Consider the following 55,749-nt stretch of genomic DNA (forward strand, 5'->3'; position numbering starts at 1 on the left):
TGCGTCTACGGGATGGAAGGGCCGGGCGGCTACCAGCTCTTCGGCCGCACCATCCAGGTCTGGAACACCTATCGGCAGACCAACGCCTTCACCGAGGGCAAGCCCTGGCTGCTGCGCTTCTTCGACCAGATCCGCTTCTTCCCCGTCAGCCACGACGAGTTGACCGACTGGCGGCGCGACTTCCCCCTGGGGCGGCGGGAAATCCAGATCGACCACGAGACCTTCCGCCTGTCGGACTATCGCCGCTTCCTGGCCGACAACGCCGGCAGCATCGAAGCCTTCCAGACCACCCGCGAGGCCGCCTTCGACGCCGAGCGCGCCGAGTGGGAGCGCCGGGGCGAGTTCGCCCGGGTCGAGGCCCTGGCCAGCGCCGCCGACGATGTGGCCGAGGCGCCGGAGATCGTCGTCCCCGACGGGGCCGAACTGGTGGAGGCGCCCCTGGGCGGCAGCGTCTGGAAGATGCTGGTCCAGCCCGGCGACCGGGTCGAGAAGGGCGCCGTCATCGCCATCATCGAGGCCATGAAGACCGAGTGCGACGTGGCCAGCCCCACCGCCGGTGTCGTCCGCCAGGTCTACGCCCAGGAACGCCAGGCCATTGCACCTGGCGCGCCGATGATCGCCATCGAACCCGCTTAGACCCGCCAGAGGACGCCCATGGAACGCCTGTCCGTCGCCGCCATCGCCGCCGAGGTCCGGTCATGCCGTCAGACGGCCGAGCAGATCGCCCGCGACAGCCTGGCGCGGATCGCCGCCTATGACGCGGTCCAGCCCCAGGCCTGGATCGAACGTCCCAGGCCTGAGGACGTCCTGGCCGCCGCCCGGGCGGTGGACGCACGGATCGCGGCTGGCGAGGACCTGCCCCTGGCCGGCGTCCCGTTCGCGGTGAAGGACAATATCGACGTCGCTGGCCTGCCCACCACCGCGGCCTGCCCGGCCTATGCCTACAGCCCCGACGAGACCGCCACCGTGGTCGCCCGCCTGCAGGCGGGCGGGGCGGTGATGATGGGCAAGACCAATCTCGACCAGTTCGCCACGGGCCTGGTGGGCAGCCGCACGCCCTACGGAATCCCGGGCTGCGTGTTCAACCGCGACTATGTGAGCGGCGGCTCCAGCTCGGGCAGCGCCGTGGCGGTGGGGGCGGGGCTGGTGGCCTTTGCGCTGGGCACCGACACCGCAGGGTCTGGCCGGGTGCCGGCCGCCTTCAACGGCCTGGTGGGCCTGAAGCCCACCAAGGGCCGCTGGAGCACCTCAGGCCTCGTCCCGGCCTGTCGGTCGCTGGACTGCATCACCGTCTTCACCGGGACGGCCGCCGACGCGGCTTTGGTGGACACCGTCGCCGCTGGCTTCGACGAGGCCGATCCCTATTCCCGCCAGCCTGGTCCGTCCGCGCCGGCCCTGGGCGCCGCCTACCGCATGGGCGTGCCCCGCCTGGACCAGCTCAACTATCTGGGCGATGCGGCGTCGGAACGGTTCTACGATCAGGCCATCGCTCGGCTGGCGGCCACCGGGGCCACCCTGGTTGAGGTGGACATCGCGCCCCTGCTGGAGGCCGCCCAGCTGCTCTATGCCGGCCCCTGGGTCGCCGAGCGGACGGCCGCCATCGAGGACCTGCTGCGTACCCGCCCGGCCGCCGTCCACCCTGTGGTGCGGGCCATCGTCCAGACGGGCTTCGGCGTGTCGGGCCTGGAGACCTTCAAGGGCCTCTATGCGCTGCAGGACCACGCCCGCGCGGCCCATGCCCTGTGGGAGAGCATCGACGTCCTGCTGCTGCCCACGGCGCCGACCATCTACCGGATCAGTGAGGTGCTGGCCGAGCCCTTCGCGCTCAACGCCAATCTCGGCCTCTACACCAACTTCGTGAACCTGCTCGACATGAGCGCCATCGCCGTGCCCGCCGGCTATCGGGACAATGGCACGGGCTTTGGCGTCACCCTGATCGGTCCGGCCTGGGCTGACACAGCCCTGCTCGACCTCGCCCGTCGCTATGAGGAGATCCGTCCCATGCCCGCCGCCCCAGAACTCGACACCACCGGCAAGCCCCAGACTGTGAGACTGAGCGTTGTCGGCGCTCACCTGGCGGGCATGCCCCTGCACTGGCAGCTGACTTCCCGCGACGCCCGGCTGGTGGCCCGCACCCGCACGGCTCCGGCCTACAAGCTCTACGCCATGGCCGAGACCACGCCGCCGAAGCCGGCCCTGATCCATGTGGGCGAGGACGAGGGCTCGGCGATCGAGGTCGAGGTCTACGAGCTGGATATGGCGGGTTTCGGCGGGTTCACCGCCGAGGTGCCCGCGCCGCTCGCCATCGGATCGGTGAGCCTGGAGGACGGGACCACCGTGAAGGGCTTCGTCGCCGAGCCTCGCGCCCTCGCCGGGGCCACCGACATCACCCACCTGGGCGGCTGGCGCGCCTATATCGCCAGCCTGGCCTGAGCCTCAATTCACTCTGGCGCGCCTAGGGCCGCGATCTCCTTGGGGATCGCGGTCTTCAACTTGTCGTCCAGCGGGAAGTCATAGACCGCCGTCGACCCATAGCGCTGCGGCGCGTGGGGATCGTGGCGGCGCTTGTCCACGGCGATCACCCGGGTGCCCAGCTTGAAGGCCTCCTTGATGTCGTGGGTGACCATCAGGATGGTCAGGCCGTGCTCGCGCCAAAGCCCCGTGATCAGTTCGTGCATGTCCAGCCGCACGCCGGGATCCAGCGCGCCGAAGGGTTCGTCCAGCAGCAGGATGCGCGGCTTGGTGATCAGGGCCTGGGCGATGGCAAGACGTTGCTGCATGCCGCCCGACAGCGCCCGGGGGAAGGCCTTCAGGGAGGCCGAAAGGCCCACCTGCTCCAGGATCGCCATGGCCTCGGCCTTGGCCTGGCGGCGCGAGGCGCCGGTGAGCAGGCCTGTGAACGGCGCCTGGTCGCAGCGGGCGCCGAACATCACGTTCTGCAGCACGGTCATGTGCGGAAAGACCGAATAGCGCTGAAAGACCACGCCGCGGTCGGGGCCGGGCTCAGGGGGAATGGGGGCGCCGTCGAGCAGGATATCCCCGCGGCTGGGCGCCTCCTGGCCCAGAGCCAGGCGCAGGAAGGTGCTCTTCCCGGCGCCGGACGGACCCACAATGGAGACAAAGGAACCGGCCGCCACGTCCAGGCTGACCTTTTCCAGCACCACATGGTCGCCGTACTCGACCCAGACATTGCGGAACGACAGGGCCGGGATCATCGGCGGCCTCCAGGCGCATGGGCCCAGCGGAAGGCGGTGCGGCTCCAGGTGAGCAGGGCCAGATCGATGATCACCGCCAGCAGCGAGATCCAGGCGACGTAGGGCAGGATGATGTCCATGGCCAGGTACCGACGAACAAGGAAGATGCGGTAGCCGAGGCCCACATCTGAGGCGATGGCCTCGGCCGAGATCAGGAACACCCAGGCCGGGCCGAGCGAGAAGCGCACGCTGTCGATCAGCCGCGGCATGGCCTGGGGCAGGGCGACCTGCAGGGCCACCAGCCAGGTGGAGGCGCCCAGCGTCTGGGCCTTGACGATCTGCTCCTCGGGAATGGCCGCGACATGGGAGGCGAGGTCCCGGACCATGAAGGGCGTAATGCCGACGAAGATCAGCACGATCTTGGCGGTCTCGCCGAGGCCGAAGACGATGAACAGGATGGGCAGGACGGCGATGGGCGGGATCACCGATATGGTGGCCACCAGGGGGCCAAGGCCCGCCCTTGCATAGGGCAGGAGCCCGATCGACAGACCCAGCACCAGGGTGGTGGCCGCTGCGGCGCCGACGGCGATCCCCAGGCGTGTGAGGCTGGCCTTGGTGTCGGCCACCAGCGGGATCTCGCCGGTCCGGGGATCCTCCTGCAGGGCCATGATCTCCATCGACTCCGCCATGGCGGCGGGGGTCGGTAGGATCTTGTCGCGGGGGTTCTCCGCATGGCGGGCCTGGGAGGCCACCAGGTAGAGCAGGATCAGGATCGCGATGGGCAGCAAGCCCAGAAGGAGGCGACCGCCGCCACGCGGCCTAGCGTTCAGCAATCGGCGCATGGGGCGGTCACCTCGATCAGGGGTACGCGGTTACGCAAGGCTCTTCAGGGTGGTCCGGCCTAGAGGGCGCCGTCCACCGCCATCTGGGTATAGGTCGGATCGAAGCGCAGCATCACGTTCTCGGCGTTGCCCAGGACCCGGTCGCCCGGGAAGCTGATGCCGATGTCGTCCACCGACCGGGCGCCTTGGCCAAACAGGCCGGCCTGGAAGCTGAACTGGCGCACCTTGTCATTGGCCGCCACGATCTCCGGACCCGTCATGGCCGCCAGGGCCGCCTGGGGCGTGTAGTACATGAAGGTGGTTTCCAGCTGGCCCTCATAGCCGGCCAGATCGGTGCCCGAGATCTGGGCCATGGCTTCGCGGGCGGCCTGGCCCTCAGGCGTGTCGGCGTTCATCAGGTCCATGGTCTCGTACCAGATGCCGGCCAGGGCCTTGCCCAGGTTCGGATTGGCCGCCAGCACCTCGGTCGACACGATCATCATGTCGAGGATCTCGCCGGGGATCTGGGTGGAGTTGAACACTTCCACCGCGCCCGGCTGCTTCTTGATCTCCGCCAGCTGCGGGTTCCAGGGCACGACGGCCGTGGTCTGCGGGGCGGTGAAGGCCGCGACCATGTCGGCGTCCGAGGTGTTGACCACCGAGACGTCGGTCATGGCCAGACTGGCGCTCTCCAGCCCGCGGGCCAGCAGATAGTGGGAAACTGAGTTCTCCACGAGGTTGACCGAGCGCCCCTTGATGTCGGCCAGGGTCGATCCGTTCTTCAGGATGATGCCGTCATTGCCGTTGGAATAGTCGCCGACGATCACCACGGTGGTGTCCTTGCCGGCGGCCGCAGGAATGGTCAGGGCGTCCATATTGGTCGAGGTCACCCCATCCAGGGTGCCGGCCGTGTACTGGTTCAGGGATTCCACATAGTCGTTCACCTGAACGAGCTTGATGTTCACCCCGTACTTGTCGGACCACTTCTTCACGATGCCGGCTTGCTCGGCATAGGGCCAGGGCATCCAGCCGGCATAGATGGTCCAGCCGATGGTGTACTCTTCCACCGCGTCCGGCGCCTTGGCCGTTTCCTCGGCGTTCTGGCCGCACGCCGCCAGCGCCAGGCTGCCGGCTGCGGCGATCGCCAAGGCGCGTAATCCGTTGACCCACTTCATTCGGACTCCCCTTCCATCCGTGGCCACGCCGCCTTGGCGCGTCCCTTGCAGTATTACATTCAGAAGAATTCGTAATATTCCAATGGCCTTGGGCTGGAGGGATTTTGTGGGCGGGCCGACGCCTGAATCCCGGGCGCCGATTGCCTCGGGCGCCTCTTTCCCGTGCAGTGGGAGCCCGTGTTCACGGCTAGGCTTGCTTCCGCCAAGTTATTACGAAATCCAAGGAACGTAATCACACTCAGGGAGCCTGGAGGCGGACCAGGGGCGAGAATGACGGCGGACTTCGACAGCATTCCGGTGATCGACATCACGGGCTTGAGCGCGCCGGACCTGACCGCCCGACGCGCCGTCGCCGAGCAGATGGGCGCGGCGGCGCGCGAGGTCGGCTTCCTCTATGTGTCCGGCCATGGCCTGGACGAACGGCTCTTTGAAAACGTCCTGGCGGCGGCCAAGGCCTTCTTCGCCCAGCCCATGGACGCCAAGATGGCCAGCTATATCGGCGGCTCGGAAAACCACAGCGGTTATGTGCCGGAGGGCGAGGAGGTGTTTCCCGGCGGGACCATCGACCGCAAGGAGGCCTATGACCTCAATCTCGACCTGCCGGGCGCCGCGGCCGAGGCGCCGATGCTAGGCGCCAATCTCTGGCCAGACCAGCCGGGCTTTCGGGAAGCCGCCAGCGCCTATTATGCGGCAGTCTCCGAACTGGCCCAGCGGCTGTTCCGCGGTTTCGCCCTGGCGCTGGACCTGCCCGAGGATCACTTCGAACCCTACCGGCGGCGGCCGCCCAGCCAGCTGCGGATGATCCACTATCCCTACGATCCCATGGCCGAGGACCGGGAGGGCATCGGCGCCCATACCGACTATGAGTTCTTCACCGTCCTGCGGGGCACGGCTCCGGGCCTGGAGGTGCGTAATGGGGCCGGCGACTGGATCGATGCACCGCCGCGGCCCGGCTGCTACGTGATCAATATCGGCGACATGCTTGAGGCCTGGACCAACGGGGAGTTCACCGCCACCAGCCACCGGGTGCGCAAGGTCGCCGAGGAACGCTACAGCTTCCCCTTCTTCGCCACCTGCGACTTCGACACGGTGGTCGAGCCCGACCCCCGTTTCATCAGCGTTGAACGGCCCGCGCGATATGGCCGGCTGGTCTCCGGCGAGCATCTTTTCGCCCAGACAGCCCTGACCTTCGCCTATCTGAAGGCCCGGCGAGCTCGGGGCGAACTCGCGCGCTAGCGAACGGCGCGGCGCGGGCCGGTGGCCTCGACGCTTTCAGCGCCGCCGTGAGCATGCAGGGGCGGGAGGAGCGAGGTCGTGGTCACCAGCTTCAACTGCTGGACGGCACGGATGCCGCGCAGCCGGTCGCAGAGCTGCTGCAGCCGCTCGCCCGAGCCCTGGACCAGCAGCACCTCCAAGGACTGGTCGTCCTCCAGGAAGACATGCTGGGAGGAGATCACCTCCTTGACGAACTCCCCCTGGACCCGGGCCAGGGCGTGGCGCACCCGGCCGCTGTCGGCCCGGTAGATCAGGGTGATGGTGCCGGCCCGGACTTCGTCGCCGCTGTCGCGATCCACATCGGCCACCTCATGGCGGATCAGTTCGGCGATCAGCTGGGAGCGCCCCGGCAGGCCCCGCTCGGCCACCATGTCGTCCACCTGGGCGAGCAGCGGCCCAGGCAGGCTCACCCCGATACGGGCGAGCTGCGAGCCGGCGACGGCGCTGGCGGCTTTGCGCGGGGCGTTGGACACAAGGTGGACCTGGCGAAGGGATGGACGGTCGGACGAGGGGGCCTTCATAGCGATGAACCGGCGACCGTGGCCAGGGCGAACAGGCCCGGCAGCTCCTGGCCGGGATCATGGCGCTCCAGCAGGGTCCACGGCGTTGAACCGCCATCCAGAAGATGGCCGGCCGCCTCATCGAACAGCGGCGGCCGCGTCCAGAGCGGGCGGCCCTCAAGCCAGGGCAGGGTGGAATGGACAACCCGCCAGCCCTGGCCGATGCGGCCATAAGAGATCGGCATGTCCAGCAGGGCGAAGGCCTCGTTCCGCCGGCCTGCGGCCAGGGCCGCCCCCACCAGGGCGGGCAGCGACTCCCCCTCCGGCAGGGGCGTCTTGCGCGCGCGCATCATCAGGAAGTGGTCGCCGGCGATGACCAGCAGGCCTTGGCCATCGCCCAGCCCGAAGGCGGCGCGAAGGCCGTGGCTCTGCGGCTCCAGGCGCCAGATCTCCTCGTAGTCGGCGTGGATGCCGCCCTCGATCAGGATGTCGCCCTCGATCCGCCAGGTCCCCTCGTCGGGGATCGGTCCCGGCGGCTGGTAGTCCAGGTCGCGGCGCCAGGCGCACATCGCCGGCGTCACGGTGAGCAGGCCGGCGAAGCCCTGGGCCTTGGCCAGCTCAATCAGTTCGGCGTCGCTGAAATCGGCGAAGCTCGTGGCGCCGGCCCTGCGAGGGATATCGATCTTCAGCCGGACATCGCCGTACCAGCTGTCGGCCTGCACCCAGAAGACTCTTGTCGTGTCGTCGCGGTAGCCGCCCGGCGCGGTGATCTCCTCGCGCCGCCAGACGCCGGTGACTTCGGGCGGGACCTTGGCGCTCATGGCTTTCAATCCTCCAGCGGGCGGGTGCGGCCCATGAGACGGGGCAGGTCGGCGACCTTGGACATCAGGGCGAAGGCCGAAAAGCCCATCACCATGAAGATCACTGCAGCCACGCACATGGTGGGCTCATAGCCCTGCCGCATATTGGCGAAGATCTTGATCGGCAAGGTCTGGACGGTGAAGCCGGCGACCATATAGGCGATCAGATATTCGTTGATGCTCAGGACAAAGACAAAAACGAAGGCGCAGAGGATGTAGGGCGTCATGGCCGGCCGCACGACCATGCGGAAGGCGTCTGAATCCCGGGCGCCCATGGTGTAGGCGGCCTCCACCTGGGCCTGGTCGATGGTGCGGAAGCCGACCATCAGCAGGGAGAGCGGAATGCCCAGCAGGACGATGGCGTGGCTGAGCACCACATTCTCCAGCCGCCCCACATGGCCGGTGACGCCCCAGAAGGCCGACAGCATCAGGGCTGCGACCACGCCGGGGATCAGGAACAGGGCGCCCCCGATCCCGGCCAGGAAGGCCGCAGCCTTGGCCTGATAGCGCCAGATCGCATAGGTGATCGGCAGGGCGACCATCACCGAGACCAGGGCCGCCAGCCCCGCGATGGTCAGCGACCGCTCCAGGGAGGCCATCCAGGCATAGTCGCCGAAGAATTCGCCATACCAGTGCAGGCTGAACTCGGTGGGTGGAAAGCTCATCCGCCGGGTGGCGTTGAACGACACCGACAGCACCACGATCAGCGGCGCGGCCAGGAAGAGGGCGAGGAGGCCGAGAAACCCGCTGCGCAGGATCGTTCCGGGACCCAGGCTCATGCCTCGGCCTCCCGGCGGCGCGACAGGAGCCGCGTCAGGGCCAGCAGGGCGACCATGAAGGCCACCACCGCCACGGCGTAGGCGGCGGCCAGCGGCAGGTTGCCGGCCCCCATGGCGGCGTTGTTGATGTGGATGGCGATGGTCCATTGCGGCGGTCGGCCCAGGACCAGGGGCGTCAGATAGGCGCCGAAGGTGAAGATCACCACCAGCAGCACGCCGGTCAGGATCTGTCCCCGCATCATCGGCAGCACGACGCGGGCGAAGGTCGAAAACCGGGAGGCCCCCATGGTGGCCGCCGCCTGCTCCAGCTCCGGGTCCAGCTGCGAGAGCGCCGGATAGAAGAACAGGATCACATAGGGCAGCAGCAGATAGACCAGGCAGGTCAGGACCGCGGGGAAGTTGGGATAGAGCGAGCCGCCCGGCGCCAGCAGGCCCATCGCTGACAGGGCGCCGGCCAGGGTCCCGCTGGTGGACAGGAGCACCTGGAAGGCGAAGACGATCAGCACTTCGGACAGCGACAGGGAGCCCAGCAGGAAGACCAGCCAGCTCACCTGGGCGCGGCGGCGCATGCGGGTGATGAAATAGGCGGCCGGGAAGGCCAGGCTGACGCAGATCGCCGCCCCGGTCAGGGCCAGCAGCAGCGAGAAGCCCATGATCCTGGCGAACAGCGGCGTCGCCAGTTGTCGGTACTGGGTGAGCTCAATGCCCGGCGACCACAGGCCCCCCACCTCCCGATGCGCCAGGCTGAGCTGCACCATCAGGAAGGCCGGCACGATGGCCATGATCAGGATGTAGAGGGCTGGCCCGGTGAGCAGACCGGCGAGGACCCAGCGGGGTTTGGCCGGCAGGTCGCCGGCCGGCGCCGTAAGCCCGATATCGGCTGCGGTCATGTCGCCAGGACCTGGCAAGACTCGACGGGCAGGCGCACATGGGCGCGCTCGCCCAGGCCCGCGCCAATCCAGTCCCGGGGCGCGGCGACGCCCAGGATGTCCAGGCCCTCGCAGGCGACGCGGAACTCCACATAGGCGCCCATGTCGCGCACCTGGCTGATGATCCCGGCGACTTCATTGCAGCCGCCTCCGGCCGCCCGGGTGATCACCACGTCCTCCGGACGGATGGCCAGGGTGGCTGCCGCTCCGCCCATGCCGCAGGTAGCGCCGACCCTCAGCGGCGTCGCCCCATAGGTCACGGTCTGCCCGTCCAGGATCTGCACCGGCAGCAGATTGCTGGCGCCGATGAAGTCGGCGACGAAGCGGTTGGCCGGGCGCTTGTAGATCGACACCGGCGGCCCGTGCTGCTGGATCTGGCCCTCGCCCATCACCACGATGGTGTCGGCCATGGTCATGGCCTCGCGCTGGTCGTGGGTGACCAGGATGGTGGTGATCTTCAGCCGCTGCTGCAGGGCGCGAAGCTCGTTCTGCATCTCCTCGCGCAGCTTGGCGTCCAGGGCCGAGAAGGGCTCGTCCAGCAGGAAGACCGGCGGCTCCTGGGCCAGCGCCCGGGCTATGGCCACCCGCTGGCGCTGGCCGCCGGACAGCTGGCTGATGGCGCGGGTCTGCAGGCCCGGCAGGCGGACCAGCTCGAGCAGCTCGGCGACCCGCTCCTTGCGCCGCCGGGGATCGACGCCTCTCAGGCGCAAGGCGAAGGCGATGTTCTCGCCGACATTCAGGTGGGGAAACAGAGCCAGGGACTGGAAGACCATGCCGAATTGCCGGCCATTGGCCGCCTGGCCGGTGATGTCCTTGCCGTTCAGCAGGATGGCCCCGGAGGTGGGCGTCTCCAGCCCGGCGATCATCCGCAGGACGGTGGTCTTGCCGCAGCCCGAGGGGCCCAGGAAGCAGACGAACGCCCCGTGCGGAATGGAGAGGCTGACATGGTCGGCGGCCAGCTGGTCGCCATAGGCCTTGGTGAGGTCGCGCAGCTCCAGTCCGAACATGGCCGCCCCCTAGCTCGCCAGCATCTTGCTGAATTCCTGCACCATGAAGTCCATGTGCAGCCGGCGGGCCTCCAGGTTGGTGGCGATGGGGGTGGTGGGGCTGGTCACCTTGGCGCGCACCGCCTCGTCCAGGGTCAGCAGGTCGGGGCGGATCAGGGGCGGGGCGTTCATGCGCGAGGCGATCAGGTTCTGCGCCTGCGGCGTCAGCATGAAGTTGATGAACTCATGGGCTTCGGCGGTCTTGGTCGAGGCCGAGGGCTGGCACCAGCTGCCGAAATCGATCACCGGGCCTTCCTGGGGGAAGACCACCTCCAGGGGCGCGCCGCTCTGGATCAGGGTCTCGGCCACATCGGCGAAATAGACCCCGCCCTGCACCTCGCCGTTTTCCAGCGCGGTCTGCATGGTGCCCTCGCTCTCCCACCACAGGCGGGTATTGGGCTTGAGGCCGGCCATCTTCTCGACGCAGGCGCGGATGCCCGCCTGGGTGTTGAGCATCTCCGGGCCATCGAAATAGGTCGCTGCGGTGACCTCGTACATCGGACCTGAGCCCGTGCCGGCCAGGCCCCAGGCGTTGCGGCGCCCCGGCGCCCAAAGCTCGGTCCAGCTTGTCGGGGTAGGGCTTATGGTCTGCGGATTGGTGACCATGGTGAAGAACCAGCCGATCGCGCCGACGGCCGCCACCCCGTCCGGGGTGCGGGTGACATAGGAGTCCGGCAGGTTGGCGAGGTTGGGGATCTGGGCGGCGTCATAGGCGCGCCAGAGGCCGGCGGCATTGCCGCGCATGACGTCGACCGGGGCGCTGATGCAGAGGTCCATGGGGGTCTGGCCGGCCTTGTTGGCCTCGACCAGCTGCAGCAGGAACTGCAGGCCCGCCGGCTGGGGCATGGATTCCACCCGGATCCCGGTGGCCTCGGTGAACAGGGGGTAGATGTGCTGGCTCAGCGCCTGCTCGAAGTTCCCGCCATAGGTCGAGACCCGAAGGCTGCGGCCGCCGTCGCCGGCGCCGGAGCAGCCGGCCGTCGCAAGGGCCAAACCCGCGGCGCCGGCGCCCAGCAGCAGCCCTCGCCGCCCGATAAGTCCCTGGCCGGAAGGCGCTTTTCCGCCTCGTCGATCCGTCAAGTCCATGGTCGCCTCCGCACTGGCCGCCCCGCTGGGGCTGACCTGAGCCGATACCTCCGACCCCGCCGTGGCAAGCGATGGCGGGGGCCGTCTGTGAGCCGGTGGGAAATGCTTGGACGATGGGCGCCGCCCCTGGGCGCCCCGACTACGATTTGAACAATTCGTATTACTGAGCGGGGTTTCGGGCCTGATCGGCCGCCGGCCGCGCGCGCCTCGCCGGAATCTCCGACAAGGTCAGTTCGGCGGCGCAGGCGCCGAAGCCTGTCCGCTCTGCCATGGAGCGTTCACGATGAGCACCGGCGATCAGACCCCAGCCGTCGGCGAGATGGGAGCCAAGCTTCTCGCCTTCTCCGAAATCCCCGTGATCGATATCGCGGCCCTGACGGGCGGCGATCCCGAGGCCAAGGCCGCGACGGTGGCCGAGATCGGCCGGGCCTGCGAGACGGTGGGGTTTTTCTACATCAAGAACCACGGGGTGCCGCAGTCGCTGATCGACCGCACCTACGACCTGTCGAAACAGTTCCATTATTCGTCGCTTGAGCAGCGGCAGCGGGTGCACATCCGCAACTCGCCGGGCACCCGGGGCTGGGTGCCGATCTCCGACGAGGACGATGACGGTGATCCTGAACTCTATCGGCTGGTGGAGCCGAGTCCTGAGCACGACTATCTGACCAAGCCGCGCCTGCATGCGGCCTTCGACCTGGCTATCGAGATCGACGAGGATGATCCGGACTTCAAGGCCGGCAACCTGATGCTGGTGCCCAACCAGTGGCCGGACTGGATTCCCGGATTTCGCGACGAGGTGATGGCCTATTACGACGCCGTGCGTCAGGTGGGCGACCGGCTGTTCGAAGCCTTTGCCCTGCGGCTGGACCTGGATCCCGAATTCTTCCTTGAGCGGACGAAAAAGACTCCGTCACAGCTGCGCCTGCTGCACTATCCGCCCAACGACCGGCCCATGGACAACGACCATCTGGGCATCGGCGCGCATTCGGACTTCGAGTGCTTCACCATCCTCCACACCGGCGGGCCGGGGCTGCAGGTGATGAACGCCGCCGACGAATGGGTCTCGGCCCCGCCGGTCGAGGGCGCCTTCATCGTCAATATCGGCGACCTGCTGGAGGGCTGGACCAACGGGCGGTTCAAGGCGACCCAACATCGGGTGGTGAACACCGGCAAGGAGCGCTTCTCCATGCCGCTGTTCTTCGCCGTCGATTACGACGTGGTGGTCGAGCCGCTGCCGCAGTTCGTGTCGGCGGAAAACCCCTCCCGCTATACCCGCATCGTGGCCGGCGACCATCTGGCGGGCTTCAGCGTCCATGGGGCCAAGCACCTGCGCAAGAAGATCGTCCGTGGCGAGCTGAAGATCGACTTCCCGATCCACAAGGAGAACCCGTTCAAGCGCAAGGCGGTGAACGAGTACCAGGCCGAGAAAGCGGCCGAGGCCGCCGAAGCCAAGTCCAAGGAGCCAGCCCGTTGACCGTGGCCACTCAGACCGAGGTTTGCAGCCGGCCGCTGTTCATCGGCGGAACCTGGCGGGCTGGCGGCGGAAACGAATGGCTGGAGGTGCTGAATCCCGCCGATGAAAGCGTCGTCAGCCGCCATGCAGTGGCCACGGCGGCTGATCTGGATGAGGCCCTGGCGGCGGCCCAGGCCGGTTTCGAGGCTTGGCGCCAGACCACGCCCCTGCACAGGTCCGAGGTGCTGCGGGGCGCAGCCGCGCTGATCCGCCAGCGCCTGGACCCCATCGCCCGGGACCTGACCCGCGAACAGGGCAAGCCGCTCGCCCAGGCGCGCATGGAGATCGAGGGCTGCGCCCGGCATTTCGAGTGGGCGGCCGAAGAGGGCCGTCGCGCCTATGGCCGGGTGATCCCGGCCAACCAGCCGGGCCTCATGTGGACCGTGACCCGCCACCCGATTGGGCCGGTTGCGGCCTTCACCCCCTGGAACTTTCCGGCCTCCCAGGCAGCCGGCAAGATCGGCAGCGCGCTGGCGGCCGGCTGCTCGATGATCCTTAAGGGTCCGGAGGATGCGCCCGGCGGCTGCATCGCGCTCGCCCAGGCCCTGGCCGACGCCGGCCTTCCCGCCGGCGTGCTGAACCTGGTCTTCGGGCGCCCGGCGGAGATTTCCGCCCACCTGATCGCCTCACCGATCATCCGCAAGGTGTCGTTCACGGGCTCCGTCCCGGTGGGCAAGCTGCTGGCCGAGCAGGCCGCGCGGTGCATGAAGCCTTGCACCATGGAGCTCGGCGGCCATGCGCCGGTAATGGTCTTCGCCGACATGGACCCCATCGACGTCGCCCAGACCCTGGTCCAGGGGAAGTTCCGCAACGCCGGCCAGGTCTGCATCTCGCCCACCCGCTTCTATGTGGAGGCGAAGATCTACGATCAGGTGGTCGAGGCCTTCGTCGCCGGGGCCGAGAAGCTGGTGGTGGGCGATGGCCTCGACCCACGCACCGAGATGGGGCCCCTGGCCCACGACCGCCGGCTGGCGGCGGTGGAGGCGGCGGTCGCCGGCGCGGTGGAGGCCGGCGCCCAGGTGCGGACGGGCGGCGAGCGGCTGGGCAATCGCGGCTATTTCTACCGGCCTACTGTCCTGACCGACGCGCCCGAGAGCGCCGCGATCCTGCACGAAGAACCCTTCGGCCCCATCGCCATCCTGGCGCCCTTCACCGATCGGGAGGAGGCGATGGCCCGGGCCAATGGCACGGCCTATGGCCTGGCCGCCTACGCCTTCACCCGCTCGCAGGAGACCGCCGCCTGGCTGGGACGCAGCCTTGAGGCCGGCATGGTCGGCCTCAACACCTTCGCCGTCGGCGGCCCCGAGGCGCCGTTCGGCGGCGTCAAGGAGAGCGGCTATGGGCGCGAGGGCGGCATGGAGGGCATCGACGCCTATCTGACGCCGAAGGTCATCGCCCACCTGCCGCTCTAGGCGACTCTTAAGAGGCTGGCGTCAGGGTCAGCACCGTCTCCGTCGCCGCCTCGATGGCTGGTCGGCTGTAGAGCAGCGGCACATACTCGCCCTTCACCCACAGGGGAAAGAGGTCGCGATAGTGCGGACTGGCCGGGTCGCCGGATTGTCCGGGCGTATTGATCGCCACGCTGTTGTCCCAGGCGCCGACATCCAGGACCATGCGGAACGAGGCTCCGGACACCACCCGATAGTCGCTGGGCCGCCAGGTGGCCGCCAGCGGGCTCAGCATGGTCCCGGCCATGGGCGCGGGGCCGACCGCCAGACGCTCGGCGGCGTCCGTCGAAAGCCGCGGCGCCAGGGCGTGCTCGAAGCGGGCGTGATGCAGGTCGCCCCAGGTCCAGGACGAGGGATCGGGGCCGAGCTTCTCGTGGACTTCGTTCAGCGCCGCCGTCAGGCTGGCGGCCAGGATCGGCGCCCGTTCCGCCGGTGCGGCGGCGGTCAGATAGTCGCTGATGGCCGGCTGGTCGCCCTGGCCGATCAGGGCCTGGACGGCGGCAGGCGCCGCAGCCCGCACAGTGGCGCGGCCCAGATGCTTGAAGAGCCAGACCTCATAGAGAGCGGCCGCGGCGCTGTCGGCCTCGGTCCGGCCGTCCCAGTCCTGAAGCAAGGCGATGGCGGCGGCGAGGTCCGGCGCGGCCGCGGGGATGTCGCGCAGCAGGGGAATGAGGGCCGCGGCCGTCACATTGGTCGGATCGGTCTGCAGCGCCATGGCCTCGGCCAGGGTCAGATCGCGGTCAGCCTCCAGCACCTGGGAGATGCGGGCCATCCGTGCCGGATTGCTCCATTCGAAGCTGATCTGGCGCTCGGCCGGATAGTCGGCCGGCAGGTTGAACTGGTTGGCCGAGGCCAGCCAGCCGGTCTCGGGATTGTAGCGGCTGGGCAGGTCGCTTGCCGCCATATAGCCCGCCCATTCATAGCGGCCGTCGCCGGGCACGGGCATCAGCCCGTCCCAACCCCGGCGCACGGGCACGCGGCCCGCGGCGATCCAGCCGATATTACCGGCGGTGTCGGCATAGACCTGGTTTTCGCTGGGCGTGCCGAACCGGCTCATGGCGCCGGAAAATTCATCCCAGTTCTGCGCCGTCATGTAGTCGGACGAGCCGAAATAGGCCGAGGTGCCTGGATCGCTCCAGACGCTGCGGACGGCATAGGCGCGGCGCTGCTCAGGATCGGCGAACACCACCGGGCCATGGCGGGTGAACTTCAGCTCGACGGTGCGCGGGGCCTGGCCTTCGACCTCCACCGTCTCGGTGACGACCTCCATCGTCGCCCAGCCGTCGCCATAGCGATAGCGGTTCGGGTTCTCCGGATCGGTCTCGTAGACATAGAGATCCTCCTGGTCTGCCGGGAAGATGGTCAGGCCAAAGGCGATGGTCCCGTTATGGCCGATGGAGACGCCGGGCAGGGCGGGCTCGCCGGCGCCGATGGCCGAGAAGCCGGGCGCCTCCATATGGACGATGTAGCGCAGGGAGGGCACGCCGTGGGCCCGGTGCGGGTCGTTGGCCAGGATCGGCCGCCCGGTCGCCGTACGCGAGGGCGCGACGGTCCAGTTGTTGGAGCCGATGGCGTCGGCGGGGATGTCCTCGGCTTGGGCGACGACCTGGCCCGCGGTGAACTCGACCCCCTTGGTGGCCAACCGATAGTCGGCCAGGACGCCGGCCGGGATGGCGCAGGGGTCCAGGCCTTCGGGGATCGAGAGCTGGTGGGCAGGCTCCAGCCTTCGGTTCAGGGCGTTGGCCTCCAGCCCCGCCGCGCAGGTGATCAGGGCGCGCTCGACCTCGGCGGCGGCGTTGCGGGTCAGGCCATGGCTGCGGATGCGGACCACCTCGTCCGGCCGCCAGAGATCAGGGGTGGTCCCGGTGATCGTGAACTCTTCGGGCAGGGGACGGGCGCCGGCCCGGGTCTCGCCCACATAGGCGTTGATCCCGGCGGTGAAAGCCTCCGCATAGCCTTTGGCCTGTGGTCCGTAGGCGGCCCATTCGGCGGCCATGTCGCCCCGATAGAGGAAGAGCCGGGCGGCGCGGTCCTGGGCGGCGAAGTCCGGGCCAAAGTCCTTGGCCAGCAGGCCGAGCCCGCGCTTGCGCCACAGGTCGATCTGCCACAGCCGGTCACGGGCGACATTGTAGCCCTGCAGGAAGAAGGCGTCGCGGACGCTGGCGGCGTAGATGTGGGAGACGCCCCACTGGTCGACCAGGATTTCCGCCGGCGCTTCCAGGCCCGCGACCTGGTGGCTGGCGCGTGTCGGCTCAGCTGCTGTGGCGCCCGCCCAACCGGCGAGGGCGAGGCCGACGAGAACCCGACCCACCGTTCGTCCCAGATTCTGCGCCATGAGCCTCAAGCCTCCCTTGTGTCTTTTCGTTGGGGGCAGCTAAGCGGCTCGCGGCGGCCGTGGCAATGAAGGGCGTCAGGCCTTGCGCGGCGGCCAGGGGATGAAGCCCGAGGTCCGGCGGATATAGGCGGCGTATTCGGGCCGCCGGTGCTCCATGCCCTTTTCCACCGTCGGCGCGCCGCTGCCCTTGGTCAGAAGCAGGGTGATGAGGATGGGGCCGAGGATCGACCAGGCGCCCAGCCCGGTCTCGGCGGCGATCAGATAGAGGCCCCACCAGAGGCAGGCGTCGCCGAAATAGTTGGGGTGACGGGTGTAGCGCCAAAGGCCGGTGTCGAGCACCTTGCCCTTGTTGGAGGGATCGCCCTTGAACCGGGCCAGTTGCGCGTCGCCGATCGCCTCGAAGGCCAAGCCGAACAGGGCCAGCGCCGTTCCGATTGCGGCCAGCAGACCGAACTGCGCCGGGGTTTCGATCTGGCCCAGCTGGACGGGCAGGGCGACGATGTACTGCAGCGGCGCCTGGGGGGCGAAGACCAGGATCGCCGCGGCCAGGGGAAAGCCCCAGCCGTGCTTTTCCTTGGCGTCGGAGATCATCTCCTCGTAGCGGCGGTCGGCGCCGTGGCCACGCCATCGGCGAAACAGGTGGCCGCCCAGCCGCGCCGCCCAGGCGGTGGCGATCAGGGCCAGCAGGCAACCATGGAGGCCTGAGCCGCCGCTGAAGACGAGACTGGTCCAGGCGAGCAGGGCCATGCCGATGGGCCACCAGGCGTCGATGAAGCTCACATCGCGCAGCTTCAGGGCGACCGCCCAGAGCAGGCCGTAGGCGGCGAGCAGCACCAGGGCGTTCAGGGTCAGAATCTGCCAGAGCGGCACGCGGGTCTCCTTGCGGGTCTTCGCACAGACTACGCGCCAGACCCCGGCGGGGATGCGCCGTTAGGTGGCCTGAGCGGCGGGCTCGGCCTCTTCGGGCGGCCGCACCACCGCGGCCACGGCCATGTCGGCCGTCACATTGCCGACGGTGCGGAAGATGTCGGGGATCACCTCGACGGCCAGCAGGATGGCCAGGATCTCCACCGGCGCGCCCAGGGCCAGGCAGATGGGGGCCATGCTGGCGAAGAAGGAAATCTGCCCCGGCAGGCCGACGGCGCCCACGCTGACGGCCAGCGAAACCGCGATGGCCGCGGCGATCTGTCCGGCGCTGGGCTCCAGGCCATAGAGATGGATGATGAAGAAGGCCACGGCGAGGTTGGCCACCGGGCTGGTCATGCGGAAGACGGCCACCGCCAGGGGCAGGACCACGCCGGTCACCTGGGCCGGAGCGGCCAGTTCATCACGGGTGCGCTCCACCATGGCGGGCAGGCAGGCGAGCGAGCTCTGGGTGCTGAAGGCCAGGGCCTGGACCGGCGCGCAAGCGCGCGCGAAGAGGCCGAGATCGCGCCCGCGCAGGGCCGCCACGAGGCCATAGGGCAGGATGAGCGCGCCGATGGTCACCGCTGAGACCATCAGGACGTACTGGGTCAGGGCGCCGGCGGCGTCGAGGCCCGTGCGCAGGCCGATTCCCAGGGCCAGGGCGAAGACGCCGATGGGCGCCGCCACCAGCACCCAGCGGACGATGACGATCATGGTCTCGGCCACCGCCTGGAAAAAGCCGATGAGCGGTGCGCGCAGGTCGTGGCGCAGGCGGGTGGCGGCGAAGCCGAACACTAGGCCGAAGACCACGATCTGCAGAATGGCGTCGTCGGCTGCGGCGCGGATCGGATTGGCCGGCGCCAGGGTCGGCAGCCATTCGCGGAAGCCTGTGGTCGCCGCCGGCACGGCGCCGCCCTGGACCGCGCCGGTCAGGGCGGCGCCGCTGGCGGGATCCACCGGCCAAAGGGCCAGCAGGCCGCTGATGGCGCCTGCGCCATAGAGGGCCGCGACCAGCAGCACGGCGGCGAAGATCATGAAGGCGCGGGCCGCCAGCCGCCCGGTGGCGGCCGCGTCGGCGGCCGAGGCCACCCCGGTCACCAGCAGGGAGAAGACCAGCGGCACGATGGTCATGCGCAGGGCGTTGAGCCACAGCACGCCGATGGCCTGCACCGTCTCGGCGCCGACCACGAGTGCGGGAGTCCCGACCGCATGGATCGCCGCGCCCGCCAGGAGACCGCTCACCAGGGCGGCGAGCACAAGAACGCTGAGGGATCTGAACATCAAGAATCTCCGACCGGGCGGCAATGGTGGCACGCCCTGGACGCCAAGGCTCATTGGAAACGCCGCGCCGCCGTGACGGCTCCGCTATGCCGGAGCTCAGGCCACCGAAAGGGCTTCGGCGGGCTCGGCTGCGTCGAGGACGTTCACGATGGCCTGAAGCAACGCTTCCACCCGCAGGGGCTTGGCCACGGCGTCGTCCATGCCGACGGCCGTGTATTCCTGCAGCTGATGGGTCATCACATTCGCGGTGACCGCCAGGATCGGCGTGCGGGGCAGACCCCGCTCGGCTTCGAGCGCGCGGATCGCGCGGGAGGCCTCGACGCCGTTCATGCGGGGCATCTGGATGTCCATCAGCACTAGGTCAAACCCGCCCTGGGCGAAGGCCTCCACCGCCGCCTGGCCATCGTCGGCCAGCACCAGCTCGGCCCCCAGGGGCGTCAGCAGGGCGCTTAGCACCTGCTGGTTGGTCCGATTGTCCTCCGCCGCCAGGATGCGGAGGGCGAGCGGCTCCTCGTCGTCGGCCCCAGGCGCGACCGTACTGCGCTCCAAGGGCAGGACGAGGGTGAAGAGCGAGCCTTGTCCGCTGCGGCTCGTCGCCTGCAATACGCCGCCCATCAGGCCGGCGAGACGATGGGTCATGGCCAGGCCGAGGCCCGCGCCGCCATGCCGTCGCGTCGCCGAAGCGTCGGCCTGGGCGAAGGCTTCGAACAGCCGCTCCAAATCGTCCTCAGCCATGCCGACCCCGGTGTCCTGCACGGTGATGACCACGCCGCTCTCATCGGCCTGCAGCGCCGCGCGCACCACGACCTCGCCGCGCTCGGTGAACTTCAGGCCGTTGGAGGCGAGGGCGCTGACCATCTGGGCGATCCGCGCGCCGTCGCCGCGCCAGTGGCCTTGCAGGGCCGGCGAAATCTCGACCGTGAAGCCCACACCTTTGGCTTCGGCCTCGGGGACGAAGGGCGCGCAGGCGGCCCGGATGCGGGCGGCGAGATCAAAGTCCTGCGCCTCAAGTTCCAGCCTGCCGGCCTCGATCTTGGCGATGTCCAGGACGTCGTCGAGCAGCGTCAGCAGGGTCGCGCCGGACTCCCGGATGATGGACAAGCGCTCTCTCTGAGCCTCGCACAGCGGATGGCGGTCCATGACCTGGGCCATGCCGAGCACGCCGTTGAGCGGGGTGCGAACCTCGTGGCTCATATTGGCGAGGAAGTCGCTCTTGGCGCGGCTGGCCGCCTCGGCCGCGTCGCGGGCGCGGGCCAGGGCCTCGGACGCCAGGGTCTGCTCGGTGACGTCATGCATCACCAGGACGAAGCCGCCGTCGGGGGTGTCGCCGACCTCGATTCGGAACACCCGGCCGTCGGGGGTGGGAAAGGCGCCCTGGGCCACGATGTCGTCCAGGGCGATGCGCGAGAGACTGGCGCCCTTCAACCGAGTCTGCAGGACCTCGGAGTTCACCAAGCGCTGGCCAAGCGCGGTGAGGGACAGGCCTTCATGTGGCCGGACGCCATAGAGTTCTAGGATCTGCGCATAGGGCGCATTCCAGAAGATAAGGCGTTGGGCGCCATTGAAGAAGGCCAAGGCCGAGGGTGCGCTGTCCAGCGCGCCGGCCAGCGCACCCAGGGTCGCCCTCTGGGTCAGCCGCTCCACCAGTTGGATGACGACCGCGGCGCTCAGGATGAGGAGCACAGCCGCACCGGTGGCCAGGGCCAGGGCCTGGCGGCTGATCAGGTCGCCATCCAGCACCATGCTGGCGTCGGGGCGCAGGATCACCGCGCCCATGGCTGAGAAGTGCAGGATACAGATCGTCGCCGCCATCAGGAGCGGACCGGCGCGCCGGTCCCGGGCGCGGCCCTGGTCGATCATGAAGGCCAGGCTCGCCCCGGCTACGCCAATGACGCAGGCGATCCCCGCCAGGACCAGATCCCACGTCACCACCGCGGGCACGCGAACGGCGGCGACGCCCATGAAGTGCATGACGGCCACGGAAGCGCCGGCGATCAGGCCGCCGCCCAGGGCCAGGGCCGGGGCGGGCCGTCCACGGACCAGGATGAAGGCGGCGGTCATGCCCAGGACCGGGGCGACCATCGAGCCCAGGGTCAGGTCCAGACGGTAGCCGATGTCGAGCATGGGCTGATAGGCCAGCATGGCCATGAAATGGGTGGCCCAGACCCCCATCCCGGCCACTAAACCTGGGCCGATCATCCAGGCGGCGGGGCGCCGCGCCATGACGGCCCGGTGATAGCTGGCGAAGCCGGCGAGGGCCGAGGCGATGCAGATCGCCGCCGCAATCGCGACAAGCCAGAGATCGTGCTCGTCGCGCAAACAGGTGATGACGGCGTACATGCGTTCAGAGGCCTCCAAGGCAAGGCTTAACCCATGGGCTCATAGCTATTCCTTAACGGCGTTCATCGAACCGCCTGAGTGTATCTGCCGCAGGCCAGTCGCACGAAGGGCGGCCACGGCGGGCGCCCCGTTCACGCCAAACGATGGACATCCAGTTCCCTCCAGAGCGGATTGAGATCACGCGACCTTCGCCGTGCGGGCTGCGTCCAGCCTCCTCGCCCCGTAGTCGGCGGCCACAGGCAGCTCTCTTGTCCGCTGCCCAAGGGCTGAGGCGACAACGAGGCGTCGCAGGGCGGCCCCTATGCTCGCGAGGTGGTGGGGAAAGAGAGCATGCTGACGGTCTGGGGACGCGCCGATTCATCGGCCACGGCGCGGGTCATGTGGACTCTGGCCGAAACGGGGCTGGCGCACCGGCGGCGCGACTGGGGCGGCGCCTTTGGCGGCGGGGATGACCCGGCCTTTCGTGAGCTGAGCCCGCACGGCCGCATTCCGGCGATCACCCGCGACGACGGGTTCAATCTTTGGGAGTCCAACACCATCATCCGCTGGCTGGCCACGATCCGCCCCGAGGCGGGGCTCTGGCCAGCGGACGAGGCCGCCCGCTGGCAGGCTGAAGCCTGGATGGACTGGTCGGCGGCGCCAGGGCGGGCGATGGGCCCGCTGCGCACCGCCTATCGCCGCCTCGCCCCCGACCCGGCCGAAATTAGCAGGACCATCGCGACGGCCACGGAGACTTTCGCCGTGCTCGACGCCCGGCTGACGGATCGGGCCTTCGTCATGGGCGATCAGTTCACCGTGGCAGACCTCGCCCTGGGCGTCGTCGCCCATCGATGGTTCCGCATTCCTGAAGCCTTGGAGCGGCCCGACCTGGCCGCGCTGAAAGCCTGGCATCAACGCCTCTGCGCGCGACCAGCCTATCAGGAACACGTGGTGGCCAAGGTCAGCGCCCGGGCCCAGACGCTGGGCATGGGCGACTGAGGCCCTTCGACCCCTCGCGGAATTTCACAGGTGTGCTAGAGGCCGTCGCATGTCGACCCCGCTCTCGCGCATCCGCAACTTCTCCATCGTGGCTCACATCGACCACGGCAAATCCACCCTGTCCGACCGGCTCATCCAGGAGACCGGCGGCCTCACCCAGCGTGAGATGAAGGAGCAGGTGCTCGACTCCATGGAGATCGAGCGCGAGCGGGGCATCACCATCAAGGCCCAGACGGTGCGGCTGAACTACAAGGCCAAGGACGGGGAGACCTATGTCCTGAACCTGATGGACACCCCTGGCCATGTGGACTTCGCCTATGAGGTCAGCCGCTCGCTGGCCGCCTGCGAGGGCTCGATCCTGGTGGTGGACTCAAGTCAGGGCGTCGAGGCCCAGACGCTCGCCAATGTCTATCAGGCCATCGACAACAACCACGAGATCGTGCCGGTCCTGAACAAGATCGACCTGCCGGCGTCGGAGCCCGATCGGGTGCGTGAGCAGATCGAGGATGTCATCGGCATCGACGCCAGCGACGCCATTCTCTGCTCGGCCAAGACCGGGGTCGGCATCGCCGACCTGCTGGAGGCCATCGTCACACGCCTGCCGGCGCCCAAGGGCGACCGGGACGCGCCGCTGAAGGCCCTGCTGGTCGACGCCTGGTATGACGCCTATCTCGGCGTCATCGTCCTGGTGCGGGTCATCGACGGCACGCTGAAGGCCGGTCAGAAGGTCAAGATGATGCAGAACGGCTCCACCTATCAGGTGGACCGGATCGGCGTCTTCCTGCCCAAGCAGACCGAGACCGAAGAGCTTGGCCCCGGCGAGATCGGCTTCATCACCGCCCAGATCAAGGAAGTCGCCGACGCCGCCGTCGGCGACACCATCACCGACGAGAAGCGCCCGACGGCCCAGGCCCTGACCGGCTTCCGCGAAGCCCAGCCGGTGGTGTTCTGCGGCCTGTTCCCGGTGGACGCCAACGACTTCGAGGACCTGCGCGCGGCCATCGGCCGTCTGCGCCTGAACGACGCCAGCTTCTCCTACGAGATGGAGACCAGTGCGGCGCTCGGCTTCGGCTTCCGCTGCGGGTTCCTAGGATTGCTGCACCTGGAGATCATCCAGGAGCGGCTGAGCCGCGAGTTCGACCTCGATCTGATCGCCACGGCGCCCAGCGTGGTCTATCGCGTGCAGCTGACCAACGGCGAGGAGATCGAGCTCCACAATCCGGCCGACCTGCCCGATCCGGTGCGTATCGACACCATCGCCGAGCCCTGGATCAAGGCCACCATCCTGACGCCCGACGAGCACCTGGGCTCGATCATCAAGCTCTGCCAGGATCGCCGCGGCGAACAGCGGGAGCTGTCCTATGTGGGCTCGCGCGCCCTGGTGGTCTACGACCTGCCTCTGAACGAGGTGGTCTTCGACTTCTATGACCGTTTGAAATCCATCTCCAAGGGCTATGCCTCCTTCGACTATTCGATCGAGGAATACCGGGTGGGCGACCTGGTGAAGATGTCGATCCTGGTCAACGCCGAGCCGGTGGACGCGCTCTCCATGCTGGTCCACCGCAATCGCGCCGAGATGCGCGGTCGGGCCATGGTGGAGCGGATGAAGGACCTGATCCCGCCGCACATGTTCCAGATCCCGATCCAGGCGGCCATTGGCGGCCGGATCATCGCCCGGGAGACCATCCGCGCCCTGCGCAAGGACGTGACGGCCAAGTGCTATGGCGGCGACGCCAGCCGCAAACGCAAGCTGCTGGACAAGCAGAAGGCCGGCAAGAAGCGCATGCGCCAGTTCGGCAAGGTGGAGATTCCGCAGGAAGCCTTCATCGCGGCGCTCAAGATGGACGCGGATTAGCCTGCCCTGGGGGCGAACCGGAATGACCGACCTGTCGCACCCGACGTCCCCCGCCTCTGAGCCCGCCCGGTCGGAACGCTTGCGGGTCGCCATCGCCCAGACGGAGGTGGCGTTCGATGCGCGGGTGAACGGCCCGCGGATTCGCGCTCAGATGCGCCAGGCCGCCGCCGCCGGCGCGCGGCTCATCCAGTTCACCGAAGGCGCCATGTCCGGCTACCCCTCGGGGCCTGGAAAACAGGCCCTGAGCGGGTGGGACATCGACTGGTCGGGGTTGCGAGCCGAGTTGGAAGAGACGGCCGCCCTGGCGGCGGACCTCTCCCTCTGGACCGTCATCGGGGCCGCCCATCGGCTCACGCCGCCGCACCTTCCGCACAACAGCCTCTACGTGATCTCCGACCGAGGCGAGATCGCAGGCCGCTACGACAAGCGCCTGCTGTCCTATTCGGAGGTGACAGAGTGGTATGCGCCTGGGGCGCAGCCGCTGATCTTCGAGGTGGACGGCTTCCGCCTCGCATGCCTGCTGTGCATCGAAATCCAGTTCCCCGAACTCTTCGTGGAGTGCTCGCAGCTCGGCGCGGATCTCGTCCTGCTCTCGACCTTTTCGCGGGACCCGATGTTCGCCGTCCAGGCCCAGGGGCATGCGGCCTGCGGGACCTTCTGGCTCGGCTTCGCCGTGCCGGCCCAGTATAGCGACGCTGCGCCCGCCGGCTTGGTGGGCCCTGACGGCCGATGGATCGCCAAGGCGCCGGCCGACGGCCAGCCGGCCCTGGTGGTCGCCGACCTGGACAGGATGGATGAGCACCTGCATGTGGCCCTGGACCACGCCCGTCCCTGGCGCGCCCGGGCGCGGGCCGGCGCCTTGCATGAGCGCGCGCGCGTTCTCGACTCCCGTAGCGCGGATATCTTGAGCTTCTGATCGCCGCCGGGCGAGGTTGCGCGAGCGCGGGACGTCCAGACCGCCCCGGCTCAGGGAAAGACGCCGAGCTCGCTCAGGCTGACATAGCGCTGGTCGCCTTCGCCGCCATTCAGGCCCTTGATGCGGATGGCGAGCGTTTGCACCGGGGGGAAGTCCATGCGGTAGGCGCCGTAGTGCGGACGCAGATGCTTGTCGTTCTGCAGTACGGGCTCAGGCGACATAAGTACCCCCGGCACCGCGACCCATCTGCCCTGGCCATCCAGTTGCTCGACGCTGAGGGAGGTCATCCAGCCGCCGTACTCGCCCATCCGCCCGACCGTAAGCAGGACGCTGCCAATGGTCTGGGGAGAGGACCAGCGGTATCCGAACGTTTCAAGCTTCGTAGCGGCCTTGGGGCTCTCGACGCTTGTCCCGCCATAGCCGACGCCGTCGCGGAGAAGCTCCAGGCGTTGAGGCTCGGCCGGACCCAGCACCTCGCCAGCCTGCAGGGCGAGGTTGCGGCCCACGACCACGATGTCGAGCCGTTGGGATTGGCGCCGGCCGTCATCGGGCGTGGCCGTGAGTTCGGCCTCGTAGTCGCCCGGCTGGGTTGGCGTCCCGGTCACCCGGCCGGCGGCGTCCAGGCCTACGCCGGGCGGCAGGCCCTGCGCGGTCCAGACGACTCCCGAGCCTCCGGCGTGGATGGGAAGATCGACCGGCGCGCCCTGGAGCAGGGTCTGGGGCGGCCAGGCGGCCAGTTCGAAGGGGGCCTTGAAGCTCGCCCGCGGATTCACCTCATAAGCCGGCTGCTCCTCGGTTCCGACCTGGCGTCCGCCTTGCGCGAGGATGTTGGCGATCGCGAGCGTCGTGGTCCGCTGAGCCATGTCGCGCAAGGACGCGTTGGGCAGGTCTCGCCGGGAGCGGTTGAGATAGCGGTCATTGAATGGCAGAGCCCAGCCTTCGACCGGCCGAAGCAGGGCGTCGGGGATCGCCGCCAGCCCGTGGGCCGCGCCCAGCAGACCGGCGACCGTCGCGGCCTGATTGTCGGCGTCAAAGCCCATGGCCGAAGCGAGGTCGAGTGTGCGCTGAAAGTCGCCCTCGCCGTAGAGCAGGGCGAGGATCGCGCAGGCGCCGTTCAGATTGGCGTCCCAGATCGACCGGGGGGCGGCCTGCACATAGTAGGCTTCGGCCACCTCCCGCCGGGCGGCGCGCCAGTCGTCGGGATAGCGCCGCTTCAAGGCCTTGGCGAAGGTGATCACCTCCCGGAACTTGGCGCCGGGGGGCAGGGCTGCGGCCCCGATGTCGATGAGCTTCTCTACGTCGGGTTCGTAGAAGGCGGCCGCGAACATGGCGCCATAGGCGATCGTCGGCTCCGTGCCGACGCCGTCAGCGCTGACCCGCGCGGCCCAATCGGACTTGGCGGCGGCATAGTCGACCATGCCAGGCGCCGTAATGGCCCAGATCTCGTTGATCAGCTGCGGATCGATCTGAAACCATTCCGGGTTCAGTTCGCGCGCGCCGGTATAGGGCGGGGCGTAGCCCATATGCATCAGCGCCAGGGCCTGGCGGTTGGCGATCCAGACCCAGTCATCGACATGGGCCATCCAGGCCGAGCGGATCTGGCCATAGGTTGGCTCGAGGCCCGCCTGCTCCATGAGCTGGAGGTAGATGTACTCAATGTCGGTGTCGTCGTCGGAAAAGGCGCCGCCGAAGGCGTCCATCACCCCGGTCATCCGGGTCGCCCCGAAGTGCGACTGATAATAGGGAATTTCGAGGAAGTCGTAGCCATAGGGAAAGGCGTCCGGGCCCGGCTCATCGATATGGATATTCTCGTGGGGCAGGCCGTAGATGTTGCCCACCAGCTGTCCGAGCCAGGCGGCATAGATGCGATCGTAGAGTTCGGCTTCCGAAATCCGGAGCGGGGCCGGCTCCGCCGCCTGCGCCTTGGCCGACGGCGCCAGAGCCAAAAGGGCGGCTCCCAGAGCCGCCGCTAGACATCGTCCACCCATCGCCATCCTGATCCCCTCAATGCGCCCAAGCTTGAGGATAGCCAAGTCGCCCGGCTTACTCTTTCACGAGGACGCCCGCGCTTTTGCGCGGTCGCGCCTGCCGTGAGCCCGGACGCAACGGCCGGCCGGGCGGCGGCCAGGTCGGAAGCCAGAGGCGGCGCCGGCCCACCGGGTTCCTGAGCGCCTCAGTCCTTCCACGTCTCCGCGCTCGGTGGCGCCTTGGCGGGTGGTCTGGTTTCGGCGAAGGGAGCGTATCGGGCGCGGGCTTCGGCCACGCGGCGGGCCATGTCTTCGGCGACGTCCGGATGCCGTGACAGCAGGGAATAGGTCTCGCCGGGATCGACGACGAGGTCGAACAGCAGTGGGTAGCGATGCTGGTCCAGCGGGATGTCCATGGTCCGGTAGTAGGACCGCACGACATATTTCCAGCGCGGGGTGCGTACGGCGGCCACGTGCAGATTGTCGAACAGGATCACCTGGTCGTGCGGCGAGGACTCGCCGCGCAGGAGAACGCCGGAGAGGTCGGCGCCGTCGATCCCCTCGGCCGGCGGCGCCAGGCCCGCCATGGCCGCGATCGTCGGCAGCAGGTCGAGATTGCTGGCCAGGGCGTCGGAGACCGTCCCGGCGGGGATCGTCCCCGGCCGCCAGGCGATGAAGGGCACGCGGTAGCCGCCCTCCCACGCCGCTCCGCCCTTGCGGTCGCGGAACGGACCGGTGGAGCCCTCGAACCAGGGACCGTTGTCGGAGGTGAAGACCACCATCGTGTCCTCCGCCAGACCCATGGCCTCCAGCCGGCGCAGCAGGCGGCCCACCTGGGCGTCCACCTCTTCCACCACCTCGCCATAGTCGCCGGCCGGGGAGCCCATCGGATCGTCGGGATTGGGCCGTAGAGGCACGTGCGGGGCCGTCAGCGCCAGCAGGATGAAGAAGGGCTCGTTCCGGTGGGCTTCGACGAAGGCGGTGGTCTCTTCGAAGAAGTGTTGGGTGAGTTTGGCGAAGTCGGCCTTGGACTCGCTCATCGGCGCCTCACCCTCGCCGTCATAGAGGGTGAGCGGCCGCATATCGTGGCTGTAGGGCAGGCCCATGAAGCGGTCGAAGCCGAACCGCTGCGGCGGCCAGTGGGGCGAGACGTGGCCCAGGTGCCACTTGCCGATCAGGGCGGTGGCGTAGTCGGGCTTCAGCAGCCGCGGAATGGTCGGCGCCTCGGGCGGCAGTCCGTTGGTGTCGGCGGGCTGGATCACCTCGCGCGCCAGGCCGTGGCGGATGGCGTAGCCGCCGGTGAGCAGGCCGGCCCGGGACGGGGTGCAGACATTGGCCGAGGCGTAGAAGTCGGTGAGCCTTGCCCCCTCCGCCGCCATCCGGTCGAGCTGCGGCGTGCGGATCATCGTGCCGCCGTCGCAACCGATGTCGCCATAGCCGAGATCGTCGGCCAGGATGACGATGAAGTTGGGCTTGCGCGGCATGGCTGTTTCTCCAGGGCGGCGAGACCACGCGGCAAGGCGGGGTAGCGATCAGCCGAGGGCGCCGGGGCCGGCAGGTCAAGTCCTGGCGACGGACGAGGGAACCGGATCGGTTCCCATCGCGTCATTGGCGGTATGACCCGTCTTGCCAACCTTCGCCTCGCCCGCGGCGCCCGCTACGCCAGCGTGGCCCTGGCGCCGCTTTTCGCCGCCTTGGCCCTCGCCGCCTGCTCGGACCCCGCCGGGGAGGCCCAGTCGCCCGAGGCCGCGGCCCCCGCCACGCCCGTCGCCCCCGAGACCGCGCCCCAGTCCGGGGCGCGCAGAGACACGGTCGGCGGCGATGGGTCGGACATCGTCCTCAACGGCCTGACCGGCGACGAGATCGACGCGGCGGGACTGTCGGGGGAGCTGGCCTGCGCCTTTGTGGGCGAGGGAGACCAGATTCTGCTGCACGCGAAGGGCGTTGTGGCCTCGTCCGATCCCGCCCAGGGGGTGGTGAAGGTCGGGGACTATGTGGAGCGCGTCGGCGCGCCGGGCGGCTTTGACGGCATGTTGCGTGGCGCGAGCTTCACCGGCCAGGGCAAGACGGTTGTGATCGAGGTGACCGGCGCTCCCATCGGTAGCGGGGAATCGCCGCCCAATCCCGCCACGCTCACCTATCAGCGCGCCGATGGCGCCAGCCGCGTCTTCAACGGCCTGTGGACCTGCGGCCCCTAGCTCGCCCAGGGGCCGCTCCGGGCCAGGCTAGCTCAACCGGACTTCGCCGACCTTGTCTGCATAGTCCTGCTTGGGATCGCGGCCCATCATCACCTTGATGCCGGCGAACAGGCTGTGCTCGTTCAGCCAGATCTGGGCCCGTTCCGGCTCGAAGCGCAGCAGCTGCAGCTTGGGATCATCCTTGCCGCCCTCGTACCAGGCCGCCACGAAGGGGTTCCACAGGCGCTCGATCGTGTCCCGGTCGTTGTCCGGGACCAGCCGGCCATGGATGGTGGCGAACAGCTCGTGGTCCTTGGAGGCGAAGTGGGCCATGGCCCGATGGCCCGTCCCGGCGGCCTGCACCAGATCCACGCCCTTGGCGCTGAAGATCCAGATGGGTCCACCCTCATCACCCTCGATCTGGGCGGTCATCGGCTGGCTGTGGCCCTCCTCAATCCCCGTCAGTCCCAGCATGAGGGTTCGATCGGATTTCAGGGCTTTCCAGAACTTGGCTTCGAGTTCGGCGAGGTCCGCCATGGCGGGGCTCCTTCAGGTGGGGAATGGATGTCCCAAGCCGAACGAGGCCGAGACCTCGGCGTTCCCTAGCCGCCCCGCACCTGAGCGCCGATCGCGGCAAGATCCTCAGCCGTGCCGAAGGCGGCCGCTTCGCCTTCGCCGCGCAGGGCGTAGCTCGACGGGACCATTTCTGGTCCCTCGCCCGGCGGCAGGGGCGGAGTGTAATAGCCCAGGGCGTAGCCGCCGAGCGCATAGCCCAGCAGGTCCTGCAGGTCTTTGGGGAGGGTGCGGGCGATATCCGGCGGGCAGGACAGGTACTGGTTCTCTTCCTGCCGGAGCCAGCCGAGCGCATAGGTGATGTTGAGACCCCAGCGGTCCTCACCGCCCCGATGCGCGCCGCCGCCGTGGAAGACGCTGCCCGTATAGACCAGCACCGATCCGGCCGGCATCAAGGCTTGGGTGATCTCATGTCCCTGTGGCCGGCGATCGTCCGGCCAGGTCTGTGAGCCTGGAACCACCTTGGTGGCGCCATTTGCGGCGGTGAAGTCGGTCAGCGCCCAGATGGTGTTGAGCTGCGGCTCGACCCCCTTCAGGTGCGCGCCCCAGGCCCAACGGTCGCGGTGGATCGGCTGGGCGTCCTGGCCCGCCATGATGCGGATGAGCTGGGTGAGATGCAGACGCCACCGCTCGCAGTTGGGCTTGAGCAGATGGGCGCACAGGGCCTGGATCTGCGGGTGGGTCACCAGGGGACGGCAGGCGGGGGCGCGGGCGACCAGGGCGCCGGTGCGGGTGGTGCGCACGCCGGTGAAGCCGTCCCGGCCAACCGGCGTCGCCTCCACATAGGGCGCAAGCTCGGCCTTGAGCGCAGCCATCCGGTCCGGCGCTATGGCGTCATCGAGAATGAGTGCGCCGTCGTGGTCCAGGACTGCGGCGATGGCGTCGGCCGGCGCGTCCGCCGGCAGATGGGTCAGTTCGGCCATGGTTTCCTTGCCCGCGGGGCTTTGGCGTTCCGGGCCTGCCGTGCCCCGGCGGCGGCCCATGGGCCTCAGCATGCCTCCGCCGGGGATCATGGCCAAGCGGTTGTCCGATGGGCGCGAACGCGGCAAGGTCGGGTTTCCGACAATTCCATCCGGGAGGGCGCGATGGCCTACAAGTTCGAAATCTTCAAAGACAAGGCCGGCGAGTTCCGCGTTCGCTTCCGGGCCTCCAACGGCGAGGTCATGTTCTCATCCGAGGGCTATGCGTCCAAGTCGAGCGCCAAGAACATGATCGAGTCGATCAAGAAGAACGCCCCTGACGCCGATGTGCAGGACGACAGCGCCGCCTGAGGTCGCGCCATTTCCATTGATCCTGGCTTGCGGCGTCGCTTACATCGCGTCGCAAGCTGGACCAGGGGGTCCGGCGTCCTGGAGACCTGATTTCCCATGCGCAAGGTGCTGATCCTGGCCGCTTTGGCGGCTGCCCTGATGGTTTCGGCCTGCAACACCGTGGCCGGCGTCGGCCGCGACATGGAAGCTGCGGGCTCAGCGGTGAAGAGCACGGCCGAGGACATCAAGCGCTAGAGATGCCGGCGCGCCGGACGGAGGCGAGGACGTTTCCATGCGACGGCGCGCCACCCTTTCGCCAGAGCTGGCGAGGGCGCATATGGTCTCTATGAGCCAGCCCCCACGTCCCAGCTTCTTCGCCGCCCTGAAGCGTGGCCTAAAGGGCCGCTGCCCGGCGTGCGGCGACGGCGCGCTGTTCTGGCGCTATCTGAAGGTGGAGCCGGCCTGTCCGGCCTGTGGCCATGACCTGGCCCAGTACCCCGCCGATGATGGCCCGGCCTATTTCACCATCCTGATCGTGGGGCACCTGGTCGTGGGCCCCATTCTGCTCTTTCCCTTCATCTGGCAGGCGCCGCTCTGGGCGGTTATCCCGGCCACGCTGCTGCCGCTGGCCGGCCTGACCCTCTTGCTGCTGCCACGAATCAAGGGGGCCTTCATCGGTGGGCTCTATGTGCTGGGGGTGAAGGAATCCGACGCCCACCTGCACAGCGCCGACGCCGCCGACTGAGGCGCCGGCCGGCCGCGCGCTCGCCATGGGCGCCCTTGGTCAGATCCAGCCGGAACCTGCGCCGTTAGCGCCCGTTCTGTGGTCAAGGCTGGGCGAACCACGGGGTTCGCGCCTTGGGAGAGCATCCGATGTCGCTTGGCACAATCCTTCTGATCATCCTCGTCCTGGCGCTGATCGGCGCCCTGCCCACCTGGGGCCACAGCCGTAGCTGGGGCTATTTCCCGTCTGGGGGCCTGGGTCTCATCCTGGTGATCGTGCTGATCCTGGTGCTGATGGGTCGAATCTAGCCCGCGCCGTCAGATCCCCGCCGGCAGAGGCTCGATTGAGGGCTTTCGCTGGCGGGCGGACCTCCCTAGCATCGTGCGAACGATAAGACGCAGCGGGGGGCGGCGGGCATGACGGCGACGGAAACAGGCGCAGACTCTCAGGCCCCCCCTGGGCTTCTGACCCCGGGTCTGACCCCGATCCAGCGGTTCAAGGCCATAGCCGGCGGTTCGGCGGGGAACCTCGTAGAGTGGTACGACTGGTTCGCCTATTCGTCCTTTGCTCTCTATTTCGCCCCCCACTTTTTCCCCTCCGGCGATCCGACGTCGCAGCTGCTGCAGGCGGCCGCCGTCTTCGCCATCGGCTTCCTGGCCCGCCCTGTCGGCGCCTGGATCATGGGCCTCTATGCCGACCGGGCCGGACGCAAGGCCGCGCTGAGCCTGGCCGTGGCCATGATGTGCGCCGGGTCCCTGGTGATCGCCGTGATCCCCGACTACGAGGTGATCGGCGTGGCCGCGCCGGCCGTCCTGCTGCTCGCCCGTCTGCTGCAGGGGCTGTCCGTGGGGGGCGAGTACGGCGCCAGCGCCACCTATCTGTCCGAAATGGCCGGTAAGGAGCGTCGCGGATTCTGGTCCAGCTTCCAGTTCGTGACGCTGATCTCAGGCCAGCTTCTGGCGCTCGGCGTCCTCATCCTGTTGCAGCGGCTCCTCCCCACCGAGGCGCTGGAGGCCTGGGGCTGGCGCATCCCGTTCGTGATCGGCGCCCTGCTGGCGGTGGTGGTGTTCTGGATCCGGCTGGGCCTAGAGGAGAGCGCCTCGTTCCAGAACGCGCAGGCCTCGGGCGCCGAGCGGGCGCGGACCATGATGCTGTTCACCCACCATCCGTGGGAGACCACAGCCATCTTCCTGCTGACCGCCGGCGGCTCGCTCGCCTTCTACGCCTATACGACCTACATGCAGAAGTTCCTGGTCAACACCTCGGGCTTCACCAAGGAGACGGCGACCAACATCACGGCCGCCGCCCTGGTGGTCTATCTGTTCATCCTCCCCCTGTTCGGCTGGCTGTCGGACAAGTGGGGGCGGCGGACCAACCTGGCCTTCACCTTCGGGGCCGGCATGCTGCTGACCTATCCGATCATGACCGCCATGGCCGGGGTCACCGAGCCGCTGATGGCCTTCGGCCTCATGGTGGTGCTGATCGTGATCATCGCCGGCTATACCTCGGTCAGCGCCGTGACCAAGGCCGAGCTGTTTCCCGCCCATGTGCGGGCGCTGGGGGTGGCCCTGCCCTACGCCATGGCCAACGCCGTCTTCGGCGGGACCGCCGAGGCCGTCGCCCTGGGCTTCAAGGGCCAGGGAGTGGAGAGCGCCTTCTACATCTACGTCTCGGCGATCATGGGGGTGGCGCTGATCACCTCCCTGCTGCTGCGTGACAGCCGCCGCCACAGCCGCATCCTGGAGGACTAGGAAACCCCGCCGATGCCCGGCCTGCAGCTCTCCACCCTGGACACCGTGGCGCTGGCGATCTTCGCGGTCGCCTGGCTGGCCTATGAGCCGCTGGTCAAGGCCGCCCTCGGGCGGCGCCACATGATCAATCTGGACATGGCGGTGATCCGCGGCGCGTGGATGGGCAATATGGCCCGGCGGGAGAGTCGCCTGATGGACAGCCAGTTGCTGGGCCACACCATCAACTCGGCCTCCTTCTTCGCCTCGTCCAACCTGATCCTGATCGCCGGCGCCTCTGGTGTGCTGTTCGGCGGCGAGTCGGCCTTCCGCAGCGCGTCCAGCCTACTGGTCATCGAGACATCGACCCGGCTGCTGTTCGAGGTGCAGGTGGCGCTGGTGTTGATCACCCTGGCCCGAGGCCTGCTGGACTTCATCTGGGCCATCCGCCAGCTCAACTACACCATCGCGGTGATCGGCGCCGCGCCGGACGAAACGGTGGGGCTGGCGCCAGGTTATGGTTCGGCGGCCGGGCGGCTGCTGAACCCGGCGCTCTCGGCCTTCAACGCCGGTGTGCGGGGCTACTATTTCGCCCTGGCCGCCGCCAGTTGGATCTTCGGCTCCACAGCCTTCATCGTGGCGACCATCAGCGCCGTGGCTCTGCTGATCTGGCGTCAGCGCAGCTCGGCCGCAGCTCACGCCATCGCCGACATCCGCACCCTGATCGAAACGGCGCCGGAACGCCCCCCGGCCTCCGAAGACCCCGCCAGCGACAAGTCTGCCGACACCGGCTGAGTTCAGCTAAAGGCCCAGCTCACGCCGCTGGGCGCGGGTGAGCTTGGCCGCCACCAGAGCGTGGGCGGTGGCCAGCCAGGCTGTGACCTCATCGGCGTCCAGCGCGGCCAGGTCGTCGAACCGCACCCAGCGCGCCCGGGCGAGATAGGGGGCGGGACGGCCCGCGCCGCTCTCGACAAGGGCCTCATAGGCGATGTCCGTAGCTTTGAACGACAGCCCGCCGTCGGAACTTTCGACCGCGAACATCCGCCCGCCCACCTTGAACACCCGCTCAGCGCCCCACTGGACGCCGAGCGTGGCGCCTGGCAGGGCCAGGGCCGCAGCCTCCAGCGCCTGCGGGCTCACGCCTCGACGCCGGTCCCGATCGGGCAGGTCACGCCCGTGCCGCCGATGCCGCAATAGCCGCCCGGATTCTTGGCCAGGTACTGCTGGTGATAGTCCTCGGCGAAATAGAAGGGCCCGGCCTCGACGATCTCGCTGGTGATCGGCCCCAGGCCCTTAGCCGACAGGGCCTGCTGGTAGACGCCCTTGCTGGCCGCTGCGGCCGTGGCTTGGGCCTCATTCTCCACATAGATCCCCGAGCGGTACTGGGTGCCCACATCGCCGCCCTGGCGCATGCCCTGGGTGGGGTCGTGGCCTTCCCAGAAGACCTTCAGCAACTGCTCATAGGTCACCACGCGCGGGTCATAGACCACCAGCACCGCCTCGGTGTGGCCGGTGCGGCCGCTGCACACCTCTTCATAGGTGGGATTTGGGGTGAAGCCGTTCACATAGCCGGCGGCCGTCACTTGCACGCCGGGGATCTGCCAGAACAGGCGCTCGACGCCCCAGAAGCAGCCCATGGCGAAGACGGCGGTCTCCATGCCTTCGGGATAGGGCCCCTGCAGGGGCTGGCCGTTGACGAAATGGGTCTTGGCGGTGGAGATCGGCTGGCTGCGGCCGGGCAGGGCGGTCTCGGCCGTAGGCATCTCAGCGGGCTTGCGGAACAACATGGCGACCTCGGACGGATAGGAATGGCTCTTGCCCCTACAGATAGGACGCCGCAGGCCAGACGAACAGGGCCGCTTGCCCCGGGCGCCCACCTCGCTATATAGACGCCCTTCCGCCGGGGGCCCGCCCCCGACCGGTGTGGTGAGGTGGCCGAGTGGTTGAAGGCGCACGCCTGGAACGCGTGTATAGGGGAAACTCTATCGAGGGTTCGAATCCCTCTCTCACCGCCACCGTCTTGCGCCAGGTCGCAGGCAGGGGCGAACCCCAACCAGCATCACATCCTCACCCCTCCGCCATCTCGCGCAGGTCGAGCTCGGCGGCGATGTAGCCGAAGGCGAAGCGGCTGCGGCCCTGCAGGATTTGGTCGAACACCGCCCGGGCGCGCTCAGTCTCGCCGTTGTAGAGATACCAGTTGCCGACCCCATAGCCCTGGGTGGCGTAGATGGTCTCTACGTCATGGATCACCTGCGAGCCCTTGTCCGGAGTTAGCAGGTCTTCGGGCGCCAGCTCGCCGCGATACATCCGCAGGCGGCGATAATAGGACGGCCCCTCGACGAAGGCCTCATCGGCCAGGCCTTCTGGGATGCTCGCCAGCACCGCCTCGGCGGCGGCGGCGTCGCCCTTGCGGCGCAATGTCATGTAGAGCCAGTCGTGGCACGCGGTCAGACCGTCATAGTCATCCTCGCGCACCCACTTGATACACTGGCGATAGGCGGCCGCGGCCTCGTCCCACTCGCGCAGCAGATAGTGGGCCAGCGCCAGATGGTACCAGGTGTTGAACTGGATGCTGGTGGGCGGCACGGGCAGCTCGTTGTCCTGGCCATCGGGCTCGATCCATTCGGCCATGCCCTCGATCAGTTGTGCGGCCCGGGCGAGGTCGGCCTTGCCCTCGGCGAACCGCCGCGTCGACAGATAGCGATGGCCCCGCTGGCGCAGCAGTTCGAAGGAGTCCGGAAACCGCTCCAGGCCCTCGCTGAACACCGCGATGGCCTCCTCGATCCGATATCGGAACCCCAGCACCCGCCCGTACCAGACGGTGTTGGCCAGGGAGGGGGCGGCCTCATAGCGGGCCTGGGCGCGCTCAAGCGTGCGGCGGGAACGGTCTCGGATGCTGTCTTCGCTCATGGAGACAGTACGGCGGCCGATCGGGGCGTTGGCAAGCGGGGCCGGCGGCCCCACTCTCTCATTCTACAACGGGCGTAGGCGTTGTGGTCCTGTCATTGAGGGAGCTGGACCAACCTATATTCATGAAGCGAGGATCGGCGTTCAACGCCGAGTTCAGCTGGGTCAAAAACGATGGGAAATTCTTGCTTCTAAAAAGTCCGAACGCTTCCTTGGCGTGGAGATGGCATTCACTGTCAAACACACGGGCGATAAAAAGCTCGTACCTGTATCGGCCGTCCCTGACGTTGAGCCTCCAGCCATGGTCGTCCTGGATAGGCTCCGAGACTTCATATCCAAGCGGCCTCAGGATTGCGGTCCAGGCTTCGGCAATGTTCTGCCCGGCAGGCGCAATCTCTTCGAAATCAACCGACTCGTCGCCTTCGACGCCGTCATAGGGCAGTTCCGTTTCGAACTCTGCAAACGGCCTGATCTTCACCGTGCGTCCTCCTCGCCTTCCACTGATTGTATAGCCGATCCCGCTGCAGCGCTAAGTCCGCCCACCCGCGCCTTCAGGGGCTCCGGAGTCCCGTGCCAGATGCGGCCAAGTGCTCCATGTCGTTTCAACCCCAGCTTCTTCCCACTCCAACCACCGTTGAGTAGCTTCGTCCCATGGAAGTGGGGGTCAACCTCAAAGTGGCGCTCATAGAAGTCCCCCCGTGTTATGCCGATAGGTCTCAGAATATTGAATTCGCTCTCGGAAAATATCTTGGGGAGCTTCCACCGCCGTGCGACGGCGTGGTGACCCATGTTTTTCTTTGGGTAGGGCTTCGCCAAGTGGGCGGACTGGGCTTTCGTGAATCCCTGCGCCAGATACTTCTCGACCGGGGAAGCTGCGACAGCCCCAAAGACCTTGGTGCTTTTGGCGAGCGGGCCGCCAAAAGCGAGCGAGCCCACGTCGAAAGCTAGCTCGCCCTGGTTCATTCCAATGTCGAGCCGACGTTGGAGTTCTCCCTTTAACGTCGGCGCCACAGGTGTTGCACTCGGGTCCAAATCCAATCGCATTTGATGGCCGAAGCTCCGAGCATCCTCGACAAATACCCGCGGGTCCTTGGCTCCCTCCACGACGTATTCAAGGCCCCGCTCCATGGCGTTCCCAAATTGCTCGCCTGCAGTCTTACCGGCCGGGCTCAATAATCTATCAAGTACAGGGTTCTGAACTCGGACAACGAACAAGGCGGCGTTGGCTAGTCCTTCAACTGCATGAGCGCCACCTCTCAAGAGGCCGATCGGAATGGCGCCTTGTTGTGCCAGATGACCAGCCAGCGCTTTCGCGGTGGGGTTGGCATCCAGATTAGCCTCCATGCGGGACAAAAAGGACTGACTATTTGAACTCGGCGATCCGCCGGATTGCTGCCGCTTCACGGCCGACTGAGTGGCTTGAGCGAGTTGCGCCTTGACGCGGGTAGCCTCCTTTTGCAACCGAGCGGCCGTCTCGGCCGCGTTCTGCTGGGTGCGACGGAACGCCCGCTCAGCGGCCGCCTGAGCTTCCTGACGGGCGCGGGCGACCTCTTGTCTGGCGTGATTGCTGAACGCGTCGACTGCCCCGAGCACGCCATCGCGCGCCAGCTGAAATCTGACCATGTCGCCCCACCAATTTGTTGAACGCTAAGCGCGTGCGCCTCTCGGGCCGCCACCACCACCTGAGGACTTTCTCACGAAGCCTAGGCGGCGTAAAGAACAAAAAGAGAACAAATGGAGGATGGGGTCAGCTCGGGCGGAGGCCTCGCCCTAATCCTCCGCCAGCGCCTCCGCGACCGCGGGGGCGAGGCGCTGGGCGATGATCTTTACGCCCGTCGCATTGGGGTGGATGCCGTCGTCCTGGTTCAGGGCGGGGTCGAGGGCGACGCCGTCCAGCAGGAAGGGATAGAGCGGGATGTCGTAGGTCTGGGCGAGGCTCTCGAACACCGCGGTGAAGTCGGTGGCGTAGGCGCCATAGCTGGGGGGCGCCTGCATGCCGGCCAACAGGACCGGGATGTTGCGGCCCTGCAGCCCGGTGATGATGGCCTCCAGATTGGCGCGCATGCGCGCCGGCTCGATCCCCTGCAGCAGGTCGTTGCCGCCCACGGCCACGACGCACAGGTCGGTGTCGTCCTGGATGCTGAAGTCCAGCCGGGCCAGGGCGCCGGCGGTGGTGTCGCCCGACACGCCGGCGGCCCGCACCCGGACGGGCGTTCCGGCCGCCGCCAGGGCTGTCTCCAGCTGTGCGGGCAGGGCCTCGCGGGCCGGCAGGCCGTAGCCGGCGGTGATCGAGTCCCCCAGGATGGCGACCACGGGCAGGTCCGCGCCGGCTCCCGGCGGAGGCGGCGGATCGGCGGCGGGCGTGTCCATGCGGGTCGGTGGAGTGGCCTCGCCCCCGCAGCCGGCGGCGCCAAGGGCCAGGGCGCCCAACAGGAGGGTTCGACGGGAGAGCAAGGTTCGGCGTGCGATCATGGCTGTGGTCCCCCATATAGGTCGGCCGGGCGGGCAGGAAACGCTTAAGCCCGCCATCGGGAGCCCCATGACCGAAAACCCGCCTGCGCCGCCGCCGCTCACCCTCTCGGCCCTGACGCTCAGCCTGCCTTCTGCGGCCGGTCCGGTGAAGATCCTGCGCGGGGTGGACCTGACGGTATCGCCTGGCGAGACGGTGGCCATCATCGGCCCGTCGGGCTCGGGCAAGTCGTCGCTGATCTCGGTGGCCGCAGGGCTGGAGAGGCCGACCAGCGGCACGGTGCGCCTGTTTGGTCAGGACCTGGGGAGGCTGGACGAGGATGGCCGCGCCCGCCTGCGCCGCGGTCGGGTGGGCCTGGTCTTCCAGAGCTTCCACCTGCTGCCCAACATGACGGCGCGGGAGAATGTCGCCGCCCCCCTGGAGCTGGCCGGGCGACGCGACGCGATGGACGAGGCCGACGCCTGGCTTGACCGGGTCGGGCTGGCGGCGCGGCTGACCCACTATCCGCACCAGCTGTCGGGCGGTGAGCAGCAGCGGGTGGCCCTGGCCCGCGCGCTCGCCGTGCGGCCCGAACTGCTGTTCGCCGACGAGCCCACCGGCAATCTGGACGGGGCCAACGGCGCCATGGTCGCCGACCTGATGTTTGACCTGCTGGCGCAGGCCGGCGCGGCGCTCGTCCTGGTCACCCACGATGCGGCCCTGGCCGCCCGCACCGACCGTATCGTGCGCATGGCAGATGGCCTGGTTGTCCCAGCCGCCGATGAGGTCGGCGCATGAGGCTCGCCCTGCGGTTCGCCGGGCGGGAGTTGAGGAGCGGGGTCGCGGGCTTCCGCATCTTCCTGGCCTGCCTGGCGCTGGGCGTGGCGGCCATCGCTGCGGCGGGCTCCACGGCCGAGGCCTTCCGCCAGGGTCTGGCCAGCCAGTCGCGGGAAATCCTCGGCGGCGACGTGGTGTTCAGCATCGACCAGCGGCGTTTCACTGACGAGGAGCGCGCCGCCTTCGCGAACCTTGGCCCCAGCGTCTATTCCGTGCGCGCCAACGCCATGGCGCAGACGGCCGATGGCCAGCGACGGCTGGTGGACGTGCGTGGGGTAGGCGAGGCCTATCCCCTGGTGGGCGTGGTCGAGCTGGAGGGCGCAGCCAGCCTGGCCACAGCCCTGGCGCCGGCGGATGGGGTGGCCGGAGCCGCGGTGGAGCAGGCTCTGCTCGACCGCCTGGACCTGGAGCTGGGAGACATCTTCACGGTGGGCCAGACCCGCCTGCGGGTCGGCGCGGTGCTGATCTCCGAGCCCGACCGCATCGGCCGCGGTTTCGCGCTGGGTCCCCGGGTGCTGACCGACGTGACGACGGTGGAGGCCTCGGGCCTGCTGGGCGGCGGCGGCCTGTTCGGCGAGGCGGTGCGGGTGCTGCTGTCGCCTATCGCGGACCCAGAGGCGGCTATAGAGGAGGTGCGAGAGGCCTTTCCCGACGCCGTGTTCGAGGCCCGCGACTGGTCGGAGGCCGCGGCCGGCGCCGGTCGGCTGATCGACCAGCTGGAATACTTCCTGGGCTTCATCGGCCTTGCCTCTCTGGTAGCGGGCGGCCTGGGGGTCGGCGGGGCGGTCTCGGCCTATCTGGAGGGGCGCAAGGCCTCCATCGCCACGCTGAAGGCGCTGGGCGCGCAGGGGACGCTGGTGCGCGACATCTATCTGATCCAGATTGGCGCGCTGGCCCTGCTGGGCGTCGCCATCGGCCTGGGGATCGGGGCTGTGACGCCGCTGATCATCGGCGCGCTCGCCGCCGACCAACTGCCGATCCCGGCCCTGTTCGCCGTCTATCCGGAGCCCCTGGTCCGCGCCGCGGCCTTCGGCGTGCTGGCGGCCGGCGCCTTCTCCCTCTGGCCCTTGGCGCGGGCCCGGACTACGCCGCCGTCGTCGCTGTTTCGCAAGGAGATGTCGGGCCGCCCGAGGCTTGGCCTGGAGACGGGGCTGGCGGTCGCCGCAGCCCTTGGCCTGGCGGGCCTGGCCATCCTCACGGCCCCTAGCCGCTGGGCCGCGGCGGGGCTGATCGGCGGGGCGGCGGGGGCTTTCCTGGCCCTCAGCCTGCTGGGCCTGCTGGCCGCCTGGGGCGCAGGCCGCGCGCGCCGCCTGGCCCGAGGCGCGGTTCGCCTGGGCCTCGCCAACCTGGCCGGACCCCGCTCGGCCGCGCGCACGGCGACGCCCGCCATCGGCCTCGGCGTCGCCCTGCTTTCAGCCATCGTGCTGATCCAGTCGAGCCTGCTGGCCCAGGTGAGCGAGGTGGCGCCCCGCACGGCGCCCTCGCTGGTCTTCACCGAAATCCCCGCCGACCGGATCGAAGCCTTCGACGCCGTGATCGAGCAGACCCTGAACAGTCCGGGCGAGGACCGCTACGCCCGCTTGCCGCTGATCACCGGCCGCATCACCCGCCTGAAGGGCCAGCCGGTGGACATCGAAACCATCGACCGGGGCGAACGCTGGGCCTTTGACGAGGACCTGACCCTGTCGGCCCTGGACGGCCCGCCGGAGGTTTCGGAGGTCACCGCCGGCGCCTGGTGGGCGCCTGACTATGCCGGCCCGCCCCTGGTGGCCTTCGAGCGCGACGCGGCCAAGGGCGCGGGCCTTGAGGTCGGCGACACCATCACCCTGCAGGTCCTGGGCCGCGAGATCGACGCCCAGATCGCTGTGCTGCGCGAGGTGGACTGGGGCGGTTTCGGCGCCAACTTCGCCGTCATCCTGAACTCAGGCGCCATCGAGGGCGCCCGGCCCCGCCACGTGGCCATCGCCATGGCCAGCCGCGCCGAAGAGGCCGCGGTCACGCAGGCCCTCGCCGGCGACTTCGCGGGCGTCAATGTGATCAGCGTCCGAGACCAGCTGGAACAGGCCGCCACCCTATTCGATCGCCTGGCGCTCGCCATCCGCGGCGCCGCGGCCGTGGCCGGCGCGGCGGGCGTCCTGGTGCTGATCGGCGCCATCGCCGCCGGCGCCCGCTTCCGCGCCCGGGAGGCGGCGACGCTCAAGGTGCTGGGCGGAACCCGCGGCCAGATCGTGACCGCCTATCTGGTGGAGTACGGCCTAGTCGGCCTGATCGCAGGCCTGGCCGGCGCAAGCCTGGGCGCAGCCGGCGCCTGGCCGGTGGTGACGAGGGTGTTCAACGCCACCTGGAGCGTGGACTGGCCGGTGATCGTGGGGATTCTCGGCGGGACGACGGCCCTGGGCGTGGTCGGCGGCGCGCTTGCCGCGTTCGCGGCCCTGTCGCGCAGACCGGCCGCCGTGCTGCGCGAGGCGGGCTGAGACCCGCCTCGCGTCGCAGTCTTACGGCCGGTGCAGGGCGCAGAGCTTGTTGCCGTCGGGATCGCGCACATAGGACAGGTGCAGCGCCCCCATGCCGCCCTCGCGCAGGCCCGGCGGGTCCTCGATGGAAACCCCACCGTTGGCCACGGCCACGTCGTGGAAGGTCTTCACCTGTTCAGGGCTGTCGCACTTGAAGCCGATGGTGCCGCCATTGCCGAAGCTGGCAGGCTCACCATTGATCGGCTCACTGACGCAGAAGACCGATCCGTTGTGGATGTAGAACAGCCGCTTGTGCCCGGTGGGCGCGGCGTTCTCCATCGGCTGGCCAGCGCCCAGCGTCGCCAGGACGGCGTCATAGAAGGCCTTGGACCGCGCAATATCGTTGGTCCCGACCATGATGTGATTGAACACGTATTTCCCCTAACGTCTGCCGTTGTCCGGCGAGGTTAGGGGCAGGGGACGGGTTGCGTCTACGGGGCTCAGCGAGCCCCCTGCGGTTTAGCGCCGGACGCGGGCGGTGGTTTCCAGTTGGCCGATCCGCCGGTCCAGATAGGCGCGTTCCTCGGCGGTCGGGCTTGCCCGCTCATAGGCCGCGGCGAGGCGGTTCAGGTCCTCATGCTCGACGCGGAGCTGGGTCTGGGCGCTGGCCGACAATCCGGAATAGGGCAGGGCGCGAAGCACGTTGTCGAGGCGCGCGCGCGGCGTCTGAACGGTCCCATTGCCATAGCCGACATCGCCGACGCGAGCGTCCAACTGGTCGAGCCGGGCGTCCAGGTCGGCCTTCTCGTTGGTCGTGAGCTGGCCATCGCGCAGATAGCCCGCTTCGATCTGCACCAGCTGCGCATAGTCGTACTTCAGGCGGGTCCCCTCGGTGCGGGGCAGGCGCCGCGCAGCGACGGCGGCGTCCACCCGGCGGTCGAACGCCGCGCGGCCGTCAGCCACCATCGCCGTGTTGTGGCCGCCATCAGAGTACTGACCATCGGCCAGGGCCTGGGTGAGGGCGCCATAGCGCTGGGTAAGTTCGGCGCGCTCCTGGTCGGTGAAGCGCCGGTCGGCGCCGTAGCGGGTCTCAAGCTCGACCAGGGCGGCGTAGTCACGCTTCAGGCGCAGGCCCGTGGCCTGGTCCAGGGCGCGGGCGCGGATGTCGGCGTCCACGCGGCTGTTGAACTGGCTCTGCTGCGTCAGGAGCGGGGTTTGCCCCATAGCCCATTGCGATTCCACCGAGGTGGTGACGCCGATGCGGTCGCCGAACAGGGCCCCCAGGATGGCGCCGATGCGCTCCTGCTGCTCAGTCGAGCCCTGGGAACTGGTTTGCGCCAGCGCTGCGGGCGCCACGGTCAGGGACAGGGCGAGGGTGGCGGCGGACAGGGTCCGGATCGAAGGCATGGGGCGCTCCTGGGAATGGCTCAGCTTGTAGAACGGCTGCGCCGGCTGGAAGTTGCCTGAGCGTCCGATGTCAGGGAAGCTGAGACGTCCTCACCGCTTCGGCGGCTTGAGCTGCGCCGTCAGGGTGAGAGACTGGAGCCTCGTCGATCCATAGCCGCCCGACCGCGTCCAGTCCTGCGCCGCCTCCGCCTGGGCGGCCCCAAGGTTGAGCCACGGGTCGAACAGGGCGTCCTGGGGCGTCAGGCGCAGGAAGTCCTTGGGCTGGATGTGACGGGTGGCGAGGCCTGCGAGGAAGCCGGTCAGATCGCAGTCCAGGGTCTCCATATCCACGACATCGCGATCGCACAGGAAGATGCGCCAGGTCGCCGGCGGGCCGTCCACGATCCAGAAGACGGTGTCGCCAAACTCCGACCGTCCCACGGGCAACAGCCCGCCGGCCTGCGGCCAAAGGGGGTAGGGCAGCTCGTCTGCGCCGCGCAGGGGCTCGCAGATCTCCCGGATGCTGGTTTCAAAGCGAACGTGCGAGACCCGGCTTCTGGGCACGTGGATATGCAGGACGTCGAAAAAGGTCCCGTGCCCATAGCGCCGGACCAGGGCCTTGTAGTCCTCCGGCAGGGCGGTCCCGAGCTGATGCTCCAAGGGCTCCCAAGGCCCCTCGAACGGCGCCGAGGCCACAACCGGCGGCGGGATGGCCTTGATGAGCGCCTCGATGGTCATGGCTGGTTCGGTTTGTGGTGGGCCGGCGTGGTGCCGTGGTGCCGGACGCTGATCTGATCGACCATGCCTTCCCCCGTTTCGATTGGCACCGACAAACTGCCCGCGTATCGAACGGAGTGAAATTCGAGAGTGCTTCGAAGAAGTCGCACGGCGCTAGGGTTGGGGCGCTGTCGTCTGCCGCGCTTTGAGCATCTCTTCCATCGTCCGCTCGATGGCCGCCTGCCTCCCTTCGCAGAATGGCGCGTCGGAGGGGGTCTCGCCCGGATCAAAGGCGATCCTCGCCTTCGCAGGAAACAGCGTGACAGACCCGTCCTTGGGCACAACGGTCATGACCGAGCCGTCAAGCTTGAGATCTACGGCGGCGACGTCCCGACGGTGGCCTTCGAAAATGTCCCAGACGACCACCCTGGCAGAGGTTCGCGTCGCGTTGACCTTTCCACGAATGAGAAGGAAGTCGAAGAAAGGGATGGCGTCGCAAATCTGTGGCGTCGCGATGGTGCCGCCGATGATCCCGTTGGTGACATTCATGTCGATCGCCATCCTTTCGGACGAGAGATTCAAGTCTGCACCGTCGACATACCCTTCGGGGTCGTTGATCCAGCGACCACTCCAGGCGGCATCTTGGTAGTACCAACTGGAAAACTGGTCGCTTGTCTTCTGCACCTCGCTCGGCAGCTGCCTGACATTCGACAAAATTGGGTTGATGTTGAGAAGAACCGCTCCGAGTGCTGCCCCTACGGCGACCGCCAATGCCCATGGCTTGGTGACCCATTGCCATCGGCTTCGCGTTGGCGGAGGAGGCGCAGGAACGCGTACCTTTTTCGGCTTCTTGCTCATCAAGCGCGACTATAGTTCGAATCGAACGCTAGGCGCACGCCTCGTGGCGCCCGTTACCTGACAACGTGCTGAAGGTGACTCAGGAACCGGGGCCACATCATCCGACCTCTGATCATGGATGGCGCGGCAACAGAATACACCGTGACGCCGGAACATGTCGGCCCCTGCATGGTGCCAATCTCCATCAAGCTGGAGGCCACTGAGCCCGGCCAGTTCACCTGCAATCTGGCCATCTGGGGCGCAGCGCTCACGCGAGGCTGAGGCGCAGGCTTCAAGCGACGTGAAAGTCCACCCCGACTATCTGTCCGCCTAGGCGCTGGGCGAGCCGCTGGGACGCCAGATTGTCCCATGAGGTGCTGTAGAAGGGCGTCGCGCCACAGGCGCGCACCGCTTGCGCCCAGCCGGCGACGGCCGCCAGGGCATAGCCCCGCCGCCGGAAGTCGGGATGGGTCTCCACCCCCGCGCAATGGACCGTGGGCGAGATGCGGACGCTGGCGCAGATGGCCGCTGCGGCGCCCTCGGCGATCACGGCTACGAAGGGCCGCCGATGGGCGACGTCTTCGAGCCAGTCGTTGAACCGCCCCACAAGACGTTCGCGGGCCCCTTCATCGATGTTGACGACGTCCAGGCCTGGCGTCTGCGCGGGCGGCAGCACAAAGGCCGGCCCCGCCCATATCTTCTCCACCGGCGCATGCTCGGCCAAGACCGCCAGATATTGGTCAGACTGGGCCGGAAGCCGGGTGAAGGCCTGATCGGGCGGCTCCTCCAGAGACAGGGCCTGAAGCCTCTGCAGGAGATCGACTGGAAGGTCCGCGCGGCCCCGAAGGATCGGCCCCGCGGCGGTGCGCATCAGGTGAAACCTGGGCGCCGGCCGGCAGTCCCATTCGTTGGAGCCGAGGAGGCGGCCATCGCCATCGGTGCGATAGAGGGCCGCTACGCGCTCTTCGAGCAGGCCTGGTCGCAGATCAGCGCTCACCTCAGCCCCCCTCACCCCATCGGGTACAGAATCTCCTTCGACACCTTGTCGATGGCCTTCATCACCTCGTCGCTGAGGGTTAGGTCCATGGCGGCCAGGATGTCGGGGAGCTGGTCTTCGTGGGTGGCGCCGACGATGGTGGAGGCGACGAAGTCGTGCTGCTTGCTCCAGGCCGTCGCCAGCGTCACCAGCGACATGCCGGCCTCAGCCGCGATGGCGGCGAATCGGTCGGTGGCGGCCATCGTCTTGTCGTTGACGAAGCGCTGGGCCATGGCGCCCTGGCGGCCGCCCAGGGCCAGATAGTTGGAGAAGCGCGCGCCCTGCGGCCTCGCGCCGTCCTTGTACTTGCCCGACAGCACGCCGCCGGCCAGGGGCGAATAGGGGATCAGGCTGACGCCTTCCTGGCGGCAGGCCTGGGCCAGCTCGTCCTCGAACCGGCGGTTGTTCAGGCTGAAATTGTTCTGGATGGTCTCATAGCGCACCGTGCCCTCGCGCTCGGCGACCGCGACCGACTTGGTCAGGCCCCAGCTGGTTTCGTTGGAGCAGCCGATGACGCGCACCTTGCCGGCCTGGACCAGGTCGTCGAGGGTGCGCAGGGTCTCCTCATAGCCGACGCCATGGTCGGGCCAGTGGGTCTGGTAGAGGTCCACATAGTCCACATCCATGCGGATCAGGCTGCCCTCGATGGCGCGGGTGATGTTGTGGCGGTCCAGCGCGGTCATGCCGGCCCGCATGGAGCCCTTGATCCAGCCATGGCTCGGGCCGCAGACCTTGGTGGCGACGATGACGGCGTCGCGGTCCTTGGTCTTCAGCCAGCGGCCGAAAATCTCCTCGGTGCGGCCGGCCCATTCGGGGCTGGGGGGCACCGGATAGTTCTCGGCCGTGTCATAGAAGTTGATCCCGGCCTCGAAGGACTTGTCGAGAATGCGGTGGGCCATGGCCTCGTCGGCCTGGCCGCCGAAGGTCATGGTGCCCATGCAGATGTCCGAAACGACGATGGCGCTGCGGCCCAGGCGTTTGTGGCCCATGGCGTATCCCCCTTGATGTTCGGCGCCGCCGGCGTGGGCGGCGGCCCTGGTCGGGCCCTGACATAGCACTTCGGCCCCGCCCCTCGCCAGGATCGGCGTGGCGCCCTAGCTTGGCGGCAAAACAAGTATAGGGCGGGAAACCAACATGAAGACGATCATCGGCCTGGCCGCGGCGCTGGCCTTGAGCGCGGGCGGCGGCGCGTGCGCACAGGATGCGCTGAAGCCCGACACCCCCAGCATCCTGGCCTGGTCGCCGGAGCAGCAGAGCCTCGGCTACCGGACCATCGAGGACTTCTACAAGGTCAACACCATCGCCCGCGGCGAGCAGGTCCGCCCCCTGGTCATGGCGCCGCGCCAGATCGATCCCACCTTCACCCACGACGGCAAGGCCTGGACCGTCGCCTCCTATATGGAGGCCTTCAACGTCTCGGGCGTGCTGGTGCTCAAGGACGGCGACATCCTGCTGGAGCGCTATGGGATGGGCCGCCAGCCGGCCGACCGCTGGACCTCGTTCTCGGTGGCCAAGTCGCTGACCTCGACCCTGGTGGGCGCCGCGATCCAGGACGGCAAGATCGCCGGCCTGAACGCCCCGGTCACCGACTACATCCCCGAACTGGCGGGCTCGGGCTATGACGGGGTCACCGTGCGCCAGCTCCTGATGATGAGTTCGGGCGTGAAGTGGAACGAGGACTATACCGACCCCAATTCCGACGTGGCCCAGGCGGGCGCAGCCCCGGTCGAGGCCGGCCTCAACCCCATCGTCGGCTATATGCGCAAGCTGCCGCGGGAAAACGCGCCGGGGACGACGTTCAACTACAATACCGGCGAGACCGACCTGGTGGGCATCCTGGTGGCCAACGCTGTCGGCATGAGCCTGTCGGACTACGCCTCGGCCAAGATCTGGAAGCCCTATGGCATGGAGCGCGACGCCATCTGGATGGTGGACACCTCCGGCCAGGAGCGGGGCGGCTGCTGCATCTCCATGACGCTGCGCGACTATGGCCGCGTCGGGCAGTTCATGCTGGAGGGCGGCATGGCCGGCGACCAGGCGGTGCTGCCGGCCGGCTGGGTGAGCCAAGCGACCTCACGCCAGATCGACAATGGCGCGGCCGGCTACGGCTATTTCTGGTGGATGAACGAGAGCGGCGCCTATCAGGCCTCGGGCATCTTCGGCCAGTCGATCACCACCTATCGCGACGACGGCCTGGTGATCGTCATCAACTCCGCCTGGCCCCGGGCCACGGGACCGGATCTGTCGGCGGCCCGCTCGGCCTTCCTCGACGCGGTCCACGCCGCGGCGACGGACTAGGCGAGGGCTAGCGCCTCAAGGCGCGTCGAAGCCGGCGATCAGGGCGGCGACGGCCAGCTCGAGGGCCTCCACCGTGCGTTTGGCCGACAGGCCCTGGTCGCGGCGCAGCCGGGCCCAGGCCTCGAAGCTCAGCAGCATGTCGAGGGCCTCGAAGCGGGCCTTGTCGCGGGCCGCCTCGGCCGGCAGCTCCCGCCGCAGAATGTCCCGGGCGAGGGCGGCGAAGCGGGCATGGTCGGCCTCCAGCACCTGTGAGCGCAGGCGGTGGACGTCGGCGGCCCGGCGGAAGGGGGCGATCCGCTCATAGGCGCTCGCCCGGCGCTGGACCAGTTCCAGAACCCGGCCGCGCCAATCCCCGGCCTTGAAGGGCTGGGCGATGACGTCCTGCAGCTCCGCGCCGATCACCGCCGACATCTCGCGATACAGGCTGTCCATGTCGTTGAAATGCCGGAACACCGTGCGCAGGCCGACCTTGGCCCGGTCGGCCACCAGTTCGGCCGGCGGCGAGGTCTCTCCGGCATGGACCAGCTCCAGCATCGCCTGGACGATCCGGGCGCGGCTGTCCTGGGAGCGCCGTCGCCGGCCGTCGGCGTCCTTCGCCGGTGAGGGCGCGGCGGCGACATCCAACATGGCGCGCGGCGTGCTGACGGCTGGAGACTTGGACCCGGTCATGATCGCTGATTAGAGCGCGGCGGGCCGCGGCGCCAGCGCTTCGCACGCCAGGGGCTGGGCGGAGGCGCTTCTGCGCAAGGCCGCGCCTCGCAGGCGCATCCGCAGCGCCCTTGAAATCAGCATTATATGTGCCAATAGTTTCCTCATCTCCCGCAGGTCAGCATGTCGGCGAGGGGTAGGGGACATTATGAGGCGTCGCGCAAAGCATGTCCTTGGGGGGATTCGTCTCGGCGCCCTGGTCGCAGGCCTGGGGGGCCTGACAGGCTGCGCAGGTTCGAACCCCGCCCCGCACCAGGCCTGCCTGGCCAGCCTGGAGCTCCCGGACCCCCAGGCCCCGACGGCAGGCATGCTGCGGCTGGACGGCGGGACCTTCGCCATGGGGGCCTCACCCGAACATTCCGAGGAGGGGCCGCCGAGACAGGTGCAGGTGGGCGACTTCTGGATCGACCGCACGGAGGTGACAAACGCCGCCTTCGCCCGCTTCGTGGCGGCCACCGGCCATGTGACCCTGGCTGAACGTCCCCTGGACCCCGCGACCTATCCGGCTCTGACGGCCGCCCAGCGCCAGCCGGCTTCCCTGGTCTTCGTCGGCGCAGGCGCCGCCGGCGGCGACCCCGCCGCCTGGTGGCGGATCGTTCCCGGCGCCGACTGGCGTCATCCCGAGGGACCGGGCAGCACGATCGACGGCAAGGACGCCTGGCCCGTGGTCCACGTGGCCTGGGAAGACGCCATGGCCTATGCCCACTGGCTGGGTCGCGACCTGCCCACCGAAGCCGAGTGGGAATATGCCGCCCGGGGCGGGCTGGAGGGCGCCCGCTACGCCTGGGGGGACGATCCGGCGTCCAGTGACGATCCCAAGGCCAACACCTGGCAGGGCGTGTTCCCGGTGGTCGATTCCGGCGCCGACGGCCACAAGGCCCAGGCTGCGCCCGTCGGCTGCTTCGAGGCCAATGGGCATGGCCTCTATGACATCACCGGCAATGTCTGGGAGTGGACGTCGGACTGGTACCGCCCGGGCCTCGCCCCGGCCAAGGTGATGGCCCAGGGCGGCCCGCCGCGGGCCATGTCGCGGGACCCGGACGAGCCTGGCCAGCCCAAGCACGTGATCAAGGGCGGCTCCTTTCTCTGCGCCGACAACTTCTGCTTCCGCTATCGCCCCGCCGCCCGGGCGCCGGGCCCCCATGATGGCGGCGCGGCCCATATCGGCTTCCGCACGGTCCTGCGAAGCCCCAGCTTGGAGCACGCCTCATGAAATGGCCCTTGAGGATCGGCCTGGTCGTCGTCGTTCTTCTCCTGGTGGCGGGCGGCGGACCCTGGCTCTTCCGAGGTCCCCTGGCCCTGGCGGCGATGGACCGCGTGATGGCCCGCAACCTGGCCGCCGATCCCCTCGCCGACCTGCCCGACGGTCTCCATGTGGCCCTGTGCGGCGCAGGCTCGCCCATGCCCGACGCCACGCGGGCCGGACCCTGCACGGCGGTGATCGCCGGCCGACGCCTGTTCGTCGTCGACGCCGGCTCGGGCGCCAGCCGCAATCTGACCATGATGAACCTGCCGCCGGCGCGGGTGGAGGCCATCCTGCTCACCCACTTCCATTCTGACCATATGGACGGATTGGGGGAGCTTCTGATGCAGCGCTGGGCGGCCAGCTCGGCGGCGGCGCCCACCCCGGTCTATGGCCCGCCGGGCGTCGAGACCGTGCTGGCCGGGTTCGCCCAGGCCTACAGCCTCGACCGAGGCTACCGGATCGCCCACCACGGGGCCGTGGTCACGCCGCCGACCGGCTATGGCGCGACGGCGCGTCCCTTCGCGATTCCCGAGGGGCAGGTCAGCCTGATCATCCTCGACGAGCCCGATCTCAAGATCACCGCCTTCCGGGTCGACCACGATCCCATCGACCCGGCGGTCGGCTACCGTTTCGACTACAAGGGCCGCAGCGCGGTGCTGAGCGGGGACACCACGCCGTCGGCCGTGGTCGAAGCCCAGGCCAGGGGCGCCGACCTGCTGGTGCACGAGGCCCTGTCCATCGATCTGGTGAGCCGCCAGCGCGCGGCGGCCGAGGCGGCGGGGCGGACCAACCTCGCCCAGATCTTCGGGGACATCACCGACTATCACACCACGCCCGAACAGGCCGCTCAGCTGGCGCAGCGGGCCGGCGTGAAGCTCCTGCTGCTCAACCACATCGTGCCGCCCGTGCCCATCCGCGCCCTGGAGGGTCCGTTCCTGGGGGAGGCCCGACGCCAGTTCTCCGGCCGGCTGCAGGTCGGCCGCGACGGAGACCTGATCTCCCTGCCGGCGGGGAGCGACGAGGTGCGCGCCGGTCGGCGGATGAGCGCCCAGCGCTGAGCCGCGCCTTCGCCGAGGACGACTCTCGACACCTCGGCGCGCGCCATCAGCCGGGCCAGTAGACGAATTCGTCGGCCTCGGTGGCGGGATCGCCCAGGGTCTTGTCGACCATCACCGGCACCGAACCGACATTGGGGAACAAGGGCCCGCGGCCGGCCGCCTGGTGGGCCGCCAGCAGGGCCTTCAGCTCGCCCACCTTCTCCGGATTGGACGCCGCCAGATTGGTCTGCTCGGTGGGGTCTGCGGCCAGATGGTAGAGCCAGTCCTTCTTGGGCAGGTCGGAGGTCTGCAGCTTCCAGCCCTGGTGCAGCACGGCGCGATAATAGCCGCTCTGCCAGAACAGGGTCTCGTGCGGCGCCCGGCCGGGGCCTGCGCCCATCAGCCAGGGCGTCAGGTCCACCCCGTCGATCACCCGGTCGCTCGGCGTCTGGGCGCCGGCCGCCGCGGCCAGGGTCGGCATCAGGTCGATATGGGCCACCGGATCGCTCAGCTGCGAGCCCGGCGCGATCCGCCCGGGCCAGGAGATGAACATCGGCGTGCGCAGGCCGCCCTCGAAGAAGGTCATCTTCCATCCCCGGTAGGGCTGGTTGACCTCGGGCAGGCCGATATAGCCGGCCCCGCCATTGTCGCTGGTGAAGACCACGATGGTGTTGTCGGCCAGACCCTGGGCCTCGAGGGCGGCCATGATCTTGCCGACGCTGCGGTCCAGCGCCAGCATCATGGCGCCATAGACCCGCAGCCGGTGGTCCTTGATCTGGGGCAGGGCGTCATAGTCGGCGCGGGTGGCCTGCAGCGGGGTATGCACCCCCCAATGCGCCAGATAGAGCAGGAACGGGCGGTTGCGGTTGGCCTCGATCACCTTCACCGACTCCTCGGTGTAGTAGTCGGTGAGATAGCCCCGCGGGGCGAACATCGGCCCGCCGTTGAACTTGGCGGCCGCCTGCATCCGCGCCCAGAGGAACCTGTCGATGGGGTCGAAGTCCACCTTGGCGTTGACCACATTGGGGTCGTCCTCGGGCAGATAGAGGCCGCTGGCCATCAGCAGACTTTCATCGAAGCCCTGGGCGTTGGCGCTGAATTCGTCAGTGTCGCCCAGGTGCCACTTGCCGATGTGGACGGTGTGGTAGCCGCGGGTCTTGAGCACCTCGGCCAGGGTGATCTCGCTGCCCGGCAGGCCTTGTTCGACCATTGGCGGCGTGTTCTTGGCCGCCTCGGCGTCCCGCAGCATCGGGTGGGGTCGCGAGCCGTCGTTGTAGAACATCTCCAGAATACGGGTCATGCCGTCGGGGGTCGGGGTGAACTCGAAGCCGTGCCGGGTGGCGTAGCGCCCGGTCATGATCATGGCCCGCGAGGGCGCGCAGGTCGCCTGGCCGGCATAGGCCTGGGTCAGGTTGGCGCCACGGGCGGCCAGGGCGTCGATATTCGGCGTCTGCACGAGGCCCCCGGCGATCCCGCCACCGAAGGTGCTGATGTCGTTGATCCCTAGGTCGTCCGCAAGGATGACGATGACATTGGGCGGGCGATCCCCGCCGACCGCCTGTGCGGGCCCCCGATCCCAGATGATCTCCTGGTTCGCGGCGATCTCCTGCTTGCCCAGATTACCCACCAGGAAGAGGAGGATGGACTTGTAGTTGGCCGCCCCCAGGCCGATCGCCACCACGAGAGCGGCCGCCAGGCCGAGCCAGATCTTCCGCGCCATCGTCGCCTCCCCAGGCATCTGTTATATTGGCACGCTACACGCCAAAGTGTGCGCCACTCAAGTTCTTTCCCCGGCCGTCGTCTCGACCACTGCGCCATGGACGAACGCCGTCGCCTCGGCATATTATGGCATATCAAGTGCAATATTTTGGGGGCTCAGATGTCGGCCAGCACGATCCTGGGGCGCATGGCGCAGGCCTATAGGTGGTTCTGGCGCGGGACGCTGGGACTCATCTGCGCCGTCCTGGCCGCCGTCCCCGCGTCGGCCCAGCCTGAGGCCGGGCGGCCCAATATCGTGCTGATCCTGGTGGACGACGCCGGCTATACCGACTTCGGCGCCTATGGGAGCGAGATCGCCACACCGACCATCGACGCTCTCGCGGCCCGCGGCGTGCGCTTTTCCAACTTCCACGCCACCCCCATGTGCGCCCCCTCGCGCGCCATGCTGATGACCGGCGTCGACAGTCACACCGCCGGCGTCGCCAACCTGCCGGAAACCACGCCCAGGGCGCACCGGGATCTGCCGGCCTATCAGGGGCGCCTGGCGCCAGGCGTGGAAACACTCGCCACCCGCCTGAAGCGCGGCGGCTATCGGACCTACATGGCCGGCAAATGGCACCTGGGCCACGGTTCTGGCGACCTGCCCGACGCCCACGGCTTCGACCGGTCCTTCGCCATGGACGCCACGGGCGCAGACAACTGGGACCAGCGGTCCTACTTCCCCCTCTATGAGCGGGCGCCCTGGTTCGAGGACGGCCAGCCGGCGACCTTGCCGAAGGACTTCTATTCCTCCGCCTTCCTGGTCGACCAGATGATCGCCTATATCGACGGCGCGCAGGGGGCGGAGGCGGCTCGTCCCTTCTTCGCCTATCTGCCGTTTCTGGCCATCCATATTCCGGTCCAGGCGCCGGAGGCCTTCGTCCGCAAGTATGAGGCCGCCTATCTGGATGGCTGGGCCGCACAGCGCGCCCGGCGTCGGGAGGGGGCGATCTCCTCGGGCCTGATCGCCGCTGATACGCCCATGGACCCCTCGCCCGGCAGCGTCTCCGACTGGAATGCCCTGACGCCCGACGAACAGGCCCTGGCCGCTCGCTCCATGGCGGTCAACGCCGCCATGCTTGAGGCCATGGATCACCACCTTGGCCGGCTGGTGGCCCATCTGAAGGCTCGCGGCCAGTATGAGAACACCCTGTTCGTAGTCCTGTCCGACAATGGCCCTGAGGCGGGCGACCCGACCGTCCATCCGCTGTTCCGCGCCTGGATGCGGCGACAGGGCTATAGCCAGGAGGTCGAGACCCTCGGCGGACCCGGAACCTACGGCGCCATCGGTCCTGGCTGGGCCAGCGCCGCGGCGGCGCCCGGCGCCCTCTACAAGTTCTATGCGGGGGAGGGGGGCTTGCGCGTGCCGCTGATCCTGGCTGGCCCCGGTCTTCCGCAGGGCCAGACCGAGCGCGCCTTCACCCTGATCTCCGACATTGCGCCCACCCTGCTGGACTTGGCCGGAGTCGCCGACACCGGGCCGCCCATGCACGGCCGCAGCCTGGGTCCGGTCCTTCGGGAACAGGCCAGCGCCATCTATGGGCCGCGGGACCCGGTGGGACTGGAGGCGGCGGGCGAGGCGGCGTTGTTCAAGGGGGACTACAAGCTGACCCGCAACGCCGGCGCCTGGGGCGATCCATCCTGGCGGCTCTACGACATCGTCCGCGATCCTGGTGAAACCCGGGACCTGGCCGCTGAACAGCCTGCGAGGTTCGCCGAGATGCTGGCCGACTATGACGCCTACGCCAAGGCCGTCGGCGCGGCCGAGATCCCGGAGGGCTTTTCCGCCGACCGGCAGGTGGCGGCCAACCTCGGGCTGCATATCCTCGCGGATTTCCGCACCCCGCTGCTGGCGGGTCTAAGTCTGATTCTGCTCGTCGTCGTCGCGGCGGTGCTAGGCGCCCGTCGCTACGGCCGCCGCCAGCCGGAGCGAGCGGCGCGCCTGGGCAGGATGATCATGCGAGGCCTCCTGGGCGCGGTGGGCGTGCTGTTCGTGGCCATCGCCCTGCGCATCTGGACGCGTCCCGAAGCCATGGCCGCCACCCTGGGCCTCGCCGCCCAGAGCCCGCTTGGCCTGGCCACATTGCGCGCTGACATGGGCGCCTTCTTCGCCGGCGGCGGGCTGTTCGTCCTGGGCGCCGCCCTGCGCGCCGAGCGGCGCTGGCTGGCGCCGGCCCTGGTGCTGCTGAGCCTGGCCCTGGCAGGGCGGGTCGTCAGCCTGCTGGCCGGCGGCTGGGACCTGATGTCGCTCCCGCCCATGGTGCTGGAGGCCCTGCTGATCCTCATCTTGGCGTTTGGTTGGCGTGGCCTCAGGCCCGCCTGAGCCGGCCCCTATAGTTAACGCTATCTTCAGGGGAGCCGGGCGAGGATTTCGGGCATCCTGGGAGGCCCAATGACCGCTGTTCGCGCTCCAACCCCGGTTGCC

At 68.7% G+C, this 55,749-nt stretch carries 53 protein-coding genes and 1 tRNA gene (1 of these 54 only partly in view); 23 read left to right on the plus strand and 31 right to left on the minus strand.

Annotated elements, in window-relative coordinates:
• Together V7702_RS00005 and atzF are read left to right on the plus strand one after the other, a co-directional pair.
• A partial coding sequence (locus V7702_RS00005; protein WP_335648094.1) for a DUF2118 domain-containing protein occupies positions 1-636 on the plus strand: 636 nt, incomplete at its 5' end.
• 18 nt (positions 637-654) lie between these two features.
• Positions 655-2,433, plus strand: a complete 1,779-nt coding sequence (gene atzF / locus V7702_RS00010; RefSeq protein WP_335648095.1) for an allophanate hydrolase — start codon at positions 655-657, stop codon at positions 2,431-2,433.
• 8 nt (positions 2,434-2,441) lie between these two features.
• On the opposite strand, the gene V7702_RS00015 is transcribed toward atzF, so the two are convergent.
• From V7702_RS00015 to V7702_RS00025, 3 genes are read right to left on the minus strand one after another with little or no spacing between them, the layout of a single operon-like run.
• Positions 2,442-3,215: an ABC transporter ATP-binding protein gene (locus V7702_RS00015; RefSeq protein WP_335648096.1), complete on the minus strand. Its 774-nt coding sequence runs from the start codon at positions 3,213-3,215 to the stop codon at positions 2,442-2,444.
• Positions 3,212-4,036, minus strand: coding sequence for an ABC transporter permease (locus tag V7702_RS00020; protein WP_335648097.1), 825 nt, complete (start codon positions 4,034-4,036; stop codon positions 3,212-3,214). The genes V7702_RS00015 and V7702_RS00020 overlap by 4 nt, the downstream gene beginning before the upstream one ends.
• Positions 4,037-4,095: 59 nt before the next feature.
• Positions 4,096-5,190 (minus strand): putative urea ABC transporter substrate-binding protein, encoded by a 1,095-nt coding sequence (locus tag V7702_RS00025; RefSeq protein ID WP_335648098.1) that lies wholly within the window; start codon positions 5,188-5,190, stop codon positions 4,096-4,098.
• A 270-nt stretch (positions 5,191-5,460) separates the two neighbouring features.
• On the opposite strand from V7702_RS00025, the gene V7702_RS00030 reads away from it, so the two are divergent.
• The gene (locus V7702_RS00030; protein WP_335648099.1) at positions 5,461-6,426 is read left to right on the plus strand and encodes an isopenicillin N synthase family dioxygenase; all 966 of its coding nucleotides are present in this window, start codon (positions 5,461-5,463) and stop codon (positions 6,424-6,426) included.
• Here the strand turns inward: V7702_RS00030 and V7702_RS00035 are convergent.
• The 6 genes from V7702_RS00035 to V7702_RS00060 are packed head-to-tail and all read right to left on the minus strand — an operon-like array spanning position 6,423 to position 11,665.
• Positions 6,423-6,938 (minus strand): CopG family ribbon-helix-helix protein, encoded by a 516-nt coding sequence (locus tag V7702_RS00035; RefSeq protein ID WP_335648100.1) that lies wholly within the window; start codon positions 6,936-6,938, stop codon positions 6,423-6,425. The two genes, V7702_RS00030 and V7702_RS00035, sit on opposite strands and share 4 nt — an antisense overlap.
• A 44-nt stretch (positions 6,939-6,982) precedes the next feature.
• The gene (locus V7702_RS00040) at positions 6,983-7,786 is read right to left on the minus strand and encodes a hypothetical protein (protein ID WP_335648101.1); all 804 of its coding nucleotides are present in this window, start codon (positions 7,784-7,786) and stop codon (positions 6,983-6,985) included.
• Positions 7,787-7,791: 5 nt separating this feature from the next.
• Entirely contained in the window at positions 7,792-8,604 is an 813-nt protein-coding gene (locus tag V7702_RS00045; protein WP_335648102.1) for an ABC transporter permease, read from the minus strand.
• Complete coding sequence (locus V7702_RS00050; RefSeq protein WP_335648103.1) at positions 8,601-9,494, minus strand: ABC transporter permease; 894 nt, start codon at positions 9,492-9,494, stop codon at positions 8,601-8,603. The genes V7702_RS00045 and V7702_RS00050 overlap by 4 nt, the downstream gene beginning before the upstream one ends.
• Positions 9,491-10,540: an ABC transporter ATP-binding protein gene (locus V7702_RS00055; protein ID WP_335648104.1), complete on the minus strand. Its 1,050-nt coding sequence runs from the start codon at positions 10,538-10,540 to the stop codon at positions 9,491-9,493. Before V7702_RS00055 ends, V7702_RS00050 begins: the two co-directional genes overlap by 4 nt.
• A 9-nt stretch (positions 10,541-10,549) precedes the next feature.
• Complete coding sequence (locus V7702_RS00060) at positions 10,550-11,665, minus strand: ABC transporter substrate-binding protein (protein ID WP_335648105.1); 1,116 nt, start codon at positions 11,663-11,665, stop codon at positions 10,550-10,552.
• A 283-nt stretch (positions 11,666-11,948) separates the two neighbouring features.
• Between V7702_RS00060 and V7702_RS00065 the strand changes: the two genes are divergently transcribed.
• Both V7702_RS00065 and V7702_RS00070 read left to right on the plus strand, forming a co-directional pair.
• Positions 11,949-13,139, plus strand: a complete 1,191-nt coding sequence (locus tag V7702_RS00065; protein WP_335648106.1) for an isopenicillin N synthase family dioxygenase — start codon at positions 11,949-11,951, stop codon at positions 13,137-13,139.
• Between the two features lie 2 nt (positions 13,140-13,141).
• A complete protein-coding gene (locus tag V7702_RS00070; RefSeq protein WP_335648225.1) occupies positions 13,142-14,590 on the plus strand; it encodes an NAD-dependent succinate-semialdehyde dehydrogenase in 1,449 nt (482 codons plus the stop codon).
• A gap of 7 nt (positions 14,591-14,597) precedes the next feature.
• On the opposite strand, the gene V7702_RS00075 is transcribed toward V7702_RS00070, so the two are convergent.
• From V7702_RS00075 to V7702_RS00090, 4 genes are all read right to left on the minus strand, one after another.
• Positions 14,598-16,961 carry a penicillin acylase family protein gene (locus V7702_RS00075; RefSeq protein WP_335648107.1) on the minus strand — a complete coding sequence of 788 codons (2,364 nt, stop codon included), beginning with the start codon at positions 16,959-16,961 and terminating at the stop codon, positions 14,598-14,600.
• A 75-nt stretch (positions 16,962-17,036) separates the two neighbouring features.
• Complete coding sequence (locus tag V7702_RS00080; protein ID WP_335648108.1) at positions 17,037-17,831, minus strand: DUF1295 domain-containing protein; 795 nt, start codon at positions 17,829-17,831, stop codon at positions 17,037-17,039.
• A gap of 60 nt (positions 17,832-17,891) precedes the next feature.
• A complete protein-coding gene (locus V7702_RS00085) occupies positions 17,892-19,148 on the minus strand; it encodes a dicarboxylate/amino acid:cation symporter (RefSeq protein ID WP_335648109.1) in 1,257 nt (418 codons plus the stop codon).
• Positions 19,149-19,244: 96 nt separating this feature from the next.
• A complete protein-coding gene (locus tag V7702_RS00090; protein WP_335648110.1) occupies positions 19,245-21,488 on the minus strand; it encodes an ATP-binding protein in 2,244 nt (747 codons plus the stop codon).
• 330 nt (positions 21,489-21,818) lie between these two features.
• Between V7702_RS00090 and V7702_RS00095 the strand changes: the two genes are divergently transcribed.
• From V7702_RS00095 to V7702_RS00105, 3 genes are read left to right on the plus strand one after another with little or no spacing between them, the layout of a single operon-like run.
• On the plus strand, positions 21,819-22,466 hold the full coding sequence (locus tag V7702_RS00095) for a glutathione S-transferase family protein (protein ID WP_335648111.1): 648 nt from the start codon (positions 21,819-21,821) through the stop codon (positions 22,464-22,466).
• Between the two features lie 49 nt (positions 22,467-22,515).
• Positions 22,516-24,321 carry a translation elongation factor 4 gene (gene lepA, locus V7702_RS00100; RefSeq protein WP_335648112.1) on the plus strand — a complete coding sequence of 602 codons (1,806 nt, stop codon included), beginning with the start codon at positions 22,516-22,518 and terminating at the stop codon, positions 24,319-24,321.
• Between the two features lie 22 nt (positions 24,322-24,343).
• Positions 24,344-25,237 (plus strand): carbon-nitrogen hydrolase family protein, encoded by an 894-nt coding sequence (locus tag V7702_RS00105; protein ID WP_335648113.1) that lies wholly within the window; start codon positions 24,344-24,346, stop codon positions 25,235-25,237.
• A 50-nt stretch (positions 25,238-25,287) separates the two neighbouring features.
• Here the strand turns inward: V7702_RS00105 and V7702_RS00110 are convergent, their stop codons facing one another.
• Both V7702_RS00110 and V7702_RS00115 read right to left on the minus strand, forming a co-directional pair.
• Entirely contained in the window at positions 25,288-27,183 is a 1,896-nt protein-coding gene (locus V7702_RS00110; protein WP_335648114.1) for an ADP-ribosylglycohydrolase family protein, read from the minus strand.
• Between the two features lie 227 nt (positions 27,184-27,410).
• Positions 27,411-28,688, minus strand: coding sequence for a sulfatase family protein (locus V7702_RS00115; protein WP_335648115.1), 1,278 nt, complete (start codon positions 28,686-28,688; stop codon positions 27,411-27,413).
• A gap of 132 nt (positions 28,689-28,820) precedes the next feature.
• Here V7702_RS00115 and V7702_RS00120 point away from each other — a divergent pair, with 132 nt between their 5' ends.
• The gene (locus tag V7702_RS00120; RefSeq protein ID WP_335648116.1) at positions 28,821-29,402 is read left to right on the plus strand and encodes a hypothetical protein; all 582 of its coding nucleotides are present in this window, start codon (positions 28,821-28,823) and stop codon (positions 29,400-29,402) included.
• A 27-nt stretch (positions 29,403-29,429) separates the two neighbouring features.
• Here the strand turns inward: V7702_RS00120 and V7702_RS00125 are convergent, their stop codons facing one another.
• Positions 29,430-29,918, minus strand: coding sequence for a pyridoxamine 5'-phosphate oxidase family protein (locus tag V7702_RS00125; protein WP_335648117.1), 489 nt, complete (start codon positions 29,916-29,918; stop codon positions 29,430-29,432).
• Positions 29,919-29,983: 65 nt separating this feature from the next.
• Complete coding sequence (locus V7702_RS00130) at positions 29,984-30,967, minus strand: phytanoyl-CoA dioxygenase family protein (RefSeq protein ID WP_335648226.1); 984 nt, start codon at positions 30,965-30,967, stop codon at positions 29,984-29,986.
• Positions 30,968-31,039: 72 nt separating this feature from the next.
• On the opposite strand from V7702_RS00130, the gene V7702_RS00135 reads away from it, so the two are divergent.
• From V7702_RS00135 to V7702_RS00160, 6 genes are all read left to right on the plus strand, one after another.
• On the plus strand, positions 31,040-31,225 hold the full coding sequence (locus tag V7702_RS00135) for a YegP family protein (protein WP_335648118.1): 186 nt from the start codon (positions 31,040-31,042) through the stop codon (positions 31,223-31,225).
• A 96-nt stretch (positions 31,226-31,321) separates the two neighbouring features.
• Positions 31,322-31,459 carry an entericidin A/B family lipoprotein gene (locus V7702_RS00140; protein WP_335648119.1) on the plus strand — a complete coding sequence of 46 codons (138 nt, stop codon included), beginning with the start codon at positions 31,322-31,324 and terminating at the stop codon, positions 31,457-31,459.
• A gap of 82 nt (positions 31,460-31,541) precedes the next feature.
• Positions 31,542-31,949 (plus strand): DUF983 domain-containing protein, encoded by a 408-nt coding sequence (locus tag V7702_RS00145; RefSeq protein ID WP_335648227.1) that lies wholly within the window; start codon positions 31,542-31,544, stop codon positions 31,947-31,949.
• 128 nt (positions 31,950-32,077) lie between these two features.
• The gene (locus V7702_RS00150; protein WP_304716358.1) at positions 32,078-32,236 is read left to right on the plus strand and encodes a DUF3309 family protein; all 159 of its coding nucleotides are present in this window, start codon (positions 32,078-32,080) and stop codon (positions 32,234-32,236) included.
• A gap of 108 nt (positions 32,237-32,344) precedes the next feature.
• The gene (locus V7702_RS00155) at positions 32,345-33,679 is read left to right on the plus strand and encodes an MFS transporter (RefSeq protein ID WP_335648120.1); all 1,335 of its coding nucleotides are present in this window, start codon (positions 32,345-32,347) and stop codon (positions 33,677-33,679) included.
• A 12-nt stretch (positions 33,680-33,691) separates the two neighbouring features.
• Entirely contained in the window at positions 33,692-34,450 is a 759-nt protein-coding gene (locus tag V7702_RS00160) for a DUF599 domain-containing protein (RefSeq protein ID WP_335648121.1), read from the plus strand.
• Positions 34,451-34,456: 6 nt separating this feature from the next.
• On the opposite strand, the gene V7702_RS00165 is transcribed toward V7702_RS00160, so the two are convergent.
• Both V7702_RS00165 and msrA read right to left on the minus strand, forming a co-directional pair.
• A complete protein-coding gene (locus V7702_RS00165) occupies positions 34,457-34,795 on the minus strand; it encodes an MmcQ/YjbR family DNA-binding protein (RefSeq protein ID WP_335648122.1) in 339 nt (112 codons plus the stop codon).
• Entirely contained in the window at positions 34,792-35,442 is a 651-nt protein-coding gene (msrA, locus tag V7702_RS00170; protein ID WP_335648123.1) for a peptide-methionine (S)-S-oxide reductase MsrA, read from the minus strand. The genes V7702_RS00165 and msrA overlap by 4 nt, the downstream gene beginning before the upstream one ends.
• 138 nt (positions 35,443-35,580) lie before the next feature.
• Between msrA and V7702_RS00175 the strand changes: the two genes are divergently transcribed.
• Positions 35,581-35,670: transfer RNA gene (locus V7702_RS00175), tRNA-Ser, on the plus strand.
• A 52-nt stretch (positions 35,671-35,722) separates the two neighbouring features.
• On the opposite strand, the gene V7702_RS00180 is transcribed toward V7702_RS00175, so the two are convergent.
• The 4 genes from V7702_RS00180 to V7702_RS00195 form a co-directional block, all read right to left on the minus strand.
• Positions 35,723-36,565, minus strand: coding sequence for a tetratricopeptide repeat protein (locus V7702_RS00180; protein WP_335648124.1), 843 nt, complete (start codon positions 36,563-36,565; stop codon positions 35,723-35,725).
• Positions 36,566-36,623: 58 nt separating this feature from the next.
• On the minus strand, positions 36,624-37,040 hold the full coding sequence (locus tag V7702_RS00185; RefSeq protein ID WP_335648125.1) for a hypothetical protein: 417 nt from the start codon (positions 37,038-37,040) through the stop codon (positions 36,624-36,626).
• Complete coding sequence (locus tag V7702_RS00190; RefSeq protein ID WP_335648126.1) at positions 37,037-38,185, minus strand: hypothetical protein; 1,149 nt, start codon at positions 38,183-38,185, stop codon at positions 37,037-37,039. Before V7702_RS00190 ends, V7702_RS00185 begins: the two co-directional genes overlap by 4 nt.
• A 147-nt stretch (positions 38,186-38,332) precedes the next feature.
• Positions 38,333-39,034, minus strand: coding sequence for an arylesterase (locus V7702_RS00195; protein ID WP_335648127.1), 702 nt, complete (start codon positions 39,032-39,034; stop codon positions 38,333-38,335).
• Between the two features lie 67 nt (positions 39,035-39,101).
• On the opposite strand from V7702_RS00195, the gene V7702_RS00200 reads away from it, so the two are divergent.
• Together V7702_RS00200 and V7702_RS00205 are read left to right on the plus strand one after the other, a co-directional pair.
• Complete coding sequence (locus V7702_RS00200; protein WP_335648128.1) at positions 39,102-39,809, plus strand: ABC transporter ATP-binding protein; 708 nt, start codon at positions 39,102-39,104, stop codon at positions 39,807-39,809.
• Positions 39,806-42,322: an ABC transporter permease gene (locus V7702_RS00205; RefSeq protein WP_335648129.1), complete on the plus strand. Its 2,517-nt coding sequence runs from the start codon at positions 39,806-39,808 to the stop codon at positions 42,320-42,322. Before V7702_RS00200 ends, V7702_RS00205 begins: the two co-directional genes overlap by 4 nt.
• A gap of 21 nt (positions 42,323-42,343) precedes the next feature.
• Here the strand turns inward: V7702_RS00205 and V7702_RS00210 are convergent, their stop codons facing one another.
• From V7702_RS00210 to V7702_RS00235, 6 genes are all read right to left on the minus strand, one after another.
• Positions 42,344-42,733: a VOC family protein gene (locus V7702_RS00210; protein WP_335648130.1), complete on the minus strand. Its 390-nt coding sequence runs from the start codon at positions 42,731-42,733 to the stop codon at positions 42,344-42,346.
• A gap of 87 nt (positions 42,734-42,820) precedes the next feature.
• Complete coding sequence (locus V7702_RS00215) at positions 42,821-43,708, minus strand: hypothetical protein (protein WP_335648131.1); 888 nt, start codon at positions 43,706-43,708, stop codon at positions 42,821-42,823.
• Between the two features lie 90 nt (positions 43,709-43,798).
• Positions 43,799-44,425, minus strand: a complete 627-nt coding sequence (locus V7702_RS00220) for an SMI1/KNR4 family protein (RefSeq protein WP_335648132.1) — start codon at positions 44,423-44,425, stop codon at positions 43,799-43,801.
• A gap of 153 nt (positions 44,426-44,578) precedes the next feature.
• A complete protein-coding gene (locus V7702_RS00225; RefSeq protein WP_335648133.1) occupies positions 44,579-45,262 on the minus strand; it encodes a hypothetical protein in 684 nt (227 codons plus the stop codon).
• 271 nt (positions 45,263-45,533) lie between these two features.
• On the minus strand, positions 45,534-46,238 hold the full coding sequence (locus V7702_RS00230) for a GNAT family N-acetyltransferase (RefSeq protein ID WP_335648134.1): 705 nt from the start codon (positions 46,236-46,238) through the stop codon (positions 45,534-45,536).
• Positions 46,239-46,249: 11 nt separating this feature from the next.
• Positions 46,250-47,266 (minus strand): aldo/keto reductase, encoded by a 1,017-nt coding sequence (locus V7702_RS00235; RefSeq protein ID WP_335648135.1) that lies wholly within the window; start codon positions 47,264-47,266, stop codon positions 46,250-46,252.
• A 145-nt stretch (positions 47,267-47,411) separates the two neighbouring features.
• On the opposite strand from V7702_RS00235, the gene V7702_RS00240 reads away from it, so the two are divergent.
• A complete protein-coding gene (locus tag V7702_RS00240; RefSeq protein ID WP_335648136.1) occupies positions 47,412-48,575 on the plus strand; it encodes a serine hydrolase domain-containing protein in 1,164 nt (387 codons plus the stop codon).
• Positions 48,576-48,590: 15 nt separating this feature from the next.
• Here V7702_RS00240 and V7702_RS00245 read toward each other — a convergent pair whose 3' ends face one another.
• Positions 48,591-49,202: a TetR/AcrR family transcriptional regulator gene (locus tag V7702_RS00245; protein WP_335648137.1), complete on the minus strand. Its 612-nt coding sequence runs from the start codon at positions 49,200-49,202 to the stop codon at positions 48,591-48,593.
• A gap of 229 nt (positions 49,203-49,431) precedes the next feature.
• On the opposite strand from V7702_RS00245, the gene V7702_RS00250 reads away from it, so the two are divergent.
• Both V7702_RS00250 and V7702_RS00255 read left to right on the plus strand, forming a co-directional pair.
• Positions 49,432-50,496, plus strand: a complete 1,065-nt coding sequence (locus V7702_RS00250) for a formylglycine-generating enzyme family protein (protein WP_335648138.1) — start codon at positions 49,432-49,434, stop codon at positions 50,494-50,496.
• The gene (locus V7702_RS00255) at positions 50,493-51,587 is read left to right on the plus strand and encodes an MBL fold metallo-hydrolase (RefSeq protein WP_335648139.1); all 1,095 of its coding nucleotides are present in this window, start codon (positions 50,493-50,495) and stop codon (positions 51,585-51,587) included. Before V7702_RS00250 ends, V7702_RS00255 begins: the two co-directional genes overlap by 4 nt.
• A gap of 46 nt (positions 51,588-51,633) precedes the next feature.
• Here V7702_RS00255 and V7702_RS00260 read toward each other — a convergent pair whose 3' ends face one another.
• Positions 51,634-53,286 (minus strand): sulfatase-like hydrolase/transferase, encoded by a 1,653-nt coding sequence (locus V7702_RS00260; RefSeq protein ID WP_335648140.1) that lies wholly within the window; start codon positions 53,284-53,286, stop codon positions 51,634-51,636.
• 159 nt (positions 53,287-53,445) lie between these two features.
• On the opposite strand from V7702_RS00260, the gene V7702_RS00265 reads away from it, so the two are divergent.
• Both V7702_RS00265 and V7702_RS00270 read left to right on the plus strand, forming a co-directional pair.
• Positions 53,446-55,647: an arylsulfatase gene (locus V7702_RS00265; RefSeq protein WP_335648141.1), complete on the plus strand. Its 2,202-nt coding sequence runs from the start codon at positions 53,446-53,448 to the stop codon at positions 55,645-55,647.
• 69 nt (positions 55,648-55,716) lie between these two features.
• A protein-coding gene (locus V7702_RS00270; RefSeq protein WP_335648142.1) for a phytanoyl-CoA dioxygenase family protein crosses the window boundary here: on the plus strand, positions 55,717-55,749 show its beginning. It continues 900 nt past the right edge of the window; 33 of the gene's 933 nt are visible here — the first part of the coding sequence; it begins with the start codon at positions 55,717-55,719; its stop codon lies off the right edge, out of view.

The organism is Phenylobacterium sp. (assembly GCF_036963605.1).
Taxonomy (GTDB): Bacteria; Pseudomonadota; Alphaproteobacteria; order Caulobacterales; family Caulobacteraceae; genus Phenylobacterium.

Excerpts from the sequence above, each read along its gene's own strand:
- V7702_RS00040 (WP_335648101.1), bottom strand. The coding sequence starts at position 7,786 with ATGAGCGCCAAGGTCCCGCCCGAAGTCACCGGCGTCTGGCGGCGCGAG.
- V7702_RS00160 (WP_335648121.1), top strand. The coding sequence starts at position 33,692 with ATGCCCGGCCTGCAGCTCTCCACCCTGGACACCGTGGCGCTGGCGATC.
- V7702_RS00255 (WP_335648139.1), top strand. The coding sequence starts at position 50,493 with ATGAAATGGCCCTTGAGGATCGGCCTGGTCGTCGTCGTTCTTCTCCTG.
- V7702_RS00180 (WP_335648124.1), bottom strand. The coding sequence starts at position 36,565 with ATGAGCGAAGACAGCATCCGAGACCGTTCCCGCCGCACGCTTGAGCGC.
- V7702_RS00050 (WP_335648103.1), bottom strand. The coding sequence starts at position 9,494 with ATGACCGCAGCCGATATCGGGCTTACGGCGCCGGCCGGCGACCTGCCG.
- V7702_RS00130 (WP_335648226.1), bottom strand. The coding sequence starts at position 30,967 with ATGATCCCCGGCGGAGGCATGCTGAGGCCCATGGGCCGCCGCCGGGGC.
- V7702_RS00105 (WP_335648113.1), top strand. The coding sequence starts at position 24,344 with ATGACCGACCTGTCGCACCCGACGTCCCCCGCCTCTGAGCCCGCCCGG.
- V7702_RS00045 (WP_335648102.1), bottom strand. The coding sequence starts at position 8,604 with ATGAGCCTGGGTCCCGGAACGATCCTGCGCAGCGGGTTTCTCGGCCTC.
- V7702_RS00085 (WP_335648109.1), bottom strand. The coding sequence starts at position 19,148 with ATGTTCAGATCCCTCAGCGTTCTTGTGCTCGCCGCCCTGGTGAGCGGT.
- lepA (WP_335648112.1), top strand. The coding sequence starts at position 22,516 with ATGTCGACCCCGCTCTCGCGCATCCGCAACTTCTCCATCGTGGCTCAC.
- V7702_RS00065 (WP_335648106.1), top strand. The coding sequence starts at position 11,949 with ATGAGCACCGGCGATCAGACCCCAGCCGTCGGCGAGATGGGAGCCAAG.
- V7702_RS00025 (WP_335648098.1), bottom strand. The coding sequence starts at position 5,190 with ATGAAGTGGGTCAACGGATTACGCGCCTTGGCGATCGCCGCAGCCGGC.
- V7702_RS00195 (WP_335648127.1), bottom strand. The coding sequence starts at position 39,034 with ATGATCGCACGCCGAACCTTGCTCTCCCGTCGAACCCTCCTGTTGGGC.
- V7702_RS00020 (WP_335648097.1), bottom strand. The coding sequence starts at position 4,036 with ATGCGCCGATTGCTGAACGCTAGGCCGCGTGGCGGCGGTCGCCTCCTT.
- V7702_RS00030 (WP_335648099.1), top strand. The coding sequence starts at position 5,461 with ATGACGGCGGACTTCGACAGCATTCCGGTGATCGACATCACGGGCTTG.
- V7702_RS00260 (WP_335648140.1), bottom strand. The coding sequence starts at position 53,286 with ATGGCGCGGAAGATCTGGCTCGGCCTGGCGGCCGCTCTCGTGGTGGCG.
- V7702_RS00015 (WP_335648096.1), bottom strand. The coding sequence starts at position 3,215 with ATGATCCCGGCCCTGTCGTTCCGCAATGTCTGGGTCGAGTACGGCGAC.
- V7702_RS00055 (WP_335648104.1), bottom strand. The coding sequence starts at position 10,540 with ATGTTCGGACTGGAGCTGCGCGACCTCACCAAGGCCTATGGCGACCAG.
- V7702_RS00205 (WP_335648129.1), top strand. The coding sequence starts at position 39,806 with ATGAGGCTCGCCCTGCGGTTCGCCGGGCGGGAGTTGAGGAGCGGGGTC.
- atzF (WP_335648095.1), top strand. The coding sequence starts at position 655 with ATGGAACGCCTGTCCGTCGCCGCCATCGCCGCCGAGGTCCGGTCATGC.
- V7702_RS00200 (WP_335648128.1), top strand. The coding sequence starts at position 39,102 with ATGACCGAAAACCCGCCTGCGCCGCCGCCGCTCACCCTCTCGGCCCTG.
- V7702_RS00090 (WP_335648110.1), bottom strand. The coding sequence starts at position 21,488 with ATGTACGCCGTCATCACCTGTTTGCGCGACGAGCACGATCTCTGGCTT.
- V7702_RS00060 (WP_335648105.1), bottom strand. The coding sequence starts at position 11,665 with ATGGACTTGACGGATCGACGAGGCGGAAAAGCGCCTTCCGGCCAGGGA.
- V7702_RS00155 (WP_335648120.1), top strand. The coding sequence starts at position 32,345 with ATGACGGCGACGGAAACAGGCGCAGACTCTCAGGCCCCCCCTGGGCTT.
- V7702_RS00225 (WP_335648133.1), bottom strand. The coding sequence starts at position 45,262 with ATGAGCAAGAAGCCGAAAAAGGTACGCGTTCCTGCGCCTCCTCCGCCA.
- V7702_RS00115 (WP_335648115.1), bottom strand. The coding sequence starts at position 28,688 with ATGCCGCGCAAGCCCAACTTCATCGTCATCCTGGCCGACGATCTCGGC.
- V7702_RS00215 (WP_335648131.1), bottom strand. The coding sequence starts at position 43,708 with ATGCCTTCGATCCGGACCCTGTCCGCCGCCACCCTCGCCCTGTCCCTG.
- V7702_RS00075 (WP_335648107.1), bottom strand. The coding sequence starts at position 16,961 with ATGGCGCAGAATCTGGGACGAACGGTGGGTCGGGTTCTCGTCGGCCTC.
- V7702_RS00120 (WP_335648116.1), top strand. The coding sequence starts at position 28,821 with ATGACCCGTCTTGCCAACCTTCGCCTCGCCCGCGGCGCCCGCTACGCC.
- V7702_RS00150 (WP_304716358.1), top strand. The coding sequence starts at position 32,078 with ATGTCGCTTGGCACAATCCTTCTGATCATCCTCGTCCTGGCGCTGATC.
- V7702_RS00125 (WP_335648117.1), bottom strand. The coding sequence starts at position 29,918 with ATGGCGGACCTCGCCGAACTCGAAGCCAAGTTCTGGAAAGCCCTGAAA.
- V7702_RS00145 (WP_335648227.1), top strand. The coding sequence starts at position 31,542 with ATGGTCTCTATGAGCCAGCCCCCACGTCCCAGCTTCTTCGCCGCCCTG.
- V7702_RS00235 (WP_335648135.1), bottom strand. The coding sequence starts at position 47,266 with ATGGGCCACAAACGCCTGGGCCGCAGCGCCATCGTCGTTTCGGACATC.
- V7702_RS00250 (WP_335648138.1), top strand. The coding sequence starts at position 49,432 with ATGAGGCGTCGCGCAAAGCATGTCCTTGGGGGGATTCGTCTCGGCGCC.
- V7702_RS00220 (WP_335648132.1), bottom strand. The coding sequence starts at position 44,425 with ATGACCATCGAGGCGCTCATCAAGGCCATCCCGCCGCCGGTTGTGGCC.
- msrA (WP_335648123.1), bottom strand. The coding sequence starts at position 35,442 with ATGTTGTTCCGCAAGCCCGCTGAGATGCCTACGGCCGAGACCGCCCTG.
- V7702_RS00140 (WP_335648119.1), top strand. The coding sequence starts at position 31,322 with ATGCGCAAGGTGCTGATCCTGGCCGCTTTGGCGGCTGCCCTGATGGTT.
- V7702_RS00190 (WP_335648126.1), bottom strand. The coding sequence starts at position 38,185 with ATGGTCAGATTTCAGCTGGCGCGCGATGGCGTGCTCGGGGCAGTCGAC.
- V7702_RS00240 (WP_335648136.1), top strand. The coding sequence starts at position 47,412 with ATGAAGACGATCATCGGCCTGGCCGCGGCGCTGGCCTTGAGCGCGGGC.
- V7702_RS00095 (WP_335648111.1), top strand. The coding sequence starts at position 21,819 with ATGCTGACGGTCTGGGGACGCGCCGATTCATCGGCCACGGCGCGGGTC.
- V7702_RS00135 (WP_335648118.1), top strand. The coding sequence starts at position 31,040 with ATGGCCTACAAGTTCGAAATCTTCAAAGACAAGGCCGGCGAGTTCCGC.
- V7702_RS00265 (WP_335648141.1), top strand. The coding sequence starts at position 53,446 with ATGTCGGCCAGCACGATCCTGGGGCGCATGGCGCAGGCCTATAGGTGG.
- V7702_RS00245 (WP_335648137.1), bottom strand. The coding sequence starts at position 49,202 with ATGTTGGATGTCGCCGCCGCGCCCTCACCGGCGAAGGACGCCGACGGC.